The following is a 57,671-nucleotide window of genomic DNA, read 5'->3' as shown; positions in this document are numbered from 1 at the left end:
CAAATTATCGTAGGGGCCCACTATGATTCAGTTTCCGTAGGGCGAGGCGTTGATGATAATGCTTCAGGCGTGGGTGTCCTATTAGAAACGGCAGAAGTTTTAAAGAATATCAAAACCCCTTACTCGATTGTATTTATCGCATTTGGAGCAGAAGAACCAGGATTAAAAGGCTCTAGCTATTATGCCAATCATATGACATCCGATGAAATCGCTAATACAGTCGGGATGATCAATATGGACAGCCTTGCTGTTGGTGATAAAATGTTTGTTTATGGAGATGAAGGAGAATCTGGCTTCATTCGTAACCAAGCTTTAGCTATCGTACACAAGAAAAAACTAAACGTGGAAACAAATCCAGGACTGAACCCTGATTATCCAGCTGGCACAACTGGGGACTGGAGCGACCATGCACCATTTAAAGCGAAAGGTATCCCTTACGGATATTTGGAGGCCACCAACTGGGAAATTGGTGATTTAGATGGCTATACTCAAACCGTTGAGCATGGTGAAGTATGGCATACACCTAACGATACCCTTGAGTTTATCGAGAATGCATATCCAGGGAGAATTCAGGAACATTTGTCCACCTTTAGTATTTTACTAACTGATCTATTAAAATTTATGGACAAAACAAGCACTTCCAAATAACTCCATATTAGAATAGAAGGGCTGTCTCACTAAATGTGTGTGCCGTTCTCTTTTGGAGTACTGGCAACTATTAAACCATATTTAAAAGCAACCCATTTTGCAGAGTAATTAGCAATGGAATTTGTTCCCCCTTTTATTCATTTAATAGGTTTATTAAGGAAATTAGGGTTAAAATCAAACCTTAAATCACATGTCCATTAGCATTTACAATAATAAAAATTATGGTTTTGCGTTTTCGTGTGGGATTTCATATGCCAATAGCAATTTCATCAAAATTAAAAAATAGGGAACTTCATTTGAAGTTCCCACTTTTGTGTCACTTATTCCATATTTATTAGTCGGTTCCCAACCTAAAAAGGTACAAATATTTATTGCATATTGAGACTAACCATTAGTTGAAGTAGCGCTAAAAATATTTTCAAAATAATCTTCCTATAAACGTGCTAAAAGCAGCGTGATTTCAATTGAGAAACACACTGCTTTTAAAAAAGGAGAATGGCTTACTAAAAAGTGTGAGACAACATTTCTTCTTTCTAACAATCATGAAAAAGCATCATAAAAGGTATTGAATATAAATTAAACTTGAGGAAAAACGTTAAAAAATAAGGAAGTTGGGGCAGATTCTTGGGAAAAAGCTCTTAAGTTAATAAATCAATTTTGCTATTATACTCATTGTTTATCGAATAATATTATTATGTTAACTGAAATAAATAGGATAGAAATAAAGAATTCCAGTCTCCTTGCTTAGTTATTATCATTTATTACTCTTAATTCAAGGAGGTAGAGAAAATACACTCCTAAATACGCACCTGTCATAAGGAAAAAGGGATTTAAAAATACTCCGTGTATGTTGGTCATAAAGACTTTATGATCTTTGATTATGTCATAAATAGCGAACGAAGAAATATTTCCAAAAATAAGTGCTGATAAGATTGCCGCTAAATCAAATAAGACCTTCAATTTAGACCATTTTTTATGAAGTATAACCATTAAGATGGGGATCACAACACTTCCGATAATTAAAAGCATCTTCATCTGTATCACCTCGCATATCATTCTTTACTTAACAAAAGGGCATTAAACATTACTAAGTTGCAAGGGAAAAGTAAAGATTATGTAGCTTATTTTAACGGATTCTTTATTGTCCTAAATAGGGAAGCGAGTGGCAACAGGACAATGCTCTGTAAACCCACTGAAACCTTTTCGAGCTGTCTTCGTATTATAGTAAAACAAATTTGGATATTTGTGGAAGGAGAACAAATATATGTCCGAAAAAGGCTGTATAAAATGTGGAAGCAAAGATGCAGGAACAAAGGAAGTTGCAATGACGGGAACTGGTTTATCGAAAATCTTAGATATTCAACACAATACCTTTATCGTGGTGTTTTGTAAAAAATGTGGTTACTCGGAATTCTATAATAAGCAATCTTCTAAAACGTCCAATATATTAGATTTATTCTTTGGGTAATTAAATAATAACTATAATTTTATTATGTAAACTAAATTGAAGATGTTCATTAAGTATCTTAAAGGCAGAATTCAAGGGTCAGTCCCAAAGTGGCTAAGTTTTAACGAACTGGGGGGCTGACACCATTTTTAAGAAAAAAGTTCTAGTGGTCCAAATTCGACTGTCTTGCCGAATAAAACCTTACAAAAAACTTCGTCATGCCGTAAGCAATCATTGAAATAATAATATCTATAAAAAATAAATGAACGATTGTAAATCCCTTATAGATGGAAACGAGACCCATCCACTTCTCAATAGGTGCAAATACAAAAGCAATTATGGCACTTAGTACAGTAGTCCAAATAATGAAGGGTTTATCTTTATTCAGGCAATATTGATAGACAAACATAAAGGAAACAGGGATAAGAGAGGCTGTAATTCCTAAAGCTTGTGGCAAGAAGGGCGTTAGGAAATAATGATGGTCTACATAACCTTGTCTGATAAGCATGAGGTCTGTATATGTCCATAACATATGTACTGTGTAGCCAAAGAACAGAATTTCAAGGCTTCTATTTCGGTTAAGTTTAATAAGAAGTACAATCAGTGGAACAAGCAAGAAGAGCAGGATGACCCAGAACTGCCAGTTTCCCCAGTCAGAATGCCCACGCCAAAAAGAATGCATTAAAGATGAAACCTGCTCATTCTTATTGTTTATTTCTTTCCAATATTGTTTAACAGACATGCGATCAACCCCTTATACGCAAAAAACCACTGATACTCGAATTATTGAATAATCCCTTATATATTTCCAATTTTTCCTTAGTAATCACCTGTTATTAAATTTGCCAAGCACCTTATTTTTATACAAAAATAAGGTACTGCCAATAAGCAGCCCTTAATTTAATAACTCTTTATATAAATTAATGTAAGCAACGGTTTCTTGTTCAGGTGAACTGTTTTCGCAGATCCATTTTTTTGCTTGTTGAATCACTTTTTCTCGTAAGGTAACATCAGATACAATGGATTTAATGGCCTTTTTAAATTCATCCATTGTTTCATAAAGCCAACCTGTTTGTTCGTGACGAATCAATTGGATATTAGCTTCATTTTTACGCGCGATGACAGGCCGCCCTAATGCCATTGCTTCCATAATGGCAAGCGACTGACCCTCAGATAGGGAAGTATTTATGACAATTTGGGCTTGTTCGTACCAGAATTTCATTACCTCATAAGGGACAACACCAGCATACTTCATCCAATGGTGATATTCTGCTTCACTATGTACCTTTTTATAGACATTCTCATCTATCTTAGCCCCAAGAATCGTGAATTCCATATTTGGGTATTCAAGAATGTGCTGGAACAACATGCAAAACATCTTTTACTGGACGCAATCCGGCAGGAAGAAGGATACGCGGAAACATCTCTCCTTTTATGGGTAATATATTCCATGGCAGCCAGATCCCTTGGGGAATGACGATGGTCTTATCGGTCCATCCAGGGAATAACCGTCTTACCTTTTCCTTTGCATCATCTGTAAAAACAGTAATAAACGCCGCATCATTTAAAAATGAAAATATTTCATCATTCATGTTAGCCTGCAAATCAACATTAATATCTGTTCCTCCCATCGTTACCAGATAGGGGCGATTTAAAATAAAATCGTTTTCTTTTTGCCATTGAATAAATCGGGTGGCATGTAATATATGATAAATATCTGCTTCTGAACGATGCCAATCATCCTCTTCCAAGTATGGGATAACGGAAGTATGAATATTTCCCTGCTGCAAAAAGTGAACAAGCCGCTTTATTGTTGTAGAATTTCCTCTTGGTTGATTAAAATAAGGAGCAAAAAATAAAATATGCATACTGGCCACCTGTATTTTATTTAATAAATTTATGGATTAATCCTTAAAGATTCCTCTCTAGTAATATCCAAACTTGTTCGACCATAATATGAGGTGGGTAGGGCATTGCATTCTTGAACCACCATTCCACTATTCCTACATAGGATGTCACAATTGTAAACTTTTAGCATCTTGTTTCTGGATATAGTATCAAATAGCTAAAAATCAAGATATTGGAAAGCGAGGAAAAAATAATGGAATATGTGAAACTTGGAAATACTGGCTTGGATGTATCGCGGATTTGTCTCGGATGCATGGGTTTTGGTGAGAAGGGACGTTGGGTTCACCCTTGGGTAATTGATGAAGAGAGCAGCCGTTCTATCATCAAAAGAGCCCTTGATTTAGGTATTAATTTCTTTGATACAGCGAATGTCTATTCAGATGGAACAAGTGAGGAGTTTGTTGGACGTGCCCTTAAGGATTTTGCCAACCGGGATGAGATTGTCCTTGCCACAAAGGTTTATTTTCCGCCGGGTAAAGATTTAAACAGCATAAGTCCGAACAGGAAAGGCCTCTCCCGAAAGAATATTATGAGTGAAATAGATAAAAGTCTTAAACGCATAGGAACAGATTATATAGACCTTTATATAACCCATCGTTGGGATTATAACACGCCCATCGAAGAGACAATGGAAGCATTACATGATGTGGTGAAAGCAGGTAAAGCGAGATACATTGGTGCTTCTGCCATGTATGCATGGCAGTTTCTAAAGGCTTTGAATGTGTCAGAGAAACATGGATGGACTCGTTTTGTATCGATGCAGAACCACCTCAACCTCATATACCGTGAAGAGGAACGGGAGATGCTGCCACTTTGTAAGGAAGAAAAAATTGGGGTGACTCCATATAGCCCACTTGCTTCAGGCAGATTGACGCGTGATTGGTCCGAAACCACACTTCGTTCCGAAACCGACCAAACGCAGAAATCAAAGTACAATCCAACGGCAAGCACTGACCGATTAATTGCAGAGCGGGTTGCAGAACTGGCTGAAAAACACGGCGTCCTTCGTTCGCAAGTTGCCATTGCTTGGTTGTTACAGAAAGAAACGGTAACAGCACCTATTATCGGGGCAACGAAACTATCCCATCTTGACGACGCGGTCGGTGCTCTATCTGTAACATTAACACCGGAAGAAATTGCGTACTTAGAAGAACCGTATGTACCGCATCCGGTAGTTGGCGCACTATAATTGATGAAATTTTTTCAGGAGTAGCGTTTTTACTCTGCTCTGTTCTTTGATCAAACGCTTTAACGCACAGTGGGACTGGCCTCATTTTTTAATGCCTTTTTTCATGGATCATTCGCAGCTATCGGATTAAGGCCCTATTATATCTGAATGTTGATTTCACTGTGTTTGAAAAATTAACGGTAAAATTCCGTTTATATTGGGAAATATCCATATTTCCTTAAAAATAAAGGAAGATTTTCTGATTATATAAACCAATTCTATAAATTTCGTCTTAATTAGAGCAGTTAATAAGTGTTGCCAACGTACACTTTGTACTCACCATCTAAAGTTTTCTAAGCATTAGCATTGGAATCCCAGATGGACAGCGGGTGGTTGCTTGCAGCTGGGTCAATAATAACCGTATTCTCACATTAAAAACTAGAATATCTTCTGAAATCAGGAAATAATACTAGGGAGGTGACAGTATGGATACTGAAAGATTAAAATTGACATCTTCTGAAATTGGTTCTTTGTGGGGCGAGTATGTAAATGGAACAGCGATAGATGTAGTAAATAAATATATGTACTCAATTATTGAAGATGAAGGAATAAAAGCGGTTTTTAATGAGGCTCTCAAAACATTCGAAAAACAAAAGAGACAAATTATCACTTTTATTGAGAATGAAGGGTTTCCTGTTCCAATTGGATTTAATGAATCGGACTTGTATTTAGGCAAACAGAGATTGTTTTCAGATGCATTCTGTCTAAACTATTTACATGTAATGACTTTACATGGATTACTAGGGCATATAACTGCATTAAGCATTTCTGTTCGAAAAGACTTAAGGGATTTTTACGACTCATGTGATAACGATGCGAAAAAGATGTATCACCAAACGATTGAGTTATTGCTTGATAAAGGACTTTTTCAGAGAGACCCATTATTTTACGCAGATGAACACCCTAAATATATTTCAAGCAATGACTTCAAAGACGGATTTTTTGGGAAGGGAAGAACCCTAACTGCTACAGAAATCATTTTTATTTCTTTTAACCTGAAAAAAAGTGTTATTGCTAAAACTCTTTCTATTGCATTCAGCCAGGTGGCGGAATCCAAAGAAGTAAGAAAATTTTTAACTGAATCTGAGAAAACTGCTGATGGACAAATAAAGGCATTAGCAAAAATACTCCAAGCGGATAACTTACCAGTTCCAAAATCATTGGAAACTGAAGTGTCAATTTCAACTGATTCTCCATTTTCTGATAAATTATTAATGTATCACATGGGATTTTTGTTTCAAACTGCACAAACCTATCATGGGGCTGGTCTTGCAGCAGCAATGCGAACAGACTTAGTTACCACTTATGAGGCTACTATTTTACAAAATCTTATGGTTACAAACAATTGGTTTAATATTATGGTGAAAAATAAATGGTTAGAACAGCCTCCGCTTGCACCTAATAGATCAGAAATTGCAAATCAAAAATAACTAGAAATGCCCTTAAATCGGTAGGCATTTTATTTAAAAATATTTGGAAAAATTTCCATTAATAATATCGCCAATATTTCCTATCCTATTAAGGTAAATATGATTGGAGGAAGTTTTATGGCACAATTAAGAGATATCATGACATCAAATGTTGTTTCAGTTAACGAAACACAAACCGTACAGGAAGCTGCAGCGTTAATGAGCGAATATAATATCGGAGCGATCCCAGTAGTAAATGACAACGAACAAATTGTTGGGATAGTAACAGATCGCGATATTACCCTTCGTACGACGGCTCAGGGTGAAGATCCACAAACACCAGTATCTGAAGTTATGACGGCACAACAAATTGTACAAGGTACACCTGATATGGATGTTCATCAGGCAGCAGATTTAATGGCAGAGCAGCAAATTCGCAGACTGCCGGTAGTCGAAAATGGCCAAATAGTAGGAATGGTTGCTTTAGGTGATTTAGCGGTACAAAATAAATATGCCAACGAGGCAGAAGAAGCATTACAAAGTATTTCAACTCCTTCTGCACCGCAACAATAGAAAGAGGATATTTTTAGCAGCACAGATCGATACTAGGGTCTGTGCCACTTTTTTTATAATAGAAGTGATTAGTGATTTATTATTCATACATTAGTGATACAGCAATGTAAAAAAGAGTATAGGAAATTTCCCATACTCTCTTTCTATTGATATCATAGCCAATCAGTTCCTGCTTAAAACGGTTCGATGGCTTTCTCGTTTTTACCGGTTTGCGGCTGATTTTCAATACTTCTTGCTGCGACTTCCTCGGGAATTTCTTTAAGGTGTTTATTTACTTCTTCTACTTGATTCGTAGTTCTTGTTTCATCCATTTTCGAAAACCTCAATTCATTAAAATATTTTATAAATATAGTATGCTGCAGTAACGAAGATTTTATGTCGGCTGAGTCAGTTCCTGCATTCAAACTATGTGTTTGCAGTACATAAAGAAACAGGGAAAACACTTTCGGAAATTCGAGAACATTATTTGAAAAAAACAAACAAGTGATCGTTAGATGGATGAATCAATTAAATGTAAATAAATCCAGTAATGAAAGTGAAGAATAAAAAAAGAAAAAGGAGACTAATCATGAATATTGAATAGGAGTACTTATTCGACGATTTGGAGAGGTACTCCTTTTTTATAAGTTTAAAAGCCTTAAGACTGTTAGCTCAGATTTATGAAATTGATTGATTTGTGGAAGAATAAGTAAAGAATAATTTTACCAGGAGTTCTGACATGAAGAAGTTAACCGACCTAATCCGGAATAATAAAAGGAAAAAGACTAATTGGGCTGAGGAAAAGATAAAGGTTGAAGCACAAGCTATACCCGCTGAAGTTTCCATTGTATTAAATGACATAAAAACGACAATGGGAAACAGTTCAGATATTGTGACGAGAAAATATAAAACTGGGAAAGATGGTTTGATTGAAATAGGCATTGCCTATACGGACGGACTTGCAGATAAAACATTTGTACAAGATTTTGTCATTGGGCCATTAATTACTGACATCAGAATGACTGAACTTAACTGGGAAATCATCAAGAGTACTGATTTGTTTGCAGTAATAAGGGACTATAATCTGGTCAGCAGTGAGATTAAGGAAATTTCAGATATGAAATCACTTTATACTCATTTGCTCTCAGGGGATACCATTGTTTTAATCGGTGGTTATTCAAAAGGCATTGCTGTGAGTTCAAGAGGAATGGAAGGAAGAGGGGTACAGGAACCCTCTTCTCAGACTGTTGTAAGGGGTCCAAAGGATAGCTTTTCAGAAACATTAAGGACCAATACTTCTCTTATTAGAAGAAGAATTAAGAATACGGACCTTTGGATTGAAACCTTGCAGGTAGGAATAAAAACGCAAACCGATATTGCCATCCTTTATATAAAAGATATCGCAAACGAAAAGATCGTAAATGAGGTAAGAAATCGAATCAAACGGATTGAAATTGATGCCATATTGGAAAGTGGATATATTGAAGAGATGATCCAAGATGAAACCTATACCATTTTTCCTACAATTTATAACACTGAGCGTCCCGACGCAGCCTGTGCGGATTTATTGGAAGGCCGGATCGCCATCATGGTGGACGGAACTCCGTTTGTATTGATTGCACCGGCCGTATTTGTACAGTTTTTTCAATCAAGCGAGGATTATTATCAACGGTCGGATATAAGCACATTAATGAGAGGTTTAAGGTTTTTTTGTTTTTTCCTGGCTTTATTAACACCGTCTGCCTATGTCGCCGTTACGACTTTCCATCAGGAAATGCTGCCGACACGGTTACTGATTAGTTTGGCTTCACAGCGTGAAGGCATCCCCTTTCCGGCGATCGTGGAAGCAATTATGATGGAAATTACCTTCGAAATTCTAAGGGAAGCTGGTGTACGAATGCCGCGGGCCGTAGGCTCTGCCATCTCGATTGTTGGCGCACTTGTATTGGGGCAGGCGGCAGTTGAGGCAGGGATTGTTTCGGCCGCAATGGTCATTATTGTATCCTTGACCGCCATCGCAAGCTTTGTCTGTCCATCCTATAATATGGCCATTGCAATCAGAATCTTGCGGTTTATCTTTATGTTATTGGCAGCCTCATTTGGCTTGTTCGGGATCATTATTGGGTTAATCATCATGGTGGCTCATTTATCTAGCATACGGTCTTTTGGAGTTCCTTATTTATCACCGATGGCCCCATTTATTGGGGCCGATCAAAAAGATGTTTTTTTTCGTGTTCCGCATTGGCGGATGTCTACCAGACCGCGCTTTATCAGCCAAAAGGATATCGTAAGAGAGGATAGTACGGGTCCTACACTTCCAAATAAACCCAGAAACGGAAGTGACACATAAAGGGGGATGACATGAAGAAAATCGTGCCAATACTTATCTGTTTATTTATTTTAACAACCTTAACCAGTTGTTGGAGCGCGCATGAATTAACGGATATTGCCATTGCTTCTGCTCTTGGTATTGATAAAACAGAGGAAGGGTATTTAGTATCCATCCAAATCATTAACCCGGGGGAAATAATCGAGAAAAAAGGAGGGTCCGGTTTAGCCATGTCCGTTTTTGCTGCCGAAGGAAGGAGCATTTCAGAAGCGGTCAGAAAGCTGACAACGATTACTCCCCGAAGGCCCTATCTTGCTCATTTAAGAGTAGTGATTATTGGGGAAGAAGCAGCGAAAGCAGGCATAAAAAAAATTTTGGACTTTTTATCAAGAGACCATGAAATGAGAACAGACTTTGTCATGGCTATTGCTAAAGAAACGAAAGCGGAAGATCAACTAAAAGTATTAACTCCTTTAGAGAAAATATCGGCAAATAAAATTTTTTCTTCGATTGAAGCGTCAGAGAAAAATTGGGCGCCGACGAAAATCGTCTTGTTGGATGAATTGATTGCGTCAATGGTCAGTGAAGGGAAACAGCCTGTTGTAACCGGTCTTCAAGTACTGGGCAATAAGGAAATTGGTAACAAATCTGCAAACGTTCAATATGTGGATTCACCTGCAAGAATAAAAACCGACTTTCTTGGTGTTTTTAATCAAGATAAGCTAGTGGGATGGCTGAATGAAAAGGAAAGTAAAGGCTTTAATTATATTACCGATAACATCAAGAGTACGGTAGGATTAATCGAGTGTGAAGACGGCGGAACGATTACCATAGAAACGATCCGAAGTAAAACCAAATTGAAAGGAACGTTTGTTAATGGGAAACCGAAAATGAAGATAAAGGTGACACAAGAGGCGAACATTGCAGATGTGGAATGCGCAATCGAGCTCTCAAAGCAAGAAACGATTCTAGATTTAGAAAAAAAATTCAATAAAGAAAAAGAGAGGAACATGATTAGTAGTATAGAAAGAGCTAAAGAGCTGCAATCAGATATTTTTGGTTTCGGGGAAGCAATCGAGAGAGCTGAGCCTAAAAGGTGGGAAAAGTTAAAAAAGAACTGGGCGGAAGAATTTTCCCAACTTGATGTTGAGGTAAAGGTTGATGTAAAAATTCGAAGAACGGGAACGATTTCGGAATCATTTCAATAAATAGAATAGGTGAGAAGCAAATGGGAATAGTGGCGGTTTTAGTGGCAACAGCGTTAGTAATTTTAATAGAAAAATCAAACATGAAAAATAAATGGAAAAAAAAAGAGACCATCGTGTTTTTTACTTCCCTTTCCATTGCAGTATTAGTCACGATTGCGTGGGTATTACGTATAAACTTGCTCAATCCCATTGAAATATTAGCGGACATTTATCGGCCAATCACAGAACCTTATCTCTCCTATATGAAACAATTCAAATAAAGTTGAAATTTACTATCCGGGAATCATTCGAAAGGAGGGATGAACAATGAAGAATGCCAAAATAAGTGTTAAGCAATTTATGGTAATGGTTTTCATGATAACCTTAGGGAGTTCGGTCCTGGTCATCCCATCCATGCTGGCAACCTACGCTAAAAGTAATGCTTGGATCTCTTCCCTGCTAGGATTAGCGGTTGGATTACTGTGCGTTTTACTTTACGTGAAAATTTCCGCTGTTTATCCTGACAAGACTTTTGTTGAAATGAATCAGCAGGTTTTTGGCAAATGGTTCGGCAATTTGTTATCGCTATTATTTTTGATCCCGGTTTTTATATTGGCAGCAGGAAACCTATTCGAAATCGGGAATTTTTTTACTACTCAAATATTGGTGGAGACTCCCATCCATGCCATTCTTATCCTCACTTTACTAGCCATGATCTATGTTATTCGGAAAGGGATGGAGGTGATGGCAAGAACTTGTGAAATTTTTTTCCCATGGACGGTATTCTTTTTATTCATTCTGATCCTTTTGTTAATCCCTGAACTAAAAATGGAAAACCTGATTCCCAATTTCTCCAAAGGGATGGGCCCGATTATAGGAGTTACCTATCCGCACGTCATGCTGCCATATAGTCAATTAGTTGTCATTTTATTCATTTTTCCTTTTGTCAATGATGTTGCGCATGCACGAAAGGGATTCTTCCTGGGGGTGCTTCTGGGCGGATTGGGAATTACGATCATTGTCGTCATGTGTCAAGGGGTTTTGGGAACTGATTTTACGTCCAGAAGCGCCTTTCCCACCTATATACTGGGGAAAAAGGTTAGCATAGGGGGATTTTTGGAAAGGATTGAAGTGGTAGTGGCATTCAGCTGGATCCTGTCCACTTTTTTCAAACTTTTATTCAATACTTTTGCTCTTCTTTTCGGAATCACTCAGATTTTAAAATTGACTGATTTTCGGGTCCTAACCTTCCCATTTGGATTTCTGTTAATGGTTTATTCAATGGTTAATAATCCTAATGTTATCGTTTTAAATCAGGCTATAGTAGGCACTTGGCCTGCCTATTTACTGACCTTTTTTATCATACTGCCTTTCTTTGTATTGATTGTGGCAAAGATAAAAACGAAATTTCAAATAGATGCTTCTTAACTTCAAGGAGGGAAGAACGGTGGAGATAGTAAAGATAAGTGTGAATCAATTTACCGTATTGGTTCTCATGTATACATTGGGGAGCAGTGTCTTAATCATTCCGTCCTCTATGGCAACCTACGCTAAAAGTAACGCTTGGATTTCATCCCTAATAGGATTAATGGCCGGGTTACTGTTTCTTTTAGTATATGTGAAAATTTCTGCGATTTTCCCTGACAAGACGATAGTGGAAATCTATCAAGCGGTTTTGGGAAAATGGCTCGGGAATCTGTTATCACTATTATTTTTGTACGCTGTATTCATTACCGCAACAGGAAATCTTAAAGAAATTGGTGATTTTTTTACCACGCAAGTCCTGGTTGAAACCCCAATCCATGCGATTCTAATTCTAATTTTAGTCGCTGCTATTTATGTCATCCGAAAAGGGCTTGAAGTGATGGCCAGGACATGTGAAATCTTTTTCCCATGGACGGTGTTCTTTTTAATACTCCTTGTGCTATTTCTAATCCCCAACATGAAATTAGAAAACTTGGATCCTAATTTTGCTAAAGGTATGGGACCTATTTTTGGAGCCGCCTTTCCGTACATAAGTTTTCCGTTTAGTCAATTAGTTATATTTTTAATGATTTTGCCATCTGTCAATAATGTTGTGAAAGCGAGAAAGGGGCTTTTCATAGGGACAATACTTGGCGGTCTAGGAGTTACGATTATTGTGATCATGTGCCTGGGAGTTTTGGGTGCTGATTTTACAGGCAGAAATCAATATCCCACGTATATACTAGGTAAAAAGATCAGCATAAGAGGATTCTTGGAAAGGATTGAAGTTGTGGTGGCGATTAGCTGGATTTTTTCCACCTTTTTTAAACTTTCAATCAACTTTTTTGTTGTCATATTTGGGATGGCCCAAATTTTGAAGATGAATGATTTTAAACCCTTAATCTTTCCTGTAGGGTTTCTTTTACTAGTTTATTCAATGGTTCATTTTCCTAATATTCTATATTTTAAACAATCTTTAACCGAAATAGGGGCCAATTGCTTGAACTTCTTATTGCTGCTGCCAATGATTGTATTTGTTGTAGCTCTATTGAAAAAGATGATTGGAAATAAATAATGTAAAAAAGAAACCTATTCTATGAAACGAGCTTTTTAAGTTTATGGAAAAATCAAGAAAAGGAAGACGTTATTCTTAAAGTTTGGTTCAATTATACAATTCCTTTGGGTAGAATTCTGAAAAAGGCTTATTATATGTGGGAGCAAAGATGCAGGAACAAAGAATTGGCACCCTCCACAATAAAATGGAAGGTGCTTTATTAAACTTTAAGTATTTTCAATGGTTATGCCAAAAGGAGAGTGAACTGTACCGTTCGATTGAATTTGATTATTTAACTTTTCGTAAATCCAAATATTGAACGGTCTTACCATCACGATCAATCTGAACAATCAATTGGCTTTTATTGAGTGTATAAATCATTTGTTCACACGTAGCACTCTCATAGCAGGTAACGGTCTTTATTTCATTTGGATTTCCATAAGCATCGAGGATTTTGTTTTTGTCAGTGGGGATGGAAGTGGTTGTTAGAAATTCCGGATATACCTGCAGCTGTTCAATGGAATCATTGGCTGTATTAAGGTTTATACGAACCCCGGCACCTTCGTTTTGATAATAAAGCGACTTTGTATTCTTATCATCCTCTGTTTTGGTTGGCTGCCCGAATTTTTGAAGGAACTGATTGTAAGAAGATCCTAGTGTGATTCCATTTATATGAAGAGGCTTCTCAGCTAAAAGAAAAGCATCTTTTATCCCGACATCCTTTACTTTCTTCTTCATTTTCTCCGCATTGGATTTCTTTGAAAATGCACCCGCTTGAACACGATAAATGTTTTTACCATTCATGACTTTTTTAACGACAATCGCGTCAATTCCTTTCTTTTTCAAAAAAGCAACTCGTTTATCTGCATTTGTTTTCTTGCTAAATGATCCAGCGACGACAACATATAATGGTTTGGTTTGTTCAAAATCTGGAATCATTAACTTTTGGCCGGCAATAATCTTGTTGCTGGTTAGTTGGTTGTATTTCTTTAAATCTTCCACGGAAATATGGTATTTTTTCGAAATGCTATATAATGTGTCTCCTTTCTTTATCACAATATAATTTTCCTTAGCGAATGTATTCGCTTGACCAAAATAAAAGACCGCCCCGACCAAAAGGGTACAAAGTACAGCCAGCAGGAACCGTTTGAATTTTTTCATTTTATTTTCACCTCATTTATTTTGACGAGGAAAAAACCTTTTTGATTCTAATAAATAAGCCCAATTATTTTTGGGAAATAAAAATGGGTGCATTTTTTTCGTTCGGATGTATAATAACGAATCCACATAACCCACTTACTACTTTGTAAACAATTAGACATCCATTTGGGGGAATTTAAATGGCTAAAGCACCATATAAAATTATGAAAGGAGGAGGGGCATATAATGCGGGTAATAAACAATACACTTCGTGCGCGTGTGAGTATGGTGTACATGATGACCAATAATGAAGTAATGAATCAAATCATTACTTTTCACAGGGACATGAATGGATTGCTAACAGTTGCGGGTTCCTACCCAACTGATGGCAGAGGTACTGGTACAAAAGAGGTTTCCGGCGCTACTGCAAACGATGGCGTCGATCCCCTATCATCACAAGGCTCACTGACTTTGTCACGTGATGGACGTTTTCTACTCGCAGTTAACACAGGCAGCAATAGCATCAGCAGCTTCATCATAACCGAAAGTGGAGTTCCCGTTCTGGCGGATGTCAAACCATCAGGAGGTGCTCAGCCAAATAGTGTAGATGTGTTTGGCAATCTTATCTATGTTTCCAATGTAGGTAATGCCGCTAATAATTTTGCATCCAATATCACTGGTTTTCTCATAGATAGGAATGGACGCCTTTTTCCCATTCCCAATTCGACCCATTCTCTCAGTACTTTCAATGCTCAGCCTGCACAGGTTCTCTTCACTCCGGACGGTAGCAAAATCCTTATCACCGAGCTTACATCAAACCACCTCAGCATATTCGATGTAAATAAAAATGGAACGGTTACAGGACCGACCGTTAATGAATCTAATGGCCAAGGACCATTGGGCGCCCATTTTCTATCCTCAGGAATCCTCTTAGTTACAGAAGCAATGACAAACGCGCTGTCATCCTATTCATTGAGCAACGACGGCGTTCTTCATGTGATTAGCGGTTCTGTGCCAAACGGATATAGGACTGCATGTTGGGTTGTAACAACAAGGGATGAACGTTTTGCTTACACGACCAATACCTTAAGCGGCACCATTTCCACTTACCGAATTGATCATAATGGTGCACTGTCAGTCGCAGGACATATTACCAGTACACCGCCAGGTACTGCACAAGGTCTGCCAATAGATGCTAGAGTAAGTAAAGATGGACGGCATTTTTACACCCTTAACGGAAATCAGGGTACAATATCAGTATTTAGCATACAAAACAATGGAAGTCTAGCAAGATTACAGGTTGCAGCCTGGACTAACCTTTCTTACTTTGGGTCACAAGGTTTAGCTGTTCTTTGAGGTAAAAACCATTTTGATTCTGATAAATAAGCCAAATTATTCTCGAAAATAACCTAAAAATAAGAGCTGCCTCTAAAAGTTACACCTTTGGGACAGCCTCTTACCTTTTACTGATGAAAAAATTGATTTACTAATTCCTCAGACTTTAGGTGTTCCTGTACCAGTTTCTTTACGTCTTGTTCATTTTCAAACCCATTCAATTTATTGTTATACCAATCTTGTAATTTCTCTTTTGTTATTGTGAATTCTTGGTCTGGAAATTTGAATGTAATCCAATCCACATTTTTAATTAAAGCAAAAAGAAATGTGGAGTTTGATATAACAGTTTCCTTTATTTCTTTATTTGCTTCATCTATATCTTTATATTCCAAAGTAATACCATATGGTTCTTTCTTGGTCTCAAGTGAAATTTGATTCAACTCTTTGTTGTGTGCTAATTGTTTTACGATATTTATAACTGCACTGTTGTCACCCACATATGAATTCTTATATTGAAACAAATCTATTTTTGAATCTGCATTAAGGCTGCATCCACTAAATAATATCATCAACGACAACATTGTAATTAAATAAATGGTAATACGCTTCACTATTTCCTCTCCGTTCGTATGATTTTTTACATTGAATTAGCGATAGAAAAAGTATGTGATTATGATTAGCAATTAGATATTTTAGAATTACAAGCTGAAAAACAAATAAGGTATAGGAATGGGTATGTAATCCTATGCCTTTTTATCAAACGTTATAAAGATATTTGATTAGCTTTCGCTTCTTAATTTTTCAGGATTCTTTACTTTTATCGAAACAACTTCGCCACACTCTAAACAAACGGTATACACTCTTTCAGAGCCTATGACCATTTTTTTATCCAATGGACGAAGGTTTATATAATCTGTTGCTTTCACAAATGAATTTTCTCCGCAGTTTTTACAACTTATATCATTAGTGTTCATTCAATTTATCCCTCCTCGTGCTTCTATAAACTATTCTATAACGCTAATACAAATCCTCCTTCATATGAATTATTATTACATTTTCTACCATTTTATAATGACTTCACATTAGTACAGCTTTTATCACCTATTTTCGCAAGTCTTTTGAAGCCTGTATGCTGGATACCATATTCTCGTTAAATGATTCGCTAACCTTGTTTTTAATTTGCCTGTTAAAGCATTAAACTCCAATATAACAATAAATAAGAGGAGTACAATTCTAATGCGAGTTGGACTCCCAATTATAGTGTTATTTCTAATTTTGCACCTTTTAACCGAACCCGTTATTTATTTGAAATTAACCTGGTAGGAATCGTATTTTTTACTTGTAGAGGAACCACAGAAAATGTTGGAGCTTTCGACAAAAAGCCAGCAGTGACAGGGCATTCATAACTTTTCTTTTCTATGGAAAGGTTAATCAAGACGGTTTTTGATTTGGTGAAACGGAGGGAAAACATGAGTAAACATCCATTGATAGTAAATACAGGTTGGTTAGCGGAGAGGTTAGAAGATCCAAATTTAAGGATCATAGACGCCACTACATTTTTAAAAATTCCTGATAAGGAAGGGGAAGAGGTGGGCATGTGGTCGGGTAGAGATGCGTATAATCAGGGGCATATCCCCGGGGCGGTTTTTGCCGATTTAATGAATGAATTATCAGACCCGGAAGCCCCCATGCCCATGACCGTTCCGCCACGGGAGCACTTTGTCAAAAAAATGGAGGAACTGGGTGTCGGAGACGGATCGTATGTAGTCATTTACGATCAAGGGGCATTGGTAGGCAATCCTGTGGTCGCTGCCCAATGGGCTTCCCGATTAGCCTGGCAGCTGCGTTATGAAGGCTTTGATGAAATTTCCGTACTGGAAGGCGGTTATCAAAAATGGAAAGAGGAAGGGCGCCCCATCACAACTGAGCCTGGCCATTATCCTCAGGCGAAATTTTCCGGTAAACGCCGTCCGGAACTATTGGCAACGAAAGAAGATGTAAGAAGGGCCATGGATAATGAAAATATTATTCTCATCAATAGTTTATCTCCGGAAGATTTCAGAGGTGAAACAAACACGTATCCACGAAAAGGCCATATTCCTAGCAGTGTCAATGTCTTTTTTGGAAGTCATGGCGACCCGAAAACAAGGCAATTAAACGAAGTGTCCAGATTGAGGGAGGCCTTTGAAAAAGTGGGAGCACTGGACCCTAACAAAAAAGTGATAACCTATTGTGGTGGCGGGATTGCTGCTACTTGGAATGCGCTTTTACTAAATATGCTTGGGCAAAAAAACGTAGCTGTGTATGACGGTTCGATGAATGAGTGGGCAAGTGACCCCGATTGCCCACTGATTACTGGCAGCTAAATCTGGAGGTGATAAGATGGGGGCCGCAAACCTCCTATTATTATTTTATAACAATAAGAATATTACAGTAGTGACAAATAAATAACTTGGCAATCACCTAATTATGGCGGTTTTTTTTTAATTGAAATGACAGTAATCAAGGCAAGGTTTCATGGATAAACTTATCAATTCGGTTATGGAATAAAAGAAGCTTAAGGGTTTACCATTTTTGGTAGACCTATTTTTTTATTTACCCTTCGGTAAGGAAAAAACTGTATAATCTAATAAGAAGGGCCCGGAAAAAGGGGAAAGTACCATAAGTATTAAAAACTAGGCACTGTTATTAATCATTGTTGATTTTCGTATAAGTATGATCATTCATAAGCGGAGAATTTCCGGCTAATGTATAAGATCAAGCTAAAAAAAACAGATATAAGCGGAGAAATTCCGATTAACTGCTCAAAATAAGAAAAAATCCAATGGTTTGGGGCATATAAACGGAAAAACTTCCTTTATTTTTAAGGAAATAGTGGTATTTCCCAATTTAAACGGAATTTCTCCGTTTATTTTTCAAACAAAGTGAAACCAACATTCAGCTAACAGAGCAAAAACAATGAATAAACCATAATAATATTATGTTAACCAAATTAGCTAACAAAGCCTAAATCTAATTTTTAAATAGATTTGTAATTAAATTGAGAGGGAGGATCGCAAATGCTAGATTACAAAGAAGAAATCCAAAAAAGCGGGCTGGAAGACAAAACATATACACTTCTAGGTCCGGATAAGCAACCTTATCAGAGTAAAATTCCAGGTACATACGGCGGCCACAAGAAAACAAAAGTCTACGGACGTATGGATTGCCCGGCGGCATTACGAGCCATTGCCAAAGGGGGCTATGTACAGAATCGTGTGTTTTTTGCGGACGAGGAGACCGCTATTGCAGCAGGATTCAGGCCATGTGCATCGTGCCTTCGAGAAAAATATAAGGAATGGAAGGAAAGACAGAAGCTTCAGAATCCTAATTGATAAGGAGGGCTTGCCATGCAATCACAAATTGAGGAATTGTTAGATTTCGAGGATAATTGGCTGGACAGGGAAGGCCTGGACGAAGGTGACGGAAGGAATGTATGGCTGGAGGAAGGAATCCGGTTATACACACGGTTTTTGGAACTCGATCGAAAAGAGCCTAGGTATTCGATTATGCTCGCCAATCTATATCTTCAATTGGGCCGTGATGAAAAAATGCGCAGGGGCAACCACCTGAGGGCCTATGACATATTACGAAGGGCAACCATCCATAGCCCCGACAAACCCGCTGCCTTTTACCACTTATCTTTTATCTTGGAGGAACAGGACCGAAAGTGGGAGGCCGTCTTATTTTATGGTAAAGAAGCGTTGGAAAAAGGAATAAATGGCAGCAAACGAATCAAGCTCCTATGTAACCTGGCTTTAGCTTATACAAGAATTGGATACCCGCGAAAAGGGACGGACCTGATTAGGGAAGCAGTTACCCTGGATGTGAAAAAAGAACAACTTTGGTTCATCGAACTATATATGGATAAGTTGAAAAAGAAACAAATGGAACCCATCCTTTTAAAGGAAAATGACGAAAAACGCAAGAGAATCACCCATCATGATATGGACCAAATACTTGAAGATGCCATGAACGGAAAATATGTGGTTCTCAATCTCGCAGACTCAGAAAAGCTGGTGTATGGAAGCGGCGATACGGTACGGCTGGAGCCGAAGCAGGCGTAACTGCTCGGTTATTTGATAGACAACAAAGGGATCTTTTGTGATAAAAGCAGGATTGAAAAGGCGGTATGGAATGATCAAGTGTTAAATTCAGCCGTCGTCAAACGGTACATTACGGCCATTCGAAAAAAATTAGCACAGTCAATGGGCAGAAACGATATTAAAGAGAGTGTATTAATAACAACCAAGAATGGCGAATATGTCTGGAATACCGATATCCCGGCAAAAGTCCTCCGCAAGGTATAAAAATACCGGTTACGACAATCGTAACCGGATTTTTATATATTTAGGGTGCAAAAGATAAGGGAGGATGATAAAAATGAACTTACTAAAATTAGAAATGATGACCGCGACAGAACGGATGGCAGAGGCACTATCAATGAGAGGCTTGTTCATTGAAACGAAAGATGATTTCATTATTCTGACAGACGAAAACACCAGCGCAGATATCAAGAAAACACAAAGATTACTCACCGACCTAGGAATACCGACGTTTTGGCAAGGAAACCAATTCCAGCTATTAGTGAGCCGGTTTCCGATTGCAGCGATGAAGAAGATCATCAACGTACCAGGCAGTGAATTCCCGGTCCATATGGAAGGCTATCATTTCAAATGGAGAGCCTTTGCCCAACGGCGATTTGGCATCAAAGTGAATGCGTTGGACCTCGATGCGAACATGGCCATGTTGGTCAAATCACTGAATGTAGCTGGGGTTACGGCGCTTGCAGGCTGCAGCGGTCATCACCGTTACCCGCCAAACGTCCAGCTTTCCGGTGTCTATCAGGGAGCGTGGTTTAAGGTAATCCAGGAGAAATATTTAAAAGGACTGAATCTTCACTATACATGGGAAGTTCATTTCGATAACGGGTCAGGTTCATGTATCAGGGCCGTGGAAACAGGACGCTGGGACATGAGTTTGATTTATCAGGACACCGCGCAAATGGCCGAGGTGCTTCAAAAATACGCTGCCGAGATTCGGGAACTTAAAAAATCTTCGTTTAAACGCAGCAAAGAGATGAAGGAAACAGCTGGCAACCTTCTAAAGGAGGAAAATGTTGAAGCATTAGTGGATTGGATGAAAGAACAAGCCGAAAAGCAGTTCAGCCTGATTAGATAAAAATTTGGATTGAAGGGATGGAGAGAAACATGAAGAGTTCTCAAGATTATTCAGAACACATTGTAACGTTAGCAGATTGGCTTCAGAAGTCTAAACACACTACAATCCTTACAGGAGCAGGAATGTCCACAGAATCAAACATCCCGGACTTTCGCTCAAAGGATGGCTGGTGGAACAATATCGATCCGAGAACGGTTGCGACCACTGAGGCCCTCGAGAACCATTATGATTTGTTTCATGAATTTTATTGCATGAGAATCAATATGCTTGAAAATTGTGCACCCCATAGAGGGCATCATATATTGGCGGAATGGGAGCAGAATGGCCTTATTCAAGCCATTTGTACACAGAACGTCGACGGCTTTCATAGCGCTGCTGGCAGCCATCAAGTATACGAACTTCACGGCTCCATCAACAAGTTCCGCTGTGCGGACTGTTCTAAAATCGCAAGCAGGGAGCATTTCCTGAATAAAGAGAAATGCAGTCAATGCGGCGGCAAGCTCCGGCCAAATGTGGTCCTTTTTGGTGAAATGCTTCCGGAGGAAAGCTGGAGCGCTGCACTCTCGCATATTCATCAGTCAGATCTAGTGATTGTGATCGGAACAAGCCTGGAGGTATACCCGGCCAGCCAGCTGCCGCAAATGACAGAAGGCAGAACGGTTTATATTAACATGGAAATAAACGGAAAGAATCAAGACTTTAGCCTCATTATTCAAGATAAGGCTGGAAGTGTACTTGCAAAAGTCAACGAACTCATAGAAAAAAAGGAAAAATAATTTTCCGAGTATAGTAACTTTTTCCTATAGAACCGTGATATACTTGTATTGCCATTGTATAAAAAAGGAAGCAAAACAAAGAGTTACTTACAGTCATTCATTCTTTTTCTTTGCCAAAACCACATGTATTACTATCCTAATATGAAAATACATGTATCTATTGGACTACTTCCTCTCTTTTATTGGAGTAGTCTTTTTACATTCTATTTTCAGAAATATTAGAACTCTTAAACCTTTGGGAGGGTTACAAAATGGAGAAGGAAATTTGGAAATGGATATTGGATACATTCCCGGATGAAGGAATTGCCAATATTGCGGACAATCTAATGATCAAAATAAAAGGTTTTCGCCAGTTAAATCCCCAGCAGGCAAATTTCAAAATGGTGAGAAACAGAATCATAAAGGAAGCGCTTAATCAAAAGAATAGTAAAAAACTATATCATTTTTTTGATTGTCTTGTTGAAGACCGCCCCGAAATCAATTCATTAAAAGGGAAAAGTATCGAGGAACTTTTACAGGTGCTAGAAGAGGAAGGACTATATCCATCCATCTTACTTGGGATGCTCCTGTCCAGTGAGGATGAGGAAGATCAAGGAAAGGCTCAGGAAATCTATATAAAACTCAAAGAAGAAGAAAAACTGGATCTGCTGGAAAAACAAGTGGACGAAAAACTTTCGAATGTAGAGGAGGCAGATGTACTGGAAACCTTGGACGAGCTCGAGAAGGGGCTGAAAACGGCACTCAAGGAAATCGAGCGACTGGAAAAGAAGCTGAAGAAACTGGAACAAAAAAACGAGGAGCTAAAGACAAAAGCGGCAAACAGCCAAGCAAGCCTCAAAAATGAAAGGAAAGAATGGAAAAACGAGAAAAAGGTATTCCAGCAGGAAATTCAATCCCTTAAAGCGGAGATGGGATCAGTGCGTAATGAGCGGAAGACCGCTTTAGCAGAAAAGGAAGAATTAAATAAAAAGGCAGCTAAGCAAACAGAAACAATGAAGGTAAAGGATGAAGAGATTAATAGGCTTCATGCACGCGTCCTTAGATTAGAAACAGATTTAAAGAATCAAAATGATCAGGAAAAACCAGAAAAAGACAAGATAAAGGTTGCGATGATCGGTGACCCTTATTCAAGCCGACTACAAAAGTATGACAAATTTGAATTAACCATTTTAAATGGTTCAGAGTTTCGCGAAGCAACAGGGCAAACAGCATTGGATCATGCCGACCAAGTCTGGCTCCTGACTTACAAAATCCCAAGAAGCATTCAAAAACGTGTAAAATCCGTCGTGAAGAATAAACAAACGAAGGAATTTGCGACATTTGCCGACTTGGAAGACCATATGCTGAAGGGGATGATTTAACGTGAACAAAACATGGAACACCAACTTGATCGGCGTCCTTGCCAGTGAGGAATCTGTACAATACGCACTACGTAAAAAAGCCATTTTCAAAAATGTACAAGATGTATTGCAGTTTTATGTAAGAATCATCAGTAAAACGCCAAACAGTTTCCCTCTCATCAAATTGATCACTTTTTTCGGGACAGATTTGGAAAAATGGGGCTTTGAAGGCAATCATCTGGAGGAAACGGAAGGCAGGAGGGCGGTCTATCGCTTTCTCGAGGATAACCTGCTGGTATTCAAACCGCAGCGGAAAATTCTCTACGATGGACAGGAAGTTTTTGACGGAACAGACCTAATCCTCATTCCAAAATCGGAAAGGTATCATGAGGGAGTAAGTTTAACGCCGATGCCGATCTTTTCGGAAGAGGAACATGGTATGACGCAGGAAGAATTTGAACTGCGGATGCAAGCGGGTGAATGGGTAGGGAAAATTGCTAGTATTTCCCATGAACAAAAGGACACACCGGAATATATCTTGTGGAAAACGAGCGATTCAGTTTACACCGTTTATGGTGAGTTTTCGGGTCATCATTACGGCGAGGAAGGATTTTCCTTTACCAGGAATAAACTTTTGAAATCGGCTCCTTTTGATGAAGAGTGGCTCGATGATTGCTACGAGGTTGATCATACGATGTTCGTACCGCACGAAATCTTTACTTATATAGATGGGACCATTGAAGCGGCGGAGCCTTTGGAGATTCCTTATCGAAAATCGCCCTACATGGAGGAAACGGAGCGGCAACTGGCGGCTGCACAAGCACAAGTACAAAGGCCCAATCCTGGAGTTACGGTTGACCGGAGCCGCATGTCTGAAGCGGAATTGATGCAGGAATTCACCCGAACCACGGTGGAACAGGGACTGCTTTATGACAAAAAGGATCTCTATAACTTTCATACAGCGATGAAATCTTCCAACCTGGTGATTTTGGCAGGGATGAGCGGAACGGGTAAATCAAAGCTGGTCCAAGCCTATGCAAGGGCCCTCGGGTTTAAGGACGATTATCAGATGACATTGGTACCTGTCCGGCCTGCCTGGACGGATGATGCGGATGTTATTGGATATGCAGATACACTCAATAAAGAGTACCGGCCGGGAGACTCCGGTGTCATTAACGCCCTGTTAAGTGCCAAGGACAACAGCAACAAGCTTCATATCATCTGTTTTGATGAGATGAACCTGGCACGGGTGGAGCATTATTTTTCCCAATTCCTTTCGGTGCTGGAGATGGAGGCGGGGCCAGGCAGGGCCTTAAGGCTATATAATGACGATTTGACAAGCCAGCTGAAGAATTCATCGATGTATCCGCCCGTCATCCCGATCGGAGATAACGTCATCTTCGTCGGGACGGTCAACCTGGATGAATCCACCTACCATTTTTCCGACAAGGTCTTGGATCGTGCGAACGTGATTACTCTAAATGTTCTTTCGTTTGACAGTCTGATGATGTTGACGAAAGAGATGAAGGAAACAGCAAAGCCTCCTGGAGGCAACGGAACCGTTACCTTGGATTTGTTCGACAGCTACCGTGACAAAACCAAGGATATCCATATGAAGGAAAGTGAATTGGCACTTTTATGGGACATCCATACCGAGCTGCAGAAAATCAATAAAAACCTGGGAGTCGGCCCAAGAATTGTCCGGCAAATCGACTTGTACCTGAAAAACTTGCCTGATAGCAGCTGCTTGACGAGGGAAGAGGCATTCGATAAACAAGTGGTGCAACGAATCCTTACCAAGGTAAGGGGGCCGGAGGATCTCTTGAAAAGGTTCATCGGGATGTACGATCCAGTCACAGAGAATATCGAAGGAAGTGTCCTGGGTGACATATTGGACAAGTACGATGAGGTGTCCGAGTTCTACGACACCCGGAATGTCCTGGTTCAAAAGGCGAAAGAGTTGAAACACAATGGCTATACCCTCTAATGGATTTGAGGTTATCTTTAACCAAAGACAAGGGAATCAGGACAACCACATCACAGCAGGACCATTTTTTACGAATGAAGATGATTTTTTTGAAAAAAGGGATGAATCTTTCATCGAAATAAAGGAATATTTAGCCGTATCCATTACCTTTCGGTCTCATAGGACGGATGCCCAGTTCTTCATGGATGGATTGGAAACCCTTCCTGAGCCGAATTTGAACATCGATTCGCAAGTGGGGGAAGTATACCTTCCTCCTTCTGAACATCCTGTTACCTTATTCGATCACAATGATGACTATTATCCGCTGATTCCGGGATTTTATCGGATGATGGTGATAAATGATGGGACACGGTATTACTGCTGGGTGAAGGTTGTTCCAAAACAGCTCGAGGAATCGCAGTGGGAGCTGATGAAGCAGGAAGTGGAGCAGGAACTAAACGGATTGGCAAGGGAACTGCTGCTGAAAAAGACAGACCTTGATACCAGGATGGATAAAATCCCACTAGGGGTGCTGGAGCAATTTTTCGTGATTAACCAGCGATTTTCCTCGGTGATGGCGGCGTTGACGGATTTGTATCGAAAGGTCAATTTTCGAATCAATAAAGGCTATTCCTTTGTTTCTAAAGAGAGAACTAGACTCATAGACGATAAAACCATTCGTTATGCCGCCTTCCGCCCGAATCATGAACAGACCTTCAAGGCGCCCGTCAGTGAAGTTACCTATGATCTGCCGGAAAACCGTCTGGTCAAAAAAATCATCGACTCCATCTCCAAAACGTTGACCGGCTTTATCGAGAGCGTTGAAGGGACGGCAGGCAGCCTGACGGACCTTCATGCTGTGAGTCCCGTCGAATCTTTTCCGCAAAAAGATATTACGCTGCTGGAGCTTGAAAAATTAAGCGGAATTGCTGGAAAGATGCGGGGAGCCATCCAATGGATCAAGACGGCGCCATGGTATGAAAGTGTTGGAGTCTATCGAGAATCAAGCATCCCGCATGTGATGAACAGCGATCCTAGATACCGTGCACTTTACCAGCTATATCGAGAACTCCAGCAGGAGAAAAGCGAAGTGCGGACTTATCCATCCTATGTTTATCAGTGGAAGCGTTCCGACAAGCTCTATGAGATTTGGGGATATATTCAGTTCATTAAGGCTCTAACGGGAGATGTACTGGATTTTGTTCCTGTTAGCGGATGGATTTACAATGAGGACTTCAGCACAAATAATGGAATCACTCCATCGTTGCCTCCCAATATGGAGGTAGTATTGAGGCATGGCAGCCTGAAAATCGTGTTAGTCTATGAAGGACACCTGCCGACACAAAGCAGGCTCTCGACAGCGAAACAACCTTTATATACTAGGGGAACGCATACCACTCCGGATGCCAGGCTGGATGCCTATAAAGAGGATATCTTTATTGGCAGCATCATCGTCGATTTCAAGTATCGGCGAAGAAAAGCGATATGGGACGAAAACCTCATTTACAACCGAAGGCAGAATGAGGTCATGCGGCAGCTGGTGAGCTATAGTGATAATATTCATTCGAACTTTCTGTTTGGAGCTGACGGGAACCCGCTTATCAGCCGGATCAGCCCTGTACAGGAAGTGTGGGCAGTTTATCCGAACCGTTTCGGTGCTTCAAGAAGTCACGAATATGCTGATCATAAAGTGTGTTTAGTAGAGCTGACCCCAGGTCAATGGAATGAACTTCTTGTTGATAAGATCAAGGAAGGTATTGATCGTCTTTTAAAGACAAGTGAGCTGATAATGGATACTGCACTAAAAGATTTTCCTATTAAAGACAAGGGTTGGCAATTGGTTTAGATTACTTTACGGTAGCCAACAAAGGGGGATCTGTGATGGCACTTTCAGAATCAGACAGAAAAATCTATGAAGCACTCAAACGAAACATCATCCAAGGAATAATAGAAGAAAAAATGAAACAGGGCCAATCGCCTGATTTAAAATGGATGAATGAAGTTGGGTTCCAGTTTCGCCAGAAAAAACGGACAAAGATGACAGCCTTTTTTAACCGAGTCATGTCAAAGTTTACTAGAAATCATGGGGGAAATGAACATCTACATCAAAATGTGGTACGGTTTGAATCCTTGAATAAAAAGAGATAGAGGATATGTTCTCGTTTGATTCGCAGAAACAGGGACTGGGCATTTTGCCCAGTTTCTTTTTTAAATGAAATAATATTCAGAAAATTTTTAAAAAAGATATTGAATCATATCAAAAGCCTTGTTATAATAAAATTCAAACAAACGTTAGATTTATTAACAGAAAACTATGGATTCCTTTTAAGAGTTCTTTCTTATTAGGTCTAAAACCCCTAATTTGGAAGAATAAGATAGCTTCAAATTTTATTAAAAAGGAGCGAAAGATTCATGTATAATTTCAGTCCATCAGTTGAACAAGAAGAATTGTTATCAAGAGCAAGGAGAATAATGGAAGAGGATGTATATCCTGCTGAGAAGCATATTATCGCAGGTGTGGGACTTCCAGAAGAAGTACTAAAACCATTACAGCAAAAAGTGAAAGATCAGAATTTATGGGCTGCACATTTACCCATTGAGATTGGTGGATTGGGTTTAGGTAATGTCTTCTTGGGATTATTAAATGAAATATTAGGCAGCAGTCCAATTGGACCAAGAGTTTTTGGAACAGCAGCCCCGGATACCGGAAATATGGAAATTCTGTGGAAAGCTGGAACGCCAAAACAAATTGAAAATTATTTAAGACCTTTGGTCAATGATGATATCCGTTCCTGCTTTGCCATGACTGAACCAGATGTATCAGGAGCAGATCCGACTGGATTACAAACGCGAGCTGTTAGAGACGGGGATGAATGGGTAATTAACGGTAAAAAATGGTTCATTAGTAATGCGGGAATGTCCTCTTTCGCCATTGTAATGGCTGTTACCAATCCGGACGCAGCTCCACATGAACGGGCAACGATGTTTCTTGTAGATAAGGGCACACCTGGGTTTGATTTGATTCGTGATATTGGAGTGATGGGTGAATTTAGTGAAGGTGGTCACTGGGAGATCGAATTTAATAACTGCCGTATCCCGGCTGAAAATATCTTAGGAAAAGAAGGAGAAGGATTTAAACTTGCCCAAATGAGATTGGGACCAGGACGAATCACCCATGCGATGCGATGGTTAGGGGTAATGAATCGCAGTTTTGATCTAATGCTTGATTATGCTCTTAAAAGAAAAACGAGGGGAAAAGCATTGGCTGAATTCCAAACAATTCAAAACTTTGTGGCAGATTCAGCTGCTGAAATTTCAGCCTCCAGATTAATGACGCTTCATGCAGCATGGAAAATGGATCAAGGTGAGGATGCCAGAAAAGAAATAGCCTTAATTAAGTTTTACGGAGCGAAAATTTTGAATGATGTCATCAGCAGGGCCATTCAGGTTCATGGTTCATTGGGCTATTCAAAGGATACACCGCTAGAAGCATTTTATCGTGAAGCAAGAGCTGCACATATTTACGATGGTCCAGACGAAGTACATCGTATGGTAGTAGCAAAGAGGTATTTAAAAGAATATCAAAATAGGAAAAGCAAAACCTTAGTAGAAACTAATACAAGATAATGAATCTATTTATTTTCCACAAAGATATCTTATAAATAGAGAAGAAGGGGGGAAAATAAATGGGGAAAACCTTGGACATTACCGGGAAAGTGATTGTTATTACAGGAGCGAGCCGGGGCCTGGGTGCCGAAATGGCGCGTGAGTTTGCTGCAGGCGGGGCTGACTTGGTGTTGGCAAGCCGCAATAAAGAAAGTTGCGAAAGAATTGCAGAAGAAGTACGTAAGTTTGATAGAAAAGTTATAACCGTTTCATGTGATGTTTCGAATTTGGGGGATATACGCAGACTTTTCCGTAAAACCGAGGAAGAATTCGGAAGACTGGATGTTTTGGTCAATAACGCCGGTACAAATGTAACCAAACCAGCGATTGAGGTAACGGAAGAAGAGTGGGACTCCATTAATAATGTAAACTTAAAGGGGTTATTTTTCTCCTGTCAGGAAGCGGCAAAGATTATGATGCAGCAAAATTCCGGAAAAATCATTAATATTTCATCTGTCGGCGGTGTTAAGCCGTACAAACGGATTGCCCCCTATACTGCTACTAAAGCGGCCGTCATTCATCTCACTCGTTCGTTAGCTGCTGAGTGGGCACGCTATAACATTCTAGTCAATTCAATTGCTCCCGGACTGATCAGCACTGAAATTAATAAAACGGAAATGGAAGATAAAGTCTGGCTTGAAAAAGCAATTAAGGCCATTCCACTAAGAAGATTAGGAGACCCAACAGATATCTCACAAATTGCTTTATATCTTGTTTCGGATGCAGCCAACTATATTACCGGGCAAACTTTTTATATTGATGGCGGCACATTAGCAGAGTAATAAACCTAGCTCTATGAGGACTTAAAACAAATTTAGAAAGGAGGTTTTATTTTGCACCCACCACTTAAATCCATTCGGGTTCTCGACTTGTCCCGATTGCTTCCCGGACCGTATTGTACAATGTTTTTGGCGGATTTTGGGGCGGAAGTTATTAAAATTGAAGAACCTGATATCGGTGACTATGCAAGATGGGAAGAGCCTAAGGCCGGTACAGATAGTGCCATCTTCTCATCTCTCAATCGAAATAAAAAAAGTCTGACGTTAAACTTAAAGTCCGAAAAAGATAAAGAGATTTTTTTAAAGTTGGTTAAAACGGCTGACGTATTGGTAGAATCGTTTCGGCCTGGAGTGATGGATAGGTTAGGATTAGGCTATGAAACTTTAAAAAAATATAATCCCAAACTTATTTATTGTGCAATTACTGGCTTTGGCCAAACAGGTCCTTATGCAAGCCAGCCGGGTCACGACCTGAATTATTTAAGTTACACAGGCTTGCTGGAATTACAAGGGGAACGTAACAGAAAACCATTCCCGCCTGCCGTACAGATTGCCGATATCGGCGGAGGTTCTTTAATGGCAGTCATCGGCATATTAATGGCGCTTCACGCACGAGATCAAAACGGGAAAGGCCAGTTTGTTGACATTTCCATGACAGATGGAGTTATATCGTGGCTGCAAACAATTTTACCAAACTATTTAGCCAATCAATTATTACCCAGCCGCGGGGAGTTAACTTTGTCAGGAAAAAAAGCATGCTATGAAGTTTATGAGACCCGGGACCATCGTCATTTATCAGTTGCCGCCTTAGAGCAGAAATTTTGGGTGGTGTTTTGCCATGGGATTGGACGGGAGGATCTAATAGAATATCTTGATGCACCATTATACAAGCAGGATGAACTGAAAATGGAAATTGGAGCTATCATAAAAACAAAGACACTAAACGAGTGGGTCGCCATCTTTCATAATCGTGATGCTTGTGTTGCACCAGTTTTAACTTTTGAAGAAATGACCATGGACCCGCAAATAATTGACCGTCAGATGATTCAAGAAGTCCCAGGTTTAGACGGAAAGCACATTGGGATTCCTATTAAACTATCAGATACCCCCGGTTCTATCATTTCTAATGCACCGAAATTAGGGGAACATAATAAAGAAATATTGGAACAACTGGGATATGCAGTAGAAATTGAAAATTAGCAAGGTTAAACAAAAAAATTTTTGGCAAGTTAGAATTAATTTTGTAAAGTAATTATAATATAAAATAGAACAAATGGTTGTTTGATTTTTGTTATAATTAATTTTACATAAATATTTTTACTTCATTGTCCAATGACATTTTAATAAGATTTTCCATTTAGGGGGTGGTGTCTGCAGCTGTTAAAGTGGATAAATTTAATGGTTTTCTGTCAACTTGAAACCGCATACATCATTGAGGTCCATATAGTTCATTAAATAATTTGGATAAAGGGAGTGTTGAAAAGATGAAAGCTGGCCTTTTTTATGTTCTAGAATGCCATGATGATAACTATGAACGTGCTTATGGAGAAATGTTGGAACAAATTCAATATGGGGAAGAACTTGGATTTGAAAGCGTTTGGTTGGCAGAACACCATTTTAGTGCTTACGGAAGCATGCCTTCTCCACAGGTGGCAGCTGCAGCAATCTCTCAAATTACTAAAAAGATGGATATCGGGATTGCTATAAGTATATTGAATTTCGACAATCCAGTCCGAATAGCTGAAGACTATGCAATGGTTGATCAATTAAGTAAGGGTCGTTTAAAGTTTGGAGCAGGACGCGGTTATCAGCCTAGTGAGGCAAGAGGTCTAGGAATCAGCTTGGAAAAAACAAGAGAAAGATACTGGGAGTACGTTAATATCATTCAGGGTTTGTGGAGTAATGAAAGGTTTAGCTATAATGGAGAATTCTATCAAATTGAAGATTTAAAATTAACACCAAAGCCTTATCAGAAGAGAATTCCATTCTATCATGCCTGCATCAGCCCTGAATCCTTTGATCTAATGGTAGAAAAAGGCGCCCAAGAATTCATGGTTACGCCAACCTTGATGGTAATGGATGATGTCTTAGCTTATACAAGAAGAACAAGGGATCGTTTACTGCAAAAGGGCATTGATCCATCGATCCATTTGAACCTGCAAATGAATATTGCGGACGATACTGACCAGGCGATAAAAAATGTGGAAAAGGAAATGAAAATCTATTTCAACAAAGTTCTGGAATTGATTCCTGGAGCAAAAGGTTCCCAGGCACCGGCAACCTATGAGCGTTTTGCCGAAGTGGCGAAAGAGTTTGACGGCCCATTAAATGTTGGTGTCCTTAATCAGTCTGGGGTTGCCCTCTTAGCAGGACCGGAAGAAGCGGTTAAGCGCCTTGAAGCGGTTGAAGACGCTGGGGTTGACAGCCTATCCTGCTGGTTCCGAATGGGAGGCATGGAACACCGCAAAGTGATGAGAGCCATGAAGCGTTACGCCGATGAAGTATTGCCATACTTTAAATCACCAGCACAAAAGGTAACCGTTTAGCCATTTCAAAAAAAATGCATTTGGAGGGGATTGCAAGTGCAGCAGACCTCAGTCAAAACATTGGAAGAAAGAGTTTTGGAATTAGAGGCCCGGGAACAAATTAAAGAAGTGATTGCTAACTATAACCACGGTGTCGATAAACTTGATGAAGAACTGTTCATGGATATTTGGGAAGAAGATGCTGTTTGGGATATTGGTGAACCATGGGGCATTTCCAGGAACAAACAGGAGATTTTGGAGAAAATAAGGGCTATTTGGGTAGGCCTTCCAGAAACGCATCACTACGGGATGAATGAAGTTATCAACATTGATATCAAAAATGGGACGGCTACATGCGTGTCGGATGTGGATTGCACGGCCACGAATGCAAAAGGAATACCCCTTGTAATTGCTGCAACCAATTGGGATAAATATAGCAATAAAACTGGAAAGTGGCGTTTGACTGAAAGAAAAATAAAAATTCATTACATGACTCCAGCTTTGGAACCATGGTCAGATAAACCTGAATCACGAATTAATCCAAAACTAGATTAATAGAAAACATAAAGGGTAAATGAATTGATTCATTTACCCTTTAATAAGTTGAAAAATAAATAAACAAAAAAAAACTGGTGTAATTGGTCTTATTAGGCCTAAAAAGAGAAATGAGGGATAATAATGACTTCATCATTACGGGGGAAGGTGGCCATAGTTGGTGCAGCTGACACTCAAGTAGGAATTGTTCCTCAGATGGGAGCAACCCAGCTTTGTGTGGATGCAGCTCTTCGTGCCTTGGCAGATGCAGGAATTACGAAAGATCAGATTGACGGCTTGATTACCTGCAATTCCATGGCCGAACCAATTATGTATCATGCGGAAGCGATTGCAGAGTATTTGCAAATATTTCCTCGATACTGTCTAAGTGTTGGTACAGGAGGGGGGACCACATTTTCCATTCTTCACCATGCTGCATCAGCTATTGCCACAGGAGTTTGTGACACAGTTTTAATCACAATGGCAGACAGCCTAAGAAGCGGAATAAATAAAGAGCAGGCTATGGCCATGCAAGCTTCTACCGGACATCCGCAGTTTGAAATACCATATGGGCCATCTGTGCCATCTCTGTATGCCTTAATCGCACGTGCCCATATGGAGAAATACGGGACAACAGCAGAACAATTTGCAGCCATTGCTGTTGCATGCCGAAAGCATGCAAATCTAAATCCTGCTGCTCAAATGCGGGAATTGATTACCATCGAAGATGTAATCAATTCCCGGATGATTGCCGATCCTCTGCATTTATTGGATTGCTCCTTAATTTCCGATGGCGGATCAGCGGTTATTCTGACTTCTGTTGAACGCGCAAAAGATTTTCCAAATCATCCAGTCTACTTGCTCGGTGTTGGTGAAGGGCATAGCCATGAACATATTAGCCAGGCCCGGAGCCTTACTACTTCTGCAGCAACTGAATCGGGACAACGCGCCTACCATATGGCTGGTATGGGTCCTAGGGACATCGATTTGGCCCAGCTGTATGATTGTTTTACCCCGACTGTACTGATTGAATTAGAAGACCTCGGTTTTTGTGAAAAAGGAGAAGGTGGAGCTTTCGTTGAAAGCGGAGCAATCGAGTTAGGGGGAAAGATACCAGTTAACACCCACGGGGGAATGCTTTCCCATTGCCATCCCGGGAATCCTGGGTCCATGTTTGCCTTAACGGAAGCGGTTTTGCAGCTTCGCCATCAGGCAGGCGAGCGTCAGGTCCCAGGAGCAGAGGTCGCTCTTGTACATGGCCAGGGCGGCATTATGTCGAGCCACACTACTATAATCCTTGGGCGGGAGGTTTAAACATGAATGATCATTCAGGAAAAAATTTCCCCGTCCCGACTGCAGAAACAGCCAATTATTGGGAAGGGTGCCGTAATCATCAACTGCTTATTCAGCATTGCTTTGAATGCAGGCATCACCAGTTCTATCCGAGAATCATGTGTACGAAGTGCTGTAGCAATAAAGTGGAGTGGGTATCCGCTTCTGGACGAGGAAAGGTTAAAAGTTACACCATCATGCACCGTGCTATTTCTAAAGCATACCTTGCTGAAACCCCATATGTCATTGCATTAATTGAGCTTGAAGAAGGACCGACAATGATGAGCAATGTGGTTCAATGTGATCCTAATAACGTATTCGTAGGCATGGATGTTGAAGTGATCTTTGAGGATTGGTCTAAGGAAATATCCATTCCAAAATTCCGTCCCAGTTAAAGAAATAATAATTAATGCAAATAATTCAAACATACGTTTGTTTTTGGTAAATCCATTTTATGATAATGACATAAGTATTTTCTTAATCAAAACCCTATAAAAGGAGTTAAGAGGTTTATGTACAAAGGAATTCAAACGTTTGGAAAAATTGTCGAATATCGTGCAGAAGAAAAGCCGAACTCGCGGTTCGTTCGCTTCCAAACTGAAGATCTTACGTATGTTCAGTTCCATCTTGATGGAAACAAAGTGGCCAACTTCATTAGTTCGTTAGGGTTGTCTAAAGGGGATAAATGTGCTGTCATGCTCCCAAACAGTCGGGAATTTCTGGCTGTATGGCTTGGTCTTGCACGACTTGGTGTAATTGAAGTACCAATCAATGTAGCATATCGAGGAGATCTTTTGGCATATATCCTCAATCAAGCAGAGTGCCGGGCCATTGTCATTTCCTCCCAATGGATTGAGAGATTGAGGGACATATCACACGAATTGACTCATTTACGTCATGTTATTATCGTCGGCGAAAATGATGAACGATTGAATAACCAATTCTATTGCCATTTTTATGAAAATCTAATTTCGAACGCCAGCGATACTACAGTTGATGTTGAAATTCATCCCAGTGACCCTTCGCTCATCCTATTTACCTCAGGAACAACGGGACCATCTAAAGGGGCAATATTAAGCCATCATGCTAACTTTAGTCTTGCGTCGACTTGTTGTGATTTGATGAACTACAGTCCCGAAGACCGCTTGTTTACCGTGTTTCCCTTATATCATGTTAATGCCCGCTATGCCACCATTCTCCCTGCACTGTTGGCAGGCAGTGACGTAGTTATGCATGAACGATTTTCAGCATCAAAATTTTGGGATATTTGTCGTACTGAGCAAATTACCTCTTTTACCTATATGGGTTCGCTTCTTACGATCCTAATGAAACAGCCTGAACGAGCAGATGATGCCGACAACCCCGTCCGGCAGATTCAGGGCGCACCAGCACCATTGGAAATATATGAAGAATTTGAAAAACGATTCAATGTTAAAATTACCGAAGCTTATGGATCAACAGAAGTTGGTTTAGCGATGGTTAATCGTGCTGAAACATTTAGAAAAGGTTCTTGCGGGAAGTCTGTAACCATTTATGAGGTAGAGATTCACGATGAAAATGACGAATGCTGCACTCCCGGCACAGCAGGTGAAATAGTGGTGCGTCCTAAAGAACCGGGAGTTTTATTCTCTGGTTATTACGGAATGCCTGAAGCAACTGTGGAATTGTGGAAGAATTTATGGTTTCATACCGGAGACCGGGGATTGATGGATGAGGATGGCTACTTTTACTTTGTTGATAGAAAAAAAGATGTCATCCGGAGAAGAGGAGAGAATATTTCTTCTTCCGAAGTCGAGCGAGTAATCAATAAATCAATACCCATCCTAAAGTGAAGGAATCCGCTTTGGTCGGAGTCCCCTCAGAACTTTCGGAAGAAGAGGTTCTTGCAGTCGTGGTTATTCGTGACGGTGAGGAGTTGAAGCAGGAAGATCTGCTCGACTTCTGCCAAACCAGATTAGCTTATTTCGCTGTTCCCAGGTATATACGGTATATAAAGGAATTTCCCAGAACTCCTTCACAAAGGATTGAAAAATACAAACTGCGGGCAAAAGGAATAACACCTGACACATGGGACCGTGAACTAGTTGGTTATAAAGTGCATCGTTAATAAATTTAAGCAGGAAATTAGTACGTCTATAAATCATTAATTTTGTTGAATATACAATCCAAAATTTTAGGAGGAGTAATATGCAAAAAATTAATGTGGTGCAAGTAGTGGATGACAGCAAATTTAATTCATTACATTTTGCTGTCATAGCTTGGTGCGGATTTATTTTGTTATGTGATGGATATGACATGGTTGTATTTGGCTCCATCATCCCCAGCCTAAGCAAAGAATGGGGAATCACTGCAAGTACAGCCGGGTTTATTGGGAGTTTAACCTTATTTGGCAGCTTAATAGGGTGCCTTGTTTGCGGAATTTTAGCTGATATATGGGGACGCAAAAAAGTGATAATCTTTTGTTTCACACTTTTTGGATTATTTACTATATTAACTGGTTTAGCTCAAGGACAGACAGATTTCGCCATTTATCGTTTCATTGCAGGTTTAGGCTTAGGCGGTATGCCGCCGCTTGTCATCGCACTGACATCGGAGTATGCACCAAAATCGAGTAGAAGTATGTTAGTCGGATTGATGTCAACAGGGTTTTCTTTTGGAGGAATTGCTGTTGCGCTGCTGGGGATTGTAATTATCCCAAAATTCGGATGGGAGTCGATGTTTTTTATCGGCGGGCTTCCGTTATTGGCACTGCCATTCATGATAAAGTTTTTACCAGAGTCGCTGGCATTCCTTGTGGCAAAGCAGGACAACAAAAAAGTAAGCGCTTTACTCACAAGGTTAAATCCATCTTATAAATCAAATAAAAATGATGTTTTTGAAGTTCATTTACCAAAAGCGGGTATGCCCGTAACGAAACTTTTTGAAGAGCGTCGGGGAATTTCTACCATTATGTTCTGGGTAACATCTTTTATGGTCTTACTTTTAGTCTATGGATTGGGTACTTGGCTTCCTCAGTTAATGGTTCAAGCAGGTTATCCTTTAAAATCCAGTTTATTGTTCTTATTTGCCTTAAATATTGGAGCCATAGCAGGTCAGATCGGCGGAGGATGGGCGGCCGACCGTAAGGGTTCAAAACAAGTGATCTTTACCATGTTTATCATTGGTGCTATTTGCCTTTCTATACTTGGGTTCAAACCTACAGCCATCATTCTGTACCTATTGGTTGCCATTGCCGGCGCATGCTCTAATGGAACTGGATGCGTCAATAACGCTTACACTTCAAAATTTTATCCAACTTTTATGCGCTCCACCGGTGTTGGCTGGTCACTCGGAATCGGCCGATTCGGAGCAGTGGTTGGCCCGTCTTTTGGCGGTTTATTGCTAGAATTAAGCTTACCGACATACATGAATTTTATAAGTTTTGCTGTTCCTTCCCTTTTAGCGGCATTTGCAATCCTGTTTATTCAAGATAATTATAGTGATTTCAAGATGATTGGGCAGGAACCTGAACAACAGCTTAAGGAAGCAGTTATTAAAGTTTAGTAGAACATGGATTAAATATATTTATTCATTATTACAAATAAAAGGAGGCGAAATCTTGTATAAAGGAATAGAAACATTTGGAAGTATAGTAGAGCATCGAGCGAAAGCTATGCCTGACAAGCGATTTGTCCGTTTCGAACATACAGATCTGACTTATGATCAATTTCATAGGACTGGTAATAAAGTTGCTCATTTTATGGCAATGCTGGGTCTTTCAAAGGGTGACACATGTGCATTAATGCTCCCGAACAGCCCTGAATTTTTGGCTGCATGGCTTGGCCTGGCCCGGCTGGGTGTGATCGAAGTCCCGATTAATACTGCATTTCGCGGTGATCTCTTAACTTACATTCTGAATAAAGCAGAATGTAAATCCATTATAATCTCTTCACAATGGATCAGTCGTTTAGAAGAAATATTGGGAGAAGTGTTGCATCTTAGACACATCATAGTTGTTGGTGATGATTATGAGCCGTTAAATGGTGAAAATTTTTGCTGCCATTCTTTTGTAGAACTTTTAAATAAGGCATGTGATAGCCCAGTTGACATTCCAATAACACCTCAAGATCCCGCTCTAATTCTTTTTACTTCTGGAACAACAGGACCTTCAAAAGGAGCGATCCTATGTCATGCAGCAAATTTTAGTGTGGCAAAGACTGCATGTGAGCTAATGAAGTATGGCCCTGAAGATCGGTTGTTTACTGCTTTTCCTTTGTTTCATGTCAATGCCCGCTATACTACTATCCTCGTAGCTTTAATTACTGGCTGCGATGTTGTGATGCACAATCGTTTTTCAGCCTCAAACTTCTGGGATATTTGCCGGGAGGAACAAATAACCGCTTTTAATTTTATGGGCTCCCTCCTGACTATGCTTATGAAGCAGCCGGAACATCCGAACGACGCTGACAATCCGGTTAAAAAGGTGTTTGGGGCACCTACTCCCCTGGAAATTTACGAAGAATTCGAGAATCGATTCCAGGTCAAAATCTCCGAAGTATATGGTTCTACTGAACTTGGAACAGCATTGTATAATCCCGCTGAATCGTTTAGAAAAGGAGCCTGCGGCTATCCTGTACCAATCTACGAAGTTGAGATCCATGATGAAAATGACAACCCCTGCCCAACAGGTGTGGCTGGTGAGATCGTTGTTCGACCCAAAAAACCTTTTATCATGTTTTCGGGGTATTATAAAATGCCTGAGGCAACAGTCGAATCTTGGAGAAACCTTTGGTTTCATACTGGCGATACCGGACGTATGGACGAAGACGGTTATTTCTACTTTATCGACCGGAAGAAAGATGTTGTCCGCCGCAGAGGGGAGAACATATCATCTTATGAAGTTGAACGCATCTTAAACGATCATCCCATGGTTTTTGAATCAGCAATTATTGGCGTTCCTTCTGAACTTTCGGAAGAAGAAGTACTTGCGGTTGTAATCCTCAAAGAAGGAGCAGAACTGAAACCCGAAGAGTTATTAGACTTTTGTCAGCGCCGTATGGCACACTTTGCTGTTCCCCGCTATATACGTTTTGTAAAGGCGTTACCGAAAAACACATCACAGAGGGTTGAGAAATACAAGCTGAGGCTTGAAGGGATTACCACGGACACTTGGGACCGGGAACTTGTAGGGTATAAAGTACTCCGTTAAGTGTTTTATTCGGCCAGATATTTTAAAAGAATAATCATCAAAAATTTAAGGGCCTTCCATAAAAAATTGCTTTGCACCTTTCTATAAAAAAAAGGAGTGATTAAAAATGAAAGCGGAAGAAAAATTTGCAATACACGAACTTTTAAACAAGGCTGCTTATGGTTATGATTCCCGAAATATTGACATGCTCGGAAAATGCTTTGCAGAAGATGCTGTAATGTCTATACGTATTGCTGATGGAGATTTGGTCGGTCCATTTGAAGGACATCAGGCCGTAATGAAGTTGATGACAAGTTCAATGAATCATCAGACTGATAAGCGCCTGCATGAAATCTCAAATATTTTCTTTGAAACAGAAGGTGAAAAAACTGCCACAGTCCTTTCTAGTTTAACCCTAATTGCCGTAGACAATGGGAACATAAATCTGTTGACGACAGGTATCTACCGAGATGAAGTGGTAAAGGAAGATGGCAGTTGGAAATTGAAAAAGCGACATCTAGATTTGGAGCTTCCTTTCTAATTTAATCTTATTCTCAAGAATTGTCGAAGGCAGATCTAGTTTGGTTGTTCATTTATATAAGTTTAATAAATAAATTGTTTTTCTAAGGAGGCAGTGTGGAATTGGTAAATATCGGAATGATCCCGGCAAAATACGCAAAGCTTGACCCAAAGAGACCAGCCCTTATCGACATTCCCAACGATCGCCGGATAAACTTTGGCACTTTGGATCAACGAGTCCGCAAATTATCAAATGGATATATAAATACATTAGGTCTCTCAAAGGGTGATCGTGTCGCCATATTGTCAAAAAACAGTATAGAGTATATAGAAAACTATTTTGCCTGTGCACGCGTTGGCTTAATCATACAGCCTCTGAATTGGCGTTTGAGCATTCCGGAATTAACCAGAATATTAGCTGATGGAAAACCTGCTGTGTTTGTAAATGCAAGTGAGTTCTCCGAAGAAGCTAAGGAGCTAAAGAAACAGCTGGATATTAGTCACTGGCTCGAATATGGAGAAAATAGTGATGGTTCATATGATAGTCTGATAGCAGAAGCCTCGGATGAAGAGCCAAAACTATCAAATGAAGTTGGCGATGACGATCCAATGCTGATTCTTTATACTGGAGGAACAACTGGAGAGTCCAAAGGAGCTCTGCATACTCACAAAGGGTTTTACACAGGCATGCTGAATCAAACTGTGGCTGAACGGATTGTACCATCGGATGTTTATATGCTGACAGGCCAAATGTTCCATATACCAATAGTATTGGCCATCAATTACATGGCACATGGTTGCCCATTGGTGTTAATAAACTTTGAAGCAAAGCTGGCTCTTGAAGTAATTCAACAGGAGCGGGTCTCTGCATTTTTAGGTATTACCACGATGCTAAATTGGATGATGTCTGTTGAAAATTTCGAACAGTATGACCTAAGCAGCCTGCGCAATATACAATATGGCGGCGGACCGATGGGAATGAAAGTAGTAAAGGCGGCTCTCGAAGCCTTTCCATGCACATTAATTCAAGGTTATGGGCAAACAGAAGGAATGGGCATGACATTTCTTTCCCAAGAGGATCATTTAAATGCAATCAAAGGTATTCACCCTGAAAGATTATCTTCATGTGGTCGTGAGGCTTTTGCAACGACGATCCTAATTGTTGATGCTGAAGGGAATGTAGTCCCGCGTGACGGGAAAACGCCCGGTGAAATAATCGTGAAGTCAGATGCGAATATGATTGGATACTGGCGGCGGCCAAAGCTGACTGCCAAAACTATATGCAATGGATGGTTGTATACAGGGGATATCGCGACTTGGGATGAAGATGGCTATATTTTCATTGTCGATCGTGCCAAAGACATGATTATATCTGGCGGTGAAAATATTACAGTACCCAGGTTGAAAACGCGATATACCAGCATGATGCAGTTCTTGAGGTAGCGGTTTTTGGTGTTCCTGATGAAGAGTGGGGGGAAATAGTAAAAGCTGCGGTAGTCTTGAAACCTGGCCGAACAGCCACAGAGCAGGATATTATTGATACAGCTAAAAAACATCTGGCATCTTACCAGAAACCCCGTTCAGTTGAATTTTTTGATAGTCTTCCAAAGTCACCGACTAGTAAAATTCTTAAACGTGAGCTGAGAGAAAAATATGGAAAGATTCGGAGTAATCAAGTATGAACAGGCAAATGAATGAAGAACTATTGTCCCATATTGGGCGTTCAGCTCCGCCTAAAAAAGAATTGGTTACCAGAAAGGACATTAGGAAGTATTCCATCGCAACCGGCCAAAGGATAAAGAAATACCTTAAAGGTGATGAAGCACCGCCAATGTTTCATGTGGCTTTATTCTGGGATGTGACAGAATTGGAACATTTAAGGCCGGATGGTGTTTCGATTGACCCATTAGTCCCGAAATTTCCATTAAAAAAAGAAATGGCCGGGGGGTTGAAAATTGAATATTTTCAACCGATTTATCCCGGACAATGGTTAACAGCAACTCGAACATTAACAAATATTTACGAAAAAGAAGGTTCTAAGGGGCCCCTTATTTTCTATGAAATTACAATGAATGTAGAAAATGAATTAGGGGAGAAAGTACTAACAGAAAAAACAACCAGGATTTTACGTTAATGTATTTTTAAATCTCCCTCCGGCAACTTACTGTCTAGGTATGAAAGAAGGTGGAAGAAATGTCAAGAATAAATATGTTAAGCCCTGGAGATTTATTGCCAGAGCGTTTATTTAAACCCGATAATGTCCAATTATTTCTTTATAACGCGGCATTGTGGAATGCTCACCGGATCCATTTTGACATTCCCTATACAACCGAAGTAGAAAAATACCCGGATTTGGTGATAGCTGGTCCGTTACTTGGCGATTGGCTCCATCAATGTGTAATGGAATGGCTCGGTGAGGATGGGAAAATAACTTCTATTGAGTACTCTAACCGAAAAGCATCCTTTATCGGTGAAACACTTCGTTCCGGCGGTAGAATTATTACCTGTGAATATGATAAGGGAGAGGTTAATCTTGAAGTATTCATTAAAAATGAAGCAGATGAAATAATTGCTCCAGGTAACGCAGTTGTACGTTTTCATCTATTTAAAGGGAAACGAACTTTCATATAATTTAAGATTTTAAGCCACATTCTTTAAAGGATTGTGGCTTAAAGTATATGGTTATTACTTGACCGTTCCTAAAAGACTTAAAGGAGAGATTTCATGAGCCAAATGCAATTGGGTAAACAATCAGTTCACGATATAAATTGGTCTGCTGTCGAAGACTACCTTCGTCAAGAAATCCCGGCACTTAGTAATGAGCCTCTTAAGATAAAACCATATTCAGCTGGTTATTCCAATTTGACCTATTTTATCGGTATCGGGAATTGGGAAGCAGTATTACGAAGGCCCCCATTTGGGCCAATCCCGCCGAAAGCACACAATATGAAACGGGAATATGAAATCTTGGAAAAACTAAACCGTGTCTTCCCGTTAGCGCCAAAGCCTTATCTTTATTGTGAAGATCCAAAAATTATGGACCGCCACTTTTATGTGATGGAAAAAAAGGAAGGGTTCGTCCTGGATGATGAATTGCCAGTTGAATTTGAAAAACGTCAAGACACCGGAATTCTGGTTTCGAATGCTGTTGTTGATACATTAGCCAAATTACATGAGGTGGATTATGAAATGGCAGGTTTAGGCAGCTTTGGGCATCCAAACGGATATCTTAGCCGCCAAGTTCACAGCTGGGTCATACGATTCCATAATTCGAAAACAGATAGTATCCGAAATGCTGAGAATCTCGAAAAATGGTTGATTGAAAATATCCCTCCATCACCAGCTCCAACCATTGTCCATAACGATTTTAAACTGAATAACATGATGTTTTCTCCTGCCAATCCTGGAGAAGTGATTGGAGTGTTTGATTGGGAACTCAGTACAATCGGCGATCCATTAACCGACCTAGCGGCAGCGTTAGCCTATTGGACAGAGGAGGGGGACGAGGAAACAGGACTGACTTCTGTTACCACGAAGCCCGGTTTTGTATCAAGAGGAGATTTGCTTGAAATGTATGCCCAAAAAAGCGGCCGGGATGTTTCAATTATTGATTATTACTTAACATTTGCCTTTTATAAAATTGCTGTTATCCTCCAGCAAATCTATTATCGCTGGAAAATGGGCGAAGCAAAGGATGTACGTTTTGGAAGATTAAATATCGGGATTAACAACCTCTTGAAGCAGGCGGAAAGGGCCAGATGGAACGGAATTTTTCGCTAAAAACGTCAAAATAAATAAGGCTGTAAGAGTAAGCAGTTTCTCTTAACAGCCTTTTATTAGTTTTTATTATTTTACGGCATGTGGACTAGTAGAAAATTGTCTCTTTAGAGCGGTAGTAATTTGCTCTAGCGCCTTCTTGGCATCATCCATAAGCACCGGCATCCAGAAGAAACCATGAATTTGTCCATCATACCTTTTGTGCTCGACTGGAACCCCTGCAGCTTTCAATTTTGCCGCATAGGCCTCGCCTTCATCCCTTAGTACATCGTATTCTGCAGTAATAACCAGTGCAGGAGGTAAACCGGATACATCCTTTGCAAGCAAAGGCGATGCATAAGGATTTGCTTTTTCTTCCTCACTATTGAGATATTGATCAGCAAACCAATGCATAGCTGAAGTTTCTAAATAATTGCCTTTTCCATTTTCAAAATAAGATTTGGTGTTAAATGAGAAATTGGTTACAGGATAGAGTAAAATTTGGTAAGCAATAGAAGGACCCCCGCGATCCTTAGCCATTAAAGGAATAACGGCAGCAAGATTTCCGCCGGCACTGTCACCGGCAACTACAAGTCGATCTGGGTCTCCGTTATATCTTGAAATATTCTCAGCAACCCATTTCGTTGCAGCGTAGCAATCCTCCGGCCCTACAGGGAATTTAAATTCAGGAGCAAGACGGTAATCAACAGAAACAACCAAACATTCGGTAGAATTTGTTACAGCACGAAGGATAGGATCGATTACTTCAAGGTCACCTAGTACCCAGCCGCCGCCATGGTAGTACACCATAACAGGGAAAGGTCCGTTCCCTTCCGGAGTATAAAGGCGCAGCGTAATCTCTGAATCCCCAACAGGCACTTTAATGTCTTCCACCTTTGCCACTTCTTGCGGAGCCCCTGTTACGTCTTTGTAAAAAGCTAAAAGACCATCACGATTTTCCTGGACCGACATTTGCTCGATTGCCGGAGCGCCAGCAGCAACTGCCGCATTAATTTGATCTAGTAGATTCTTTACTTGGGGTTGTAATACCATATTTTCTCCTCCTAACCATATAATGAAATCGTTTTCAGACATATTATAAAGTCTATTAAACAATAATGCAATACTATTATGAATATTCAAAAAATATATTTTTTATATACTTTTCACCCAAAGATATCTTTTGGCTTTCCTCTTTTTCAGAAAATTAAAAATATATTATTGATTTTTATATAAAGGCTGTTATAATTAAATTCAAACAAACGTTAGATTTATAAAATATATTAAAAGTTGGTGGAGAAATGAATCAAATTCAACACAGTGAAACAATCCCGATTCGAAATGGAGAGGAATTTGATCAAGAAACACTAAGAAAATATTTAAATGACCATTTGGAAGCTTTTCCAAATAAGCCATTGGAGGTGGAACAATATCCTACGGGTGTCTCAAATCTAACATACTTGTTACGAAGCGGTGAATGGGAAGCAGTTATGCGCCGTCCGCCTTCAGGCCCTTTACCTCCCAAAGCACATGATATGAAAAGAGAATCGGAGCTTTTAACGAATCTCTATCCTGCGTTCCCTCTTGTGCCTAAACCATATGTTTTTTGTGATGATAAAGAAATATTGGGTGTCCCATTTTATGTCATGGAGCGAAAGCAGGGGGTTGTATTAGATACTAAATTTCCGGAGGGTTTTGCTGCTTCCAACGAATTATGTGTGGAAATTTCTTATGCCGTGGTTGATGCCCTAGCCCAGTTACATTCTGTCGACTATGAAAAAGCAAATTTATCCAGATTCGGCCGCCCAAGTGGTTTTTTGGAAAGGCAAGTCAATGGATGGATTGGCCGCTATAATAAGTTTAAAACAGATGAAATTCCCTATTTTGAGTCATTGGCTAAATGGTTTCTAAAACACATTCCTACTTCCCAGTATGCCAGTATGATTCATAATGATTATAAGTTGAACAATATGCTGCTATCGAAAGATTATAAGCGAATTGAAGCTATATTAGATTGGGAAATTGCAACCATCGCTGATCCCTTTTTTGACTTAGCTGGTGCATTGGGGTATTGGATGGAAGAGGATGACCCTGATGGTTTAAAAGAAAGTCTGCCAACAGTTACCACGATGCCAGGTTTTATCAAAAGAAGAGACTTTATTCAAAGGTATTCCCTCAAAAGCGGTAGGGACGTCCCATCTATGAATTTTTATATGGCATTTACCTATTTTAGACTTGCGGTTGTTTTACAGCAAATTTATTATCGCTGGAAAGTGGGGCAAACAAGAGATGAACGATTCGCAAAGTTTATTGATAGGGTAAGGAATCTAATGCTTCACTCCTATGAAGTATCAACTAGTGGTAACTTTTAGGATCGTACTCCACTTTTTATCCAAAGAATAATTTCATCTACTCTTTATTAAATATAAATACGTTTGAGTTGCAATCAGAGTAATGGTAAAATATTCACCAAACAACCGTCTGGTATAAAAATGAAAATAACAGTCTCTGTATAAAATAAAGAGTTGCGAGTGCAAAAAATAATTGGATAAGAAGGGAGAAAAATCATGGGAAAATCAGATGCTAAAAAAGTAAGAAAAAAGTCTACGGAAAAATTCACCAAGATCATTAATGCTGCTGCAAAAGTTTTTCGTGAAAAAGGATATAAAGAGGCCACTTTGGAGGATATAGCGAATGAGGTGGATATGCTAAAAGGAAGCCTTTATTACTATATTGATAGGAAAGAAGATTTGTTATATGCCGTTGTTGAAAGACCGTTAAGCGAGATGACGGCCAATCTAAAGAAAATAGTGAATTCCTCAGATTCACCGACTGTAAAGTTGGAAAAGGCACTGCAAAACCATATTTACAGTTTTGAACAATACCAAAGTGAATTATTCGTTTGGGTGTCCATCGAATGGTTTAAATCTGAATTTGGCGGGGAAATTGCAACATTAGGGGATGAATATGACCACCTCTTCCGGAAAATTATTACAGAAGGAATTGAGAAAAAGGAATTCCGCAGCGATTTAGATTCGAAACTTTTGACTTTTGCCATTTTTGGAGTATTTAATTACATGCAGCGTTGGTATTCCCCGAATAATGAGTATACGTTTAATGAAATTTCTAGACAATTTAATGCGTTTGTCCTTCAAGGAGTTTGGGATAAGGTTCTCATCTGTTCATCCGAAATTTAAATATTGTTTTTCGGGAGGTGCACGTGTGGACAATATGATTAAAGAATTTTTGCGAAATTCCCCTGGTTTATCAGCGGGTACTATTTTAAAAATGTATAAAAAAAATATTGACCACAATATTTTGCCAAATACCATTTATAAGAGCCTTAGAAAGCTAAAGAGTAAGGGGATTGTTATTAATAAAGGCAGCCGCTGGTATTTAAATTTGAAATAACTTTGTTGCTTATCATAAAGTCAACCCTTGAAAACGTCTGTCCCCTGCAGGCGTTTTATTACGATGAAAATCGGTTCGCTGAATAAATGGAATATTTGGAAATTTGTATACAAATCATTAACCCTATATTATAATTAAAACAAACAATAGTTTGAATTTATTGTAAGTTGGAAGCTTCATTATTAGAGTGGGCATGTCCTTTGCTTCATTAATTTTGAAAGGGGTTACAGAATGATTTATCAGTATCTTCCCGTTGACCGCATCCATTACGGTATAAATGTTGTAGCGGAGCAACTAATTAACGAAATTAATCGTTATAACGGCAAGAAAATTTTAGTTTTCACCACCAATAGCATGTTAAATGCTGATGTATTTAAAAATATGATAGAGTCCCTTCATTCCTGTCGATTTGAAACCTACATAACTTGTTCTAAACAACATGTTCCAGGAAACCTTCTAATGAAAAATGTGAGTGAAATTCGCTCATTCAATCCCGATCTAATTATTAGCTGTGGCGGCGGTAGCCCAATTGATGCAGCAAAGATTCTCTCTTTGATTTTATCAGGCGGCATCCAAACCGAAGAGGATCTGTATCCCCTGTCGGAAAATCTAAAAGAGAAGGTACCAAAGTTTTTCGATTTTATCCCTCATTTCGCGATTCCAACCACATTATCTGCTTCTGAGTTTACAAGCATTGCCGGTGTGACGAATGGGAAAGACCATGTCAAATATAAATTTTCTCATTTTAAAATGACTCCCAAATTAGTCTTCCTAGATCCCGTTTTTACGATAGAAACTCCTGATTGGCTTTGGATTTCAACTGGCATCCGGGCAGTGGACCATGCTGTGGAAACGCTTTATACTCCAATTCCAAATCCTGTTAACAGCAATCTGGCTTTACAGGCATTAAAAAAGCTTTATGACAACCTGCCTATTTCTAAAAAAAATCCTACAAATTTACATTCCAGACTTGAATGTCAGATAGGAGCATGGCTCTCCTTATTTTCAGTAGTAAATATTAAGCTAGGCTTATCCCACAGCATTGGCCATCAGCTTGGCGCACTTTATGATATTCCTCATGGGATGACTTCAGCTATTATGCTGCCGCATGTAATGAAGTTTCTTATGCCAAGGACATACCTAGAACAGGCTCAAATATCCAAGGTTTTAGGGAAAGCAATAGTGAATGGAAGTTTAGAAGAGAATGCAAGTTTGGCTCCCACTCTAATTAGAAACCTAACCGAAGAGTTGGAGATTCCACATCGGTTAAGAGATTTTCATGTTCCAAAAGAGAGCATTCCAACATTGGTAAATAATATTCTCTTGGATATTCAAGGGGAAGAAAACTCATTTGTTTTATCTACAGCGGATTTGAATGAACAAATTACTGCATTAATACAAGAAGCCTGGTGAAAAGGAAAATCATTTAATAGGGGTGAAAGTGAGAATGAAATACCATGAATTAAGGGACGATTTTTCTTGGGAAAATGTTTTAAAAACTTATGACTGGGACGTGCAAACAAGATTCAATATGGCTCACGAATGCTGCGATCGTTGGGCGGATGATCCAAATCGTATCGCTATTTTTTGGGAGGATGAAGAAGGTAACTCTGATGTATGGACCTATAGAAGATTGAAAGAACAATCAAATCGCATGGCCAATGCCTTTCAATCCCTTGGAGTTAAAAAGGGGGATCGCGTTGCTGGGCTTCTAGGTAAAGATATGGAGTTAATTCTAACTGTTTTAGCGGCATGGAAGATAGGTGCGGTATATGTGCCGATGTTTACAGCTTTTGGCCCGGAAGCCATAAAGTACCGATTACAAGACGCCGGCTGCAAGGTTTTAGTCACTAATAAAGAGCAAGCGAAAAAGATTGAAGAAGAAAATCTTTCTTGTAATCTCCTTTTAATTGACGGAATTTCAAGTGATGGGTTGACCTTTTGGGAGTATCTACAAAGATTTCCTGATGATTTTAAAATAGAGTCTACAAATCTTATGGATCCTAGTGTTATTCAATATACATCCGGTTCGACCGGTATGCCAAAGGGGGCTGTTTGGGCGCACAAAATTTTAATAAGTTCATTCCCATATGTAAGATATGGGATAGGAGTCGAAGATGATGACCTATTATATGGCGGTGCGGATTTAGGATGGGCATATGGGCTTATTAATTGTACCTTTGTTCCGTTAAGCTTTGGCATCAAACTTCTAGTTTATAAAGGGCCGTTTAAGGTAGACAAAACCTACCAATTACTAGAAAAATACAAAATTACAAATTTTGCATATGCACCTACGGCTTACAGAATGATGATGGCAGCAGGTTCTGAAAATGCAAGGCAATACTCTTTGAAGGTGAGAAAATTCAGTAGTGCAGGGGAGCCATTAAATGCGGAAGTAGTACGGTTCTTCAAGGAGAACTTTGGCCGGGAAATCTATGATCATTATGGATGTACGGAAACAGGAATGATCGTAGACAACTTTAATGTAACAGATATGGCTGTAAAACCAGGTTCCATGGGCCTGCCCTCTCCAGGTTATAATATTGCATTAGTGGATGAGGACGGCAGCCCTGTTAAAAAAGGCAAGGTTGGACAAATTGCCGTTGATACAACAGCCTTTCCATACTTCTTCTTAGGGTATTGGCAGAATCCGACGAAAACAGAGGAAAAAATTAAAGGAAAATGGCTTTTAACCGGTGATTTGGCATGTGAAGATGAGGACGGATATTTTTGGTTTCAAGGGCGTGCAGATGATATTATTTCCAGTGCCGGATACCGTATTGGGCCATTTGAAGTAGAAAGCAGTTTACTGGAACACCCAGCAGTAGCTGAAGCAGCTGTAGTCGGTAAGCCTGACCCCGCCAAAGGGGAAATCGTAAAGGCGTATGTTGTATTGAATCCCAGCTATGAATCCTCAATCGATTTATCCAATGAGTTAAGCAGTTTTGTGAAAAATAAACTATCCAAACATCAGTATCCACGGGAAGTTGAATTTGTGGACAGTCTTCCTAAAACCCCTAGCGGCAAAATTCGACGATATCTTTTGAAACAAAAATTATATGAAAATGCCGGCGCAAAATAAATTTTTATTCAAAAGGATAGGTGAAAAGGGATGAAAAATCTAGTTGATAAAGTGAATGTTTTTAAACAAATCATGGGGGAGTACCCGACTGGGGTAACCATTATTACTTCGGCTGATCATCAGGGAACACCAGTTGGACTTACGGTTAATTCTTTTTCCTCTGTCTCTCTTGACCCACTAATGGTGCTTTGGTGTATTGATAAAAAGGTTTCTACATTACAAACATTTTTAAGCTCGGGTAAATTTGCCGTGCATACTCTATCAACTGACCAAGCTGCTGCCTGTTGGGCTTTTGCCGGAAAAGAACAAGATCGTTTTTCAAAAGTAAATTGGAAATTATCTGACAATGGTCTGCCAGTGATCACAGATTCACTGGGAATATTGGAGTGCAAAACAGCTCAAGTAATAGATGCAGGCGATCACTTTATCTTATTGGGTGAGGTAATCGAAATAAACAAGAATGACAAGTCTCCTTTACTTTATTACAACAGAAATATTGGGGCAATCCCAGCCAATTGGCCCAATAAATAATCGATTTCCCGATTATATGGAGACACGTATTTGCCGCTGAAGTAAATCTGTTTTGAGGGAGTGGTGACGAGTGAAAATATTGGGGATATCTGGAACCATCACAGGGTCAAAAACATTAATTGTCATCAATAAAGTGATGGAAGAAATTAAAAAATATAATCCCGATGCGGAGGTCGAAGTGTTAGACCTTAAGCAATATAATGTTCAATTTTGTGATGGGCGCCCCCCTTCAGAATATACAGGAGATACCAGAAAAGTAATTGACCTTATAGCATCTGCAGATTGTTATGTTATTGGCACCCCTATATTTCAAGGCTCATTCACCGGCGCATTAAAAAATCTCATCGATTTAGTTCCGCCGGCCGAATTTAAACAAAAAGTAATGGGGTTTATTGCAACAGGGGGCAATGATCAGCATTATCTTGTTATTGAAAATCAGCTAAAACCGATTGCAGGATATTTAAATGCTTATATTGTTCCTGGCTTTGTCTTTGCTCACAATAAACAGTTTAATTCCAACAATGAAATAAGTGATCCAGAGTTATTGGAAAAAATTGAATCATTTTCAAAACAAGTATCATATATGAATAAACAATTATACAAACCTAATTTCGTTTTAAAATAAGACGCTAAATGCAATCTGGCAGCCTGTTATTTCTCAGGCTGTTATTCTTTACAGGTACTGGATTTAATGAACAGCTATAACAAGATTCTCTTGACACTAATGTATCAAAAATGGGAAATTACAGCTTAAAAACTTCAAAAATAGTAAACAATCAACTGGAGGGGGCAAAATGGCTGATCTTGGTGAAATTAAAGAGCAATTAGAAAAAGGAGATCTAGTAATCTTGGTTGATAATGTTGAAACTCAATCAAGTTATCTAATGGGCTTAGCCGAAACAGTAACTGGGAATCTTGTTAACTTTATGACAAAGATTGGTAAGGGGCTAGTATATGTTTGTATAAATGAACAAAAAGCGAAAAAGCTCAACTTACTCCCCATGAATGGGAAAATGAATCCAAGTAAAAATTTCATGATTTCTATTGATCACCTTTCTACAACAACAGGAATTTCGGCATTTGAACGTGCCAGTACGATAAAAGCTGTTATGAATGAAGCGTCAGGTCCTGAAGATTTTAAAAGACCGGGACATATATTTCCGCTTGTTTACTCAGATTATGGAATGTTGGATTATATGGGAGTTGTCGAAGCCTCTGCTGACTTAGCAAAAATATCTTCAAGTCCTTCAAAAACTACTTATTTATGTGAAATCCTTAATAATGAAGGAGACATTGCTTCTTTTAAAGAGGTAAAAGACATTTCACGTAAGTTTGGCATTCCTGCTATTAATATCACGGAAATATTTAAATCAATGGATTATGATTCAATATGTACCCTGAATGGTCTTGTGGTACATGGGCAAAAACTTGGCAGAAAGCTTGGATTCCCTACAGCAAACCTAGATTTGTCCACTTCAAATGGCAATTTAAGAAATGGTGTCTATGGAGTAAAAGTGAATTGGCGCGGTTTATCCTACCAAGGTGTCATGAATGCAGGGGTGAAACCAACTATTAATAACAAAATGAAAAAGACTCATGAGATTCATATTTTTGATTTTAATCAAGATATTTATGGTGAGGAAATCACCGTCGAGGTTAAGTTTTTTATAAGGGAAGAGAAAAAGTTTAATTCACTAAATCAGCTTATTCAGGAGATAGAAAAAGATATAAAAGGGGTCCAACGTAGATTTGAATTACAGCAAAAGAGTTCCAATCTTGTCAAACAATCAATTTTTATAAAATAAAAGCAGAACCGTCACTTTAAAACACTAAAGCATTACCGCATGGAGGGCAGTCACATTTTTTGCGGGGTAAACCGAATCAGCAGCTCCTCTATGGGAGGCTGCTGATTCGGTTTTTTAATACTAAAAAGAGATAGAAGATATTTTGATTTGTTATGGGGATAAACAACCCCTACCTCTGAAACATTAGAAAAATAGTCAAGGATTTATAGAAGTAGAGCTTTATAGGGATAGTGTTATTGCCATCCCAATATGACCGAAAGTTGACGGTGTTGCCTGTCCAGAATTAGACGGTTATAATGTCCATGTATACATAATTCGAAACATTTCGACATTAATAATTCTGGAGAAAGGAAAAGACGCCTCCCATAATGTATATCTGCGCCAACAGATATACAGGAGACGTCCCCTAAAAAACCCATATGATTATTGTATCAGATTATAAAATAATTGAAAACAATGGAGTTTTTGGTTAGAGGTGCGGGGAGGATTCCTTCGCCCTGTTGTGGGAAAAGCATGAGCGTAATTGGTACTAGAGAAAGAAAATCAAGAGAATGTTCTGGAGAGACAATAGTATATAATATTCGGCGATTAGGGTGTGATCAATGCGGCCGGATTCATCATGAATTACCAGATTTCTTAGTTCCATATAAAAGATATAAGGCAGAGTGTATAGAGTCGGTTCTCACGAACCCTTCTACACATGATGTTCCAGCTGATGAATCTACTTTATTTCGTTGGTATGATTGGTTTAATTATTTCGTAGATTACTGGGCTAATTGTCTCTTATCAATTGTGCTTCGAACTAGTCAGGATAAGGTCCCTTTGAATTTGACGTCCGCAAATTCAGAGACTGCACTTCATAGAATAGGACGACTGGTAGGGAATGCCCCCAGATGGCTGGAGAGAATTGTCCGTCCGATTGTGAATATTAATTTGTGGGAACATACCCGTTCTGCATTCTTGTCCGAGGATAGCTGATTTACACTCATGATAAACACATATTAGAGGAGTGTTATCATGAGAGATCGTAAAAAGGCAGAAGAAATCGCAGCACAAAGGTTCCAGCTCATTGCCCCTCTTTTGGCGGAAGGGCTAGATGCTGGAAAAGCAAAGGAATTGAAAAACCATATATGTAAGACCAGCGGTCTTTCTGAAAGGACCATTAGACGTTATCTTGAGCAGTACCGTAATGAAAGTTTTGAAGGGCTAAAACCAAAAGGAATCTCGGGAAAAATGAAAAAAGAGATTATTCCCTCGCATTTATTGGAACAAGCGATTCTCCTTCGAAATGAGGCCCCTACTAGAAGTGTTGCACAAATTATTCAAATACTTGAGTGGGAAGGCTTGGCTACACCAGGGCAGCTAAAGCGTTCAACTCTTCAAGAAAAGTTAACTGAAAGAGGCTACAGTTCACGACAAATGAGGCTCTACTCTCAAACTGGAGTAGCAGCTAGACGATTTCAAAAGCGTCACCGGAATCAGCTGTGGCAATCCGATATTAAGTTTGGCCCTTATTTACCCATTGGACCAAATGGCACGAAGAAGCAGGTCTACTTAGTCGCTATAATAGACGACGCGACTCGATTTATTTTACATGGAGCCTTCTATCCTACTCTTGATTCTAGGATTATTGAAGATGCTTTTCGAAACGCCATACAAAAATACGGTGTCCCCGATGCCGTTTATTTTGATAACGGTAAACAATATCGAACCAAGTGGATGTCACGTACATGTTCCAAATTGGGGACAAGATTAATCTATGCAAAACCCTATGCGGCTGAGTCAAAAGGTAAAGTTGAACGCTTCAATAGAGTCGTTGATTCCTTCTTAAGTGAAGCAGCCCTTGAAAAGCCCAATTCTTTAGATCGATTGAATGAGCTTTTTCAAGTATGGTTATCAGAGTGTTATCAGAATAAATCCCATTCCGGTCTTGGGGAGAACATTAGCCCTGAAACTGCTTTTCGAAGCGATAAAAAAGCACTTCGATTTATTGATCCTGATAAACTAGCGAATGCTTTCTTGCATTGTGAGACGAGGAAAGTAGATAAGTCGGGATGCATTAGTTTTATGGATCAGAAATATGAAGTTGGTCTTTCTTTTATAGGTCGTCAAGTAGATGTTGTATATGATCCTGCGGATTTTGAGGAGCTAACAATTGAATACGAGGGTTATTCCCCTTGGAGAGCAAAAAAGCTTGTGATTGGAGAAAGAGCCGGAAGGCGTCCAACTTTGCCTTCACACCTTCAATCACTTGAAGTTGATTCTTCCAGATTACTTAAAGCAGCCGAACAGAAGCATCAAGAAAGAAAAATTGAACAAGCTCCAGCCGTTTCTTTCCGTGCTGTTTGGAAGGAGGACGGCGAAGATGTTTGAGTCTTTTTATGGGATGAAGCATACCCCTTTTACAAGAGATGTGCCTACTACTCAACTTTATGATTCCATTACGATGCAAGAGGTTTTAGGTCGCTTAAAGTATACCGCAGAAAGGCAGCTATTTGCCGTTTTAACTGGGGATTGCGGTACTGGGAAAACGACCACCATCCGGAAATTTGTAGATGGACTTGATCAAGGGAAATTTCAAATACTATATTTATCCGATTCAAAACTAACTCCTAGACATTTTTATAAAGGCTTGTTAGAACAGCTAGGATCGGAATCGAAGTTTTATAGAGGCGATGCCAAACGACAGCTTCATCGAGAAATTGAATTAATGAGAGGTATTCATGGGATTCAGCCTGTCGTCGTGGTGGATGAGTCACACCTATTAGATCGTGAAATGCTTGAGGAAGTTAGATTTTTACTCAACTTTAAGATGGATGCACAAAGCCCAATGGCCCTTATCCTTGTGGGCCAAAGTGAATTATGGGATCGTCTGCGTCTTCAATCATACGCTGCCATACGTCAAAGAATCGATATTCAGTTCAAATTAAGTCACTATGATCGTGCACAAGTAGATGCGTATGTCTCACGACATCTAGAATATGCAGGAATTGACCAACAAATCTTTTCAGATGGTGCTTTGGAGGAAATACATCGATTTTCTGGCGGAACCCCAAGGCTTATTAATAAAGTATGTACACACAGCCTTCTTTATGGAGCTCAAAATGGCCGTCGGATTATTGATGATCATATGATTAAGCATGTCATTCAGGGTGAACTGTCATGAAGAGCCGCTGGAAAGAAATGAAGTATAATGAGGATTTCAATTGTTGGGTGGTCTTCTGGGGTGATAATACAGGCTACAAGGTACGCTGTGACGATTGGTTTGATCTTCACCTCGGAGATGGAAGGAAGCTTTCTTGCCGTATGGAACTCGGAAGAGATTGGTATATTATCGCCGGTAGGAATGATACAAAATTTTATTTGAAACAAAACGAAACCTATCAGGTTGATATTTAATTGAAGGGGAAGCTAAGGTCTTCCCCTTTCTTTCGGTCAAAATCTTCGTCAGATTTAGGACAAATGATACCGTCAATTTCTTGCCAAAATAGAACGTCAGTAACAGGATAGTTTACGGTTTTTATTAGGTTTACCATTTATGGTAAGCCTATTTCTTTGCAATAACATAAAATGGAATTGAATTATTGATTTTATAGAAAGGATAGGAATTAAAGGAATAAGTGAGCGAAGATTTTTTTAATTTCGTCACTAAATTAAGACACTTCTTTCGTGAGAAGGGTATCCGAATCAACAGATTTAGTTGTTATACCCATCCCATCAAACCGCCGGCCACAACTTGTCCCAGATTTTGCACAAAGGCTGGCAAACAGATTACAATGTAGTTATGCAGATATTTTTACCAAAAGAGAAAATGAGCCAGAACAAAAGTCACTCCTCAACAGTATTCATCAGGAGCAGAGTATCAGGGACCATTTATATATTGAAAGTAGGGTCAATTTTGACAATCAACACATCTTATTAGTTGATGACTTTGTTGATTCCAAATGGACATTTACTGTTGCAACCGAACTACTTGGGGAGATTTTTAATAATATTAAGGTAACACCGTTTGCATTAGCTGATACCAGTGGCGATGTAAGGGGAGGTGCACAATGATGCATTTTACGAATAATGAAATTGCAACCTACTTATTTTGCGCGCAGCTTCCACATACGAAAACAACCACGCTAACGATTCTAGAGTGGAATGCGGTAGTGAAGTCATTAGGCGAGCATCAATTACAGCCAGAATCATTGCTTACAATGACTTCAAGTGAGCTGTTGAACGTGTTAACACAAGCGACGGCTATTCAAAAACCAAAAATATTAGAGAAAGTAGAAGCACGACAAAAACTGGTTATTTCAATGCTTGAACTTGAAGAAATTTCCCGTCAAGGGTATGGCGTTATGTTTCGCGCCGATATGCCGTTTCGACTCAAGAAGCTTTCTCAAAAATTCTTGCCTGCATACTTTTATTATGCCGGTGATCCAGCAATCCTTTCCCATCATGCTTTAGGGATTGTTGGAGCAAGAAATGCCACTTCAGAAGAGCTATTACAAACAGCCGACATAGCGAAGGAAGCGGTTAACCACGGGATTGTCATTATTTCCGGGGGTGCAAGAGGCATTGACAGCACAGCAGTGGAGGCTGCATTACAAAATGGTGGAAAGGCCATTGTGTTCCCTACAGAAGGTCTGACAAAATGGGTTAAAAAGAGTGATATTCGTCAATACATCATGAATGGACAACTCCTGTTAATGTCAACCCAAAGGCTTGATGCTCCATTTTCGGGTCCATACGCTATGCAGAGAAATAAATACATTCATGCACCATCAGATGCAGTTCTGGTTGCCTCATCGAAAATTTCTGGCACTAAATCCAGTGGTACTTGGGAGGGGGTAGTTGAAAATTTAAAGCACCATTGGTCCCCGCTTTATGTTATTGGTAAAAGCGAAGGTGTACTAAGACTACTTTTAGAGGGAAATGCGAAGCCGTTTACATCCTTTGAGGACATTTTCAAACAAAGCAGTTCAGCAAAACCTGAGGCTGCGTTTAATTTGGAAGAACAGACAAATGAGCTCATTAATCGGGCAGTTTCCTTTGGCTATGAAAGGAACATCATTGAAAAAATAATTGTAAATCAAATAGCAAAATACTTTGAAGAAATGGAAGAAAAAACAGAAAAGAAACAGAAAAGAAACAGATAAAAAAGTCAGCCGTTTGCGAAGAACCTGAAAAGCAAGAGCAGCTTAGTCTAACGAGCTTACTAATTCGAGAAGGGGATTAGTAAAAGGTTTAGATATCTAGTCCTAATATGCACCTGCCAAGTTATTGATAAATTTCTAATGAGTTGCGGATGTGCAATTTTCTAATAGAACATGTTAAATTGTGTTTTCAATTAAAAGCGAAGGCGAGATTTAACCAATCTGTTTTCGCTTTTTTTCATTATACAATTTGGTGTACAGATAAAATAAGGATAAAGATAATACATAAAAATCCCCATTTCCATAGCGAGGATTTATACTATATAAAAGGATTCTTGTAATACCGGTAATTTGATAACCATGCTTTTTTAATTCACTGTATTCGCTAAGCAGTGGTTGCTCATAATGATCATGTTG

General features: G+C 39.4%; 61 protein-coding genes (1 of these 61 cut by a window edge). 52 read left to right on the top strand and 9 right to left on the bottom strand.

All coding sequences use genetic code 11. The features are described 5' to 3' along the window. On the top strand, nt 1-648 hold the 3' portion of the coding sequence (locus ACZ5AE_RS16925; protein ID WP_464565776.1) for a M20/M25/M40 family metallo-hydrolase. Its footprint begins 330 nt before the window's first position; only the last 648 of its 978 coding nucleotides appear in the window; the start codon falls outside the window, past its left edge; the stop codon is at nt 646-648. 744 nt (nt 649-1,392) lie between these two features. On the opposite strand, the gene ACZ5AE_RS16920 is transcribed toward ACZ5AE_RS16925, so the two are convergent. Further along, nucleotides 1,393-1,683 carry a transposase gene (locus tag ACZ5AE_RS16920; RefSeq protein ID WP_464565774.1) on the bottom strand — a complete coding sequence of 97 codons (291 nt, stop codon included), beginning with the start codon at nt 1,681-1,683 and terminating at the stop codon, nt 1,393-1,395. Between the two features lie 229 nt (nt 1,684-1,912). On the opposite strand from ACZ5AE_RS16920, the gene ACZ5AE_RS16915 reads away from it, so the two are divergent. Continuing rightward, entirely contained in the window at nt 1,913-2,116 is a 204-nt protein-coding gene (locus tag ACZ5AE_RS16915) for a zinc ribbon domain-containing protein (protein WP_464565772.1), read from the top strand. A gap of 142 nt (nt 2,117-2,258) precedes the next feature. Here ACZ5AE_RS16915 and ACZ5AE_RS16910 read toward each other — a convergent pair whose 3' ends face one another. The 3 genes from ACZ5AE_RS16910 to ACZ5AE_RS16900 form a co-directional block, all read right to left on the bottom strand. Continuing rightward, a complete protein-coding gene (locus tag ACZ5AE_RS16910) occupies nt 2,259-2,837 on the bottom strand; it encodes a hypothetical protein (RefSeq protein ID WP_464565770.1) in 579 nt (192 codons plus the stop codon). 153 nt (nt 2,838-2,990) lie between these two features. Further along, entirely contained in the window at nt 2,991-3,431 is a 441-nt protein-coding gene (locus ACZ5AE_RS16905) for a glycosyltransferase (RefSeq protein ID WP_464565768.1), read from the bottom strand. A gap of 10 nt (nt 3,432-3,441) precedes the next feature. Then, nucleotides 3,442-3,963: a hypothetical protein gene (locus ACZ5AE_RS16900; RefSeq protein WP_464565766.1), complete on the bottom strand. Its 522-nt coding sequence runs from the start codon at nt 3,961-3,963 to the stop codon at nt 3,442-3,444. 233 nt (nt 3,964-4,196) lie between these two features. Between ACZ5AE_RS16900 and ACZ5AE_RS16895 the strand changes: the two genes are divergently transcribed. From ACZ5AE_RS16895 to ACZ5AE_RS16885, 3 genes are all read left to right on the top strand, one after another. Further along, a complete protein-coding gene (locus ACZ5AE_RS16895; protein WP_464565764.1) occupies nt 4,197-5,192 on the top strand; it encodes an aldo/keto reductase in 996 nt (331 codons plus the stop codon). 464 nt (nt 5,193-5,656) lie between these two features. Beyond that, the gene (locus ACZ5AE_RS16890; RefSeq protein WP_464565762.1) at nt 5,657-6,661 is read left to right on the top strand and encodes a DUF3231 family protein; all 1,005 of its coding nucleotides are present in this window, start codon (nt 5,657-5,659) and stop codon (nt 6,659-6,661) included. A 117-nt stretch (nt 6,662-6,778) separates the two neighbouring features. Next, nucleotides 6,779-7,213, top strand: a complete 435-nt coding sequence (locus ACZ5AE_RS16885) for a CBS domain-containing protein (protein WP_464565760.1) — start codon at nt 6,779-6,781, stop codon at nt 7,211-7,213. 173 nt (nt 7,214-7,386) lie between these two features. Here ACZ5AE_RS16885 and ACZ5AE_RS16880 read toward each other — a convergent pair whose 3' ends face one another. Further along, nucleotides 7,387-7,524: a hypothetical protein gene (locus ACZ5AE_RS16880; RefSeq protein ID WP_464565759.1), complete on the bottom strand. Its 138-nt coding sequence runs from the start codon at nt 7,522-7,524 to the stop codon at nt 7,387-7,389. Nucleotides 7,525-7,931: 407 nt separating this feature from the next. Here ACZ5AE_RS16880 and ACZ5AE_RS16875 point away from each other — a divergent pair, with 407 nt between their 5' ends. The 5 genes from ACZ5AE_RS16875 to ACZ5AE_RS16855 are packed head-to-tail and all read left to right on the top strand — an operon-like array spanning nt 7,932 to nt 13,247. Further along, entirely contained in the window at nt 7,932-9,542 is a 1,611-nt protein-coding gene (locus ACZ5AE_RS16875) for a spore germination protein (protein WP_464565757.1), read from the top strand. Between the two features lie 11 nt (nt 9,543-9,553). After that, nucleotides 9,554-10,729, top strand: a complete 1,176-nt coding sequence (locus ACZ5AE_RS16870) for a Ger(x)C family spore germination protein (protein WP_464565755.1) — start codon at nt 9,554-9,556, stop codon at nt 10,727-10,729. A gap of 20 nt (nt 10,730-10,749) precedes the next feature. Continuing rightward, a complete protein-coding gene (locus ACZ5AE_RS16865) occupies nt 10,750-10,989 on the top strand; it encodes a hypothetical protein (protein ID WP_464565753.1) in 240 nt (79 codons plus the stop codon). Nucleotides 10,990-11,035: 46 nt separating this feature from the next. Beyond that, nucleotides 11,036-12,136 (top strand): GerAB/ArcD/ProY family transporter, encoded by a 1,101-nt coding sequence (locus ACZ5AE_RS16860; RefSeq protein WP_464565751.1) that lies wholly within the window; start codon nt 11,036-11,038, stop codon nt 12,134-12,136. Between the two features lie 19 nt (nt 12,137-12,155). Then, nucleotides 12,156-13,247 carry a GerAB/ArcD/ProY family transporter gene (locus ACZ5AE_RS16855; RefSeq protein ID WP_464565749.1) on the top strand — a complete coding sequence of 364 codons (1,092 nt, stop codon included), beginning with the start codon at nt 12,156-12,158 and terminating at the stop codon, nt 13,245-13,247. Nucleotides 13,248-13,514: 267 nt separating this feature from the next. On the opposite strand, the gene ACZ5AE_RS16850 is transcribed toward ACZ5AE_RS16855, so the two are convergent. Then, nucleotides 13,515-14,387: a LysM peptidoglycan-binding domain-containing protein gene (locus ACZ5AE_RS16850; protein ID WP_464565747.1), complete on the bottom strand. Its 873-nt coding sequence runs from the start codon at nt 14,385-14,387 to the stop codon at nt 13,515-13,517. Nucleotides 14,388-14,612: 225 nt separating this feature from the next. Here ACZ5AE_RS16850 and ACZ5AE_RS16845 point away from each other — a divergent pair, with 225 nt between their 5' ends. Continuing rightward, nucleotides 14,613-15,722: a lactonase family protein gene (locus tag ACZ5AE_RS16845; protein WP_464565745.1), complete on the top strand. Its 1,110-nt coding sequence runs from the start codon at nt 14,613-14,615 to the stop codon at nt 15,720-15,722. Nucleotides 15,723-15,829: 107 nt separating this feature from the next. On the opposite strand, the gene ACZ5AE_RS16840 is transcribed toward ACZ5AE_RS16845, so the two are convergent. After that, the gene (locus tag ACZ5AE_RS16840; protein ID WP_464565743.1) at nt 15,830-16,312 is read right to left on the bottom strand and encodes a DUF4825 domain-containing protein; all 483 of its coding nucleotides are present in this window, start codon (nt 16,310-16,312) and stop codon (nt 15,830-15,832) included. A gap of 168 nt (nt 16,313-16,480) precedes the next feature. Beyond that, on the bottom strand, nt 16,481-16,675 hold the full coding sequence (locus ACZ5AE_RS16835; protein ID WP_464565741.1) for a hypothetical protein: 195 nt from the start codon (nt 16,673-16,675) through the stop codon (nt 16,481-16,483). A gap of 495 nt (nt 16,676-17,170) precedes the next feature. Between ACZ5AE_RS16835 and ACZ5AE_RS16830 the strand changes: the two genes are divergently transcribed. The 27 genes from ACZ5AE_RS16830 to ACZ5AE_RS16700 all read left to right on the top strand — a co-directional run bounded on the left by ACZ5AE_RS16830 (nt 17,171) and on the right by ACZ5AE_RS16700 (nt 43,305). Continuing rightward, a complete protein-coding gene (locus ACZ5AE_RS16830) occupies nt 17,171-18,067 on the top strand; it encodes a sulfurtransferase (RefSeq protein WP_464565739.1) in 897 nt (298 codons plus the stop codon). Between the two features lie 693 nt (nt 18,068-18,760). Continuing rightward, nucleotides 18,761-19,075 carry an Ada metal-binding domain-containing protein gene (locus ACZ5AE_RS16825; protein WP_464565738.1) on the top strand — a complete coding sequence of 105 codons (315 nt, stop codon included), beginning with the start codon at nt 18,761-18,763 and terminating at the stop codon, nt 19,073-19,075. A 15-nt stretch (nt 19,076-19,090) separates the two neighbouring features. Further along, nucleotides 19,091-19,807, top strand: coding sequence for a hypothetical protein (locus tag ACZ5AE_RS16820; RefSeq protein WP_464565736.1), 717 nt, complete (start codon nt 19,091-19,093; stop codon nt 19,805-19,807). 12 nt (nt 19,808-19,819) lie between these two features. After that, nucleotides 19,820-20,050 (top strand): helix-turn-helix domain-containing protein, encoded by a 231-nt coding sequence (locus ACZ5AE_RS16815; protein ID WP_464565734.1) that lies wholly within the window; start codon nt 19,820-19,822, stop codon nt 20,048-20,050. A 73-nt stretch (nt 20,051-20,123) separates the two neighbouring features. Next, nucleotides 20,124-20,921 (top strand): hypothetical protein, encoded by a 798-nt coding sequence (locus ACZ5AE_RS16810; RefSeq protein WP_464565732.1) that lies wholly within the window; start codon nt 20,124-20,126, stop codon nt 20,919-20,921. A gap of 29 nt (nt 20,922-20,950) precedes the next feature. Continuing rightward, the gene (locus tag ACZ5AE_RS16805; RefSeq protein WP_464565730.1) at nt 20,951-21,697 is read left to right on the top strand and encodes an SIR2 family NAD-dependent protein deacylase; all 747 of its coding nucleotides are present in this window, start codon (nt 20,951-20,953) and stop codon (nt 21,695-21,697) included. Nucleotides 21,698-21,948: 251 nt separating this feature from the next. Then, a complete protein-coding gene (locus ACZ5AE_RS16800) occupies nt 21,949-23,058 on the top strand; it encodes a hypothetical protein (protein WP_464565728.1) in 1,110 nt (369 codons plus the stop codon). Nucleotide 23,059: 1 nt separating this feature from the next. Further along, entirely contained in the window at nt 23,060-25,024 is a 1,965-nt protein-coding gene (locus ACZ5AE_RS16795; protein ID WP_464565727.1) for an McrB family protein, read from the top strand. Continuing rightward, nucleotides 25,008-26,849 (top strand): DUF2357 domain-containing protein, encoded by a 1,842-nt coding sequence (locus ACZ5AE_RS16790; protein ID WP_464565725.1) that lies wholly within the window; start codon nt 25,008-25,010, stop codon nt 26,847-26,849. Before ACZ5AE_RS16795 ends, ACZ5AE_RS16790 begins: the two co-directional genes overlap by 17 nt. Nucleotides 26,850-26,884: 35 nt before the next feature. After that, nucleotides 26,885-27,151, top strand: a complete 267-nt coding sequence (locus tag ACZ5AE_RS16785) for a hypothetical protein (protein ID WP_464565723.1) — start codon at nt 26,885-26,887, stop codon at nt 27,149-27,151. Between the two features lie 264 nt (nt 27,152-27,415). Then, nucleotides 27,416-28,630: an acyl-CoA dehydrogenase family protein gene (locus ACZ5AE_RS16780; protein ID WP_464565721.1), complete on the top strand. Its 1,215-nt coding sequence runs from the start codon at nt 27,416-27,418 to the stop codon at nt 28,628-28,630. A 59-nt stretch (nt 28,631-28,689) separates the two neighbouring features. Further along, nucleotides 28,690-29,451, top strand: a complete 762-nt coding sequence (locus tag ACZ5AE_RS16775; protein ID WP_464565719.1) for an SDR family NAD(P)-dependent oxidoreductase — start codon at nt 28,690-28,692, stop codon at nt 29,449-29,451. Between the two features lie 51 nt (nt 29,452-29,502). Beyond that, nucleotides 29,503-30,648, top strand: coding sequence for a CaiB/BaiF CoA transferase family protein (locus ACZ5AE_RS16770; RefSeq protein ID WP_464565717.1), 1,146 nt, complete (start codon nt 29,503-29,505; stop codon nt 30,646-30,648). Nucleotides 30,649-30,932: 284 nt separating this feature from the next. After that, nucleotides 30,933-31,994, top strand: coding sequence for an LLM class flavin-dependent oxidoreductase (locus ACZ5AE_RS16765; RefSeq protein ID WP_464565716.1), 1,062 nt, complete (start codon nt 30,933-30,935; stop codon nt 31,992-31,994). A 36-nt stretch (nt 31,995-32,030) separates the two neighbouring features. Next, nucleotides 32,031-32,528 carry a nuclear transport factor 2 family protein gene (locus tag ACZ5AE_RS16760; protein WP_464565714.1) on the top strand — a complete coding sequence of 166 codons (498 nt, stop codon included), beginning with the start codon at nt 32,031-32,033 and terminating at the stop codon, nt 32,526-32,528. A 123-nt stretch (nt 32,529-32,651) separates the two neighbouring features. Further along, nucleotides 32,652-33,821, top strand: a complete 1,170-nt coding sequence (locus ACZ5AE_RS16755) for a thiolase C-terminal domain-containing protein (RefSeq protein ID WP_464565712.1) — start codon at nt 32,652-32,654, stop codon at nt 33,819-33,821. Between the two features lie 2 nt (nt 33,822-33,823). Beyond that, nucleotides 33,824-34,234: a Zn-ribbon domain-containing OB-fold protein gene (locus ACZ5AE_RS16750; RefSeq protein ID WP_464565710.1), complete on the top strand. Its 411-nt coding sequence runs from the start codon at nt 33,824-33,826 to the stop codon at nt 34,232-34,234. 117 nt (nt 34,235-34,351) lie between these two features. Continuing rightward, nucleotides 34,352-35,671 (top strand): AMP-binding protein, encoded by a 1,320-nt coding sequence (locus tag ACZ5AE_RS16745; protein WP_464565708.1) that lies wholly within the window; start codon nt 34,352-34,354, stop codon nt 35,669-35,671. Beyond that, the gene (locus tag ACZ5AE_RS16740) at nt 35,668-35,946 is read left to right on the top strand and encodes an AMP-binding enzyme (protein WP_464565707.1); all 279 of its coding nucleotides are present in this window, start codon (nt 35,668-35,670) and stop codon (nt 35,944-35,946) included. The genes ACZ5AE_RS16745 and ACZ5AE_RS16740 overlap by 4 nt, the downstream gene beginning before the upstream one ends. A gap of 80 nt (nt 35,947-36,026) precedes the next feature. Next, nucleotides 36,027-37,382, top strand: a complete 1,356-nt coding sequence (locus ACZ5AE_RS16735) for an MFS transporter (protein WP_464565705.1) — start codon at nt 36,027-36,029, stop codon at nt 37,380-37,382. Between the two features lie 55 nt (nt 37,383-37,437). After that, on the top strand, nt 37,438-39,027 hold the full coding sequence (locus ACZ5AE_RS16730; RefSeq protein ID WP_464565704.1) for an ATP-dependent acyl-CoA ligase: 1,590 nt from the start codon (nt 37,438-37,440) through the stop codon (nt 39,025-39,027). 106 nt (nt 39,028-39,133) lie between these two features. Then, a complete protein-coding gene (locus ACZ5AE_RS16725; RefSeq protein ID WP_464565702.1) occupies nt 39,134-39,547 on the top strand; it encodes a nuclear transport factor 2 family protein in 414 nt (137 codons plus the stop codon). Between the two features lie 95 nt (nt 39,548-39,642). Further along, nucleotides 39,643-40,968, top strand: a complete 1,326-nt coding sequence (locus tag ACZ5AE_RS16720) for an AMP-binding protein (protein ID WP_464565700.1) — start codon at nt 39,643-39,645, stop codon at nt 40,966-40,968. Beyond that, nucleotides 40,938-41,207 (top strand): AMP-binding enzyme, encoded by a 270-nt coding sequence (locus tag ACZ5AE_RS16715; RefSeq protein ID WP_464573649.1) that lies wholly within the window; start codon nt 40,938-40,940, stop codon nt 41,205-41,207. The genes ACZ5AE_RS16720 and ACZ5AE_RS16715 overlap by 31 nt, the downstream gene beginning before the upstream one ends. Beyond that, on the top strand, nt 41,204-41,659 hold the full coding sequence (locus ACZ5AE_RS16710; protein WP_464565698.1) for an FAS1-like dehydratase domain-containing protein: 456 nt from the start codon (nt 41,204-41,206) through the stop codon (nt 41,657-41,659). Before ACZ5AE_RS16715 ends, ACZ5AE_RS16710 begins: the two co-directional genes overlap by 4 nt. A 59-nt stretch (nt 41,660-41,718) precedes the next feature. Continuing rightward, a complete protein-coding gene (locus ACZ5AE_RS16705) occupies nt 41,719-42,156 on the top strand; it encodes a hotdog family protein (protein ID WP_464565696.1) in 438 nt (145 codons plus the stop codon). A gap of 93 nt (nt 42,157-42,249) precedes the next feature. Then, nucleotides 42,250-43,305, top strand: coding sequence for a phosphotransferase family protein (locus ACZ5AE_RS16700; protein ID WP_464565694.1), 1,056 nt, complete (start codon nt 42,250-42,252; stop codon nt 43,303-43,305). Between the two features lie 66 nt (nt 43,306-43,371). Here the strand turns inward: ACZ5AE_RS16700 and ACZ5AE_RS16695 are convergent, their stop codons facing one another. After that, nucleotides 43,372-44,334, bottom strand: coding sequence for an alpha/beta hydrolase (locus ACZ5AE_RS16695; RefSeq protein ID WP_464565692.1), 963 nt, complete (start codon nt 44,332-44,334; stop codon nt 43,372-43,374). A gap of 248 nt (nt 44,335-44,582) precedes the next feature. Between ACZ5AE_RS16695 and ACZ5AE_RS16690 the strand changes: the two genes are divergently transcribed. The 14 genes from ACZ5AE_RS16690 (at nt 44,583) to ACZ5AE_RS16625 (ending at nt 57,257) form a co-directional block, all read left to right on the top strand. Further along, on the top strand, nt 44,583-45,653 hold the full coding sequence (locus ACZ5AE_RS16690; protein ID WP_464565690.1) for a phosphotransferase family protein: 1,071 nt from the start codon (nt 44,583-44,585) through the stop codon (nt 45,651-45,653). Between the two features lie 195 nt (nt 45,654-45,848). Further along, nucleotides 45,849-46,478, top strand: a complete 630-nt coding sequence (locus tag ACZ5AE_RS16685) for a TetR/AcrR family transcriptional regulator (protein ID WP_464565688.1) — start codon at nt 45,849-45,851, stop codon at nt 46,476-46,478. A gap of 25 nt (nt 46,479-46,503) precedes the next feature. Continuing rightward, the gene (locus ACZ5AE_RS16680; RefSeq protein WP_464565687.1) at nt 46,504-46,692 is read left to right on the top strand and encodes a hypothetical protein; all 189 of its coding nucleotides are present in this window, start codon (nt 46,504-46,506) and stop codon (nt 46,690-46,692) included. 231 nt (nt 46,693-46,923) lie between these two features. After that, nucleotides 46,924-48,105, top strand: coding sequence for an iron-containing alcohol dehydrogenase (locus tag ACZ5AE_RS16675; protein WP_464565685.1), 1,182 nt, complete (start codon nt 46,924-46,926; stop codon nt 48,103-48,105). 34 nt (nt 48,106-48,139) lie between these two features. After that, nucleotides 48,140-49,774 carry an acyl-CoA synthetase gene (locus tag ACZ5AE_RS16670; RefSeq protein ID WP_464565683.1) on the top strand — a complete coding sequence of 545 codons (1,635 nt, stop codon included), beginning with the start codon at nt 48,140-48,142 and terminating at the stop codon, nt 49,772-49,774. Between the two features lie 30 nt (nt 49,775-49,804). Beyond that, entirely contained in the window at nt 49,805-50,305 is a 501-nt protein-coding gene (locus ACZ5AE_RS16665; RefSeq protein WP_464565681.1) for a flavin reductase family protein, read from the top strand. Nucleotides 50,306-50,375: 70 nt separating this feature from the next. Continuing rightward, a complete protein-coding gene (locus ACZ5AE_RS16660) occupies nt 50,376-50,930 on the top strand; it encodes an NADPH-dependent FMN reductase (RefSeq protein ID WP_464565679.1) in 555 nt (184 codons plus the stop codon). Nucleotides 50,931-51,099: 169 nt separating this feature from the next. Further along, on the top strand, nt 51,100-52,110 hold the full coding sequence (locus tag ACZ5AE_RS16655) for a 3,4-dihydroxy-2-butanone-4-phosphate synthase (RefSeq protein WP_464565677.1): 1,011 nt from the start codon (nt 51,100-51,102) through the stop codon (nt 52,108-52,110). Between the two features lie 456 nt (nt 52,111-52,566). Continuing rightward, nucleotides 52,567-53,088, top strand: a complete 522-nt coding sequence (locus tag ACZ5AE_RS16650) for a DUF6431 domain-containing protein (RefSeq protein WP_464565676.1) — start codon at nt 52,567-52,569, stop codon at nt 53,086-53,088. A gap of 39 nt (nt 53,089-53,127) precedes the next feature. Next, nucleotides 53,128-54,483, top strand: a complete 1,356-nt coding sequence (locus ACZ5AE_RS16645) for a DDE-type integrase/transposase/recombinase (RefSeq protein WP_464565674.1) — start codon at nt 53,128-53,130, stop codon at nt 54,481-54,483. Further along, nucleotides 54,476-55,276: an ExeA family protein gene (locus ACZ5AE_RS16640; protein ID WP_464565672.1), complete on the top strand. Its 801-nt coding sequence runs from the start codon at nt 54,476-54,478 to the stop codon at nt 55,274-55,276. Before ACZ5AE_RS16645 ends, ACZ5AE_RS16640 begins: the two co-directional genes overlap by 8 nt. Then, a complete protein-coding gene (locus ACZ5AE_RS16635; RefSeq protein WP_464565670.1) occupies nt 55,273-55,509 on the top strand; it encodes a DUF5348 domain-containing protein in 237 nt (78 codons plus the stop codon). Before ACZ5AE_RS16640 ends, ACZ5AE_RS16635 begins: the two co-directional genes overlap by 4 nt. Before the next feature lie 270 nt (nt 55,510-55,779). Continuing rightward, nucleotides 55,780-56,166 (top strand): phosphoribosyltransferase family protein, encoded by a 387-nt coding sequence (locus tag ACZ5AE_RS16630; protein ID WP_464565668.1) that lies wholly within the window; start codon nt 55,780-55,782, stop codon nt 56,164-56,166. Continuing rightward, the gene (locus tag ACZ5AE_RS16625) at nt 56,163-57,257 is read left to right on the top strand and encodes a DNA-processing protein DprA (RefSeq protein ID WP_464565667.1); all 1,095 of its coding nucleotides are present in this window, start codon (nt 56,163-56,165) and stop codon (nt 57,255-57,257) included. The genes ACZ5AE_RS16630 and ACZ5AE_RS16625 overlap by 4 nt, the downstream gene beginning before the upstream one ends. Nucleotides 57,258-57,671 lie beyond the last annotated feature (414 nt).

This window comes from Neobacillus sp. S1227 (assembly GCF_055385255.1).
This window is presented reverse-complemented; position numbering and strand designations above follow the sequence as displayed.

What these genes read in the sequence shown, in the direction of transcription:
- ACZ5AE_RS16920 (WP_464565774.1), bottom strand. Translation starts at nt 1,683, where the DNA reads ATGAAGATGCTTTTAATTATCGGAAGTGTTGTGATCCCCATCTTAATG.
- ACZ5AE_RS16915 (WP_464565772.1), top strand. Translation starts at nt 1,913, where the DNA reads ATGTCCGAAAAAGGCTGTATAAAATGTGGAAGCAAAGATGCAGGAACA.
- ACZ5AE_RS16910 (WP_464565770.1), bottom strand. Translation starts at nt 2,837, where the DNA reads ATGTCTGTTAAACAATATTGGAAAGAAATAAACAATAAGAATGAGCAG.
- ACZ5AE_RS16905 (WP_464565768.1), bottom strand. Translation starts at nt 3,431, where the DNA reads ATGGAATTCACGATTCTTGGGGCTAAGATAGATGAGAATGTCTATAAA.
- ACZ5AE_RS16900 (WP_464565766.1), bottom strand. Translation starts at nt 3,963, where the DNA reads ATGCATATTTTATTTTTTGCTCCTTATTTTAATCAACCAAGAGGAAAT.
- ACZ5AE_RS16895 (WP_464565764.1), top strand. Translation starts at nt 4,197, where the DNA reads ATGGAATATGTGAAACTTGGAAATACTGGCTTGGATGTATCGCGGATT.
- ACZ5AE_RS16890 (WP_464565762.1), top strand. Translation starts at nt 5,657, where the DNA reads ATGGATACTGAAAGATTAAAATTGACATCTTCTGAAATTGGTTCTTTG.
- ACZ5AE_RS16885 (WP_464565760.1), top strand. Translation starts at nt 6,779, where the DNA reads ATGGCACAATTAAGAGATATCATGACATCAAATGTTGTTTCAGTTAAC.
- ACZ5AE_RS16880 (WP_464565759.1), bottom strand. Translation starts at nt 7,524, where the DNA reads ATGGATGAAACAAGAACTACGAATCAAGTAGAAGAAGTAAATAAACAC.
- ACZ5AE_RS16875 (WP_464565757.1), top strand. Translation starts at nt 7,932, where the DNA reads ATGAAGAAGTTAACCGACCTAATCCGGAATAATAAAAGGAAAAAGACT.
- ACZ5AE_RS16870 (WP_464565755.1), top strand. Translation starts at nt 9,554, where the DNA reads ATGAAGAAAATCGTGCCAATACTTATCTGTTTATTTATTTTAACAACC.
- ACZ5AE_RS16865 (WP_464565753.1), top strand. Translation starts at nt 10,750, where the DNA reads ATGGGAATAGTGGCGGTTTTAGTGGCAACAGCGTTAGTAATTTTAATA.
- ACZ5AE_RS16860 (WP_464565751.1), top strand. Translation starts at nt 11,036, where the DNA reads ATGAAGAATGCCAAAATAAGTGTTAAGCAATTTATGGTAATGGTTTTC.
- ACZ5AE_RS16850 (WP_464565747.1), bottom strand. Translation starts at nt 14,387, where the DNA reads ATGAAAAAATTCAAACGGTTCCTGCTGGCTGTACTTTGTACCCTTTTG.
- ACZ5AE_RS16845 (WP_464565745.1), top strand. Translation starts at nt 14,613, where the DNA reads ATGCGGGTAATAAACAATACACTTCGTGCGCGTGTGAGTATGGTGTAC.
- ACZ5AE_RS16835 (WP_464565741.1), bottom strand. Translation starts at nt 16,675, where the DNA reads ATGAACACTAATGATATAAGTTGTAAAAACTGCGGAGAAAATTCATTT.
- ACZ5AE_RS16830 (WP_464565739.1), top strand. Translation starts at nt 17,171, where the DNA reads ATGAGTAAACATCCATTGATAGTAAATACAGGTTGGTTAGCGGAGAGG.
- ACZ5AE_RS16825 (WP_464565738.1), top strand. Translation starts at nt 18,761, where the DNA reads ATGCTAGATTACAAAGAAGAAATCCAAAAAAGCGGGCTGGAAGACAAA.
- ACZ5AE_RS16820 (WP_464565736.1), top strand. Translation starts at nt 19,091, where the DNA reads ATGCAATCACAAATTGAGGAATTGTTAGATTTCGAGGATAATTGGCTG.
- ACZ5AE_RS16810 (WP_464565732.1), top strand. Translation starts at nt 20,124, where the DNA reads ATGAACTTACTAAAATTAGAAATGATGACCGCGACAGAACGGATGGCA.
- ACZ5AE_RS16805 (WP_464565730.1), top strand. Translation starts at nt 20,951, where the DNA reads ATGAAGAGTTCTCAAGATTATTCAGAACACATTGTAACGTTAGCAGAT.
- ACZ5AE_RS16800 (WP_464565728.1), top strand. Translation starts at nt 21,949, where the DNA reads ATGGAGAAGGAAATTTGGAAATGGATATTGGATACATTCCCGGATGAA.
- ACZ5AE_RS16790 (WP_464565725.1), top strand. Translation starts at nt 25,008, where the DNA reads ATGGCTATACCCTCTAATGGATTTGAGGTTATCTTTAACCAAAGACAA.
- ACZ5AE_RS16785 (WP_464565723.1), top strand. Translation starts at nt 26,885, where the DNA reads ATGGCACTTTCAGAATCAGACAGAAAAATCTATGAAGCACTCAAACGA.
- ACZ5AE_RS16780 (WP_464565721.1), top strand. Translation starts at nt 27,416, where the DNA reads ATGTATAATTTCAGTCCATCAGTTGAACAAGAAGAATTGTTATCAAGA.
- ACZ5AE_RS16775 (WP_464565719.1), top strand. Translation starts at nt 28,690, where the DNA reads ATGGGGAAAACCTTGGACATTACCGGGAAAGTGATTGTTATTACAGGA.
- ACZ5AE_RS16765 (WP_464565716.1), top strand. Translation starts at nt 30,933, where the DNA reads ATGAAAGCTGGCCTTTTTTATGTTCTAGAATGCCATGATGATAACTAT.
- ACZ5AE_RS16755 (WP_464565712.1), top strand. Translation starts at nt 32,652, where the DNA reads ATGACTTCATCATTACGGGGGAAGGTGGCCATAGTTGGTGCAGCTGAC.
- ACZ5AE_RS16750 (WP_464565710.1), top strand. Translation starts at nt 33,824, where the DNA reads ATGAATGATCATTCAGGAAAAAATTTCCCCGTCCCGACTGCAGAAACA.
- ACZ5AE_RS16745 (WP_464565708.1), top strand. Translation starts at nt 34,352, where the DNA reads ATGTACAAAGGAATTCAAACGTTTGGAAAAATTGTCGAATATCGTGCA.
- ACZ5AE_RS16735 (WP_464565705.1), top strand. Translation starts at nt 36,027, where the DNA reads ATGCAAAAAATTAATGTGGTGCAAGTAGTGGATGACAGCAAATTTAAT.
- ACZ5AE_RS16725 (WP_464565702.1), top strand. Translation starts at nt 39,134, where the DNA reads ATGAAAGCGGAAGAAAAATTTGCAATACACGAACTTTTAAACAAGGCT.
- ACZ5AE_RS16710 (WP_464565698.1), top strand. Translation starts at nt 41,204, where the DNA reads ATGAACAGGCAAATGAATGAAGAACTATTGTCCCATATTGGGCGTTCA.
- ACZ5AE_RS16705 (WP_464565696.1), top strand. Translation starts at nt 41,719, where the DNA reads ATGTCAAGAATAAATATGTTAAGCCCTGGAGATTTATTGCCAGAGCGT.
- ACZ5AE_RS16700 (WP_464565694.1), top strand. Translation starts at nt 42,250, where the DNA reads ATGAGCCAAATGCAATTGGGTAAACAATCAGTTCACGATATAAATTGG.
- ACZ5AE_RS16695 (WP_464565692.1), bottom strand. Translation starts at nt 44,334, where the DNA reads ATGGTATTACAACCCCAAGTAAAGAATCTACTAGATCAAATTAATGCG.
- ACZ5AE_RS16690 (WP_464565690.1), top strand. Translation starts at nt 44,583, where the DNA reads ATGAATCAAATTCAACACAGTGAAACAATCCCGATTCGAAATGGAGAG.
- ACZ5AE_RS16685 (WP_464565688.1), top strand. Translation starts at nt 45,849, where the DNA reads ATGGGAAAATCAGATGCTAAAAAAGTAAGAAAAAAGTCTACGGAAAAA.
- ACZ5AE_RS16675 (WP_464565685.1), top strand. Translation starts at nt 46,924, where the DNA reads ATGATTTATCAGTATCTTCCCGTTGACCGCATCCATTACGGTATAAAT.
- ACZ5AE_RS16670 (WP_464565683.1), top strand. Translation starts at nt 48,140, where the DNA reads ATGAAATACCATGAATTAAGGGACGATTTTTCTTGGGAAAATGTTTTA.
- ACZ5AE_RS16665 (WP_464565681.1), top strand. Translation starts at nt 49,805, where the DNA reads ATGAAAAATCTAGTTGATAAAGTGAATGTTTTTAAACAAATCATGGGG.
- ACZ5AE_RS16655 (WP_464565677.1), top strand. Translation starts at nt 51,100, where the DNA reads ATGGCTGATCTTGGTGAAATTAAAGAGCAATTAGAAAAAGGAGATCTA.
- ACZ5AE_RS16650 (WP_464565676.1), top strand. Translation starts at nt 52,567, where the DNA reads ATGGAGTTTTTGGTTAGAGGTGCGGGGAGGATTCCTTCGCCCTGTTGT.
- ACZ5AE_RS16645 (WP_464565674.1), top strand. Translation starts at nt 53,128, where the DNA reads ATGAGAGATCGTAAAAAGGCAGAAGAAATCGCAGCACAAAGGTTCCAG.
- ACZ5AE_RS16640 (WP_464565672.1), top strand. Translation starts at nt 54,476, where the DNA reads ATGTTTGAGTCTTTTTATGGGATGAAGCATACCCCTTTTACAAGAGAT.
- ACZ5AE_RS16635 (WP_464565670.1), top strand. Translation starts at nt 55,273, where the DNA reads ATGAAGAGCCGCTGGAAAGAAATGAAGTATAATGAGGATTTCAATTGT.
- ACZ5AE_RS16625 (WP_464565667.1), top strand. Translation starts at nt 56,163, where the DNA reads ATGATGCATTTTACGAATAATGAAATTGCAACCTACTTATTTTGCGCG.